We start from the raw sequence: 55,591 nt of genomic DNA, 5'->3' as shown, positions 1-55,591 counted from the left end.
TCGAGGCCGTCGGCCTCCGCGAGATACATCTGCATGCGGGCGTGGCCGTTGCGAACGACGACCGGGCCGCGCGCGCCGCCGTAAACGATGTTGCGGCCCGCCGCGAGCATGGGCGCCATCGACAGCGAACCTGCCTTTTTCGCCACGGCTTCGAGGAAACGCAGGCCTTCATAGCTGGACTGGCCGAGCGATCCGATCGGCGGGGCGTTCGGCCCGAACATCGCGCGATAGCGGATCTGGAAGTCGTCATTGGCCCGCGAGCCGATGCCGGAGAAATAGCCGGATGCGCAGAACATGTTCTCGCTGTTGTCGGCGCCGATGCCGAGCAGCACCGTCTCGTCCATGGCTCCCGCCAGCCGCAGCGTCGTGGCGCCGAGGCCGCATTCGCCGAAAGCACGATTGAAGGTGACGCTGTCGGTGCCGATCAGCGAGATCAGCACGACATCGGGCCGCGCGGCGCGGATGCGCGCCAGGTGCGGCTCGTGATTGTCCTCGCCGAGGGGGACGAACTCCTCGCCAACGACGTGGCCTCCGGTTTCCTTGATGTAGTTCTTCACGGCGCGGTGCGATTGCCAGGGCCAGACGTAATCGCTGCCGATCAGGTACCAGCGCGACGCCTTCTTGACGTCGGCAAGCCAGTGGATCGACGGCCGGCTCTGCCAGCGCGGCGTCTCGCCGATCGCCATCACGCCGGGCGTGCGCTCGCCGCCTTCGTAGACCGGCGTATAGATGTAGGGGATGCGGTGACGCGTGGTGACGTCGCGCAAGCCGACGCGGACCGCGCTGGTGTGCAGCCCGACGATGAGATCGACCTCGTCGAACGCGATCGCCTGTTCGGCGCGGTTCAGCACCTCGTCGAGCGGCCCGCCGGCGTCGTAGATCGACAGCTCGATCTCGCGGCCGAGGATGCCGCCGCGCTTGTTGATCTCGGCAACGGCGAGTTGCGCGCTGTTGGTCGCGCAGGGGCCCCACACACCCGGCGATCCCGTGCAGCAGATGAAACCGCCGATGCGCAGCTTGTTCGCGCCACGCCGCCTGAGGAAAGCATGATCGCCCGGCGACAGCGAGCTATCGGCGCCCGACGACGACAGATTCCTCAGCAGCAAGGACGGCGGCATCGCCGGACTGCCGTGAGCCGGGAAGTTTACCGTCGCGTGCACGCCAACTCCTGTCTGGCACCAGACCTGAAAGCACAATGAGCAGGCGGCCGCGGCATCCGCCCTTTTGTTAGGCAATCATCCTATTTTGAAAATATTGAATATTCAACAATTGAAGTGCATATAGAAGCAGCATTGATTGCAAGACATTCACTCATTTGGGTCAAGACGAAGTCTTAGCCGTGGCAAAACCGAACTCCCCGATCACCGAACACCTCGCCTACCTGCTCGCGCAAGCCAACCGGGAGATCAACCGGCAGCTGGAACTGCGGCTGAGCAAGGAAGGCGTTCCCGTCGAGCAGTGGCGCATCCTTAAGGTGTTGTCGGACGGCGATGGCCACTCGATGGGCGAACTCGCGGACGCGGTGCTGCTCAATCATCCGACGCTGACCAAGATGATCGACCGCATGGTCTCCGACACGCTGGTCTATCGCGTGCAGGACCCGAATGATCGCCGCAAGGTTTTGATGTTCATCTCCGACCGCGGCAAGGTGCTGTGCAAGAAGCTCAACTCGCTCGCGGTCGACCAGGAGGAGCACATCCTGGAGAGCTACGGCGACAAATCGACGAGCGAACTGAAGCGGCTGCTGGAGAGCTTGATCGACAGCTCGAATTGAGCGGCGTCGATTTCAATCTCATCGTCGTCCTGGACAAGCGAAGCGGAGCGCCAGGACGACGATGTGGTGCGAGTTGCGCGCCACACACTCGGCTGTCATCGCCCGATTTAATCGGGCGATCCAGGGCGGATTCAAACGGTCGTCGCAACACTCGGAGGTTGGAGGTTGCGATGAACGTTGTAAGGCGCCGATCGGCGCGGTCAGGACGAGCCCCATTGCCATCGCCAGGACGGCCGTCTGTTGCAGGACGCGATGAACAGAATAGATTTTGGCTGGCGATTGCCGCGGGGCTAAGCAGCGAGGATGCTGCGCTGGAAGCCGGATTGTCACAACCTGTCGGAAGCAGATTATTCCGAAAGGCGGGCGGCATGCCACCAGCGATGTTCAGATCTTCGGCAAAGGTACTCTCCGGGCGGTACCTCTCATTGGTAGAGCGCGAGGAGATCGCACTCCTCAAGGTGCAGGGCCATTCCAGGCAAGAGATTGGACGTCGCCTGGGGCGGGCTGCTTCGACAATATCCCGTGAACTGCGACGCAACGCGGCTACCCGCGGCGGCGGGTTGGAGTATCGGGCAACAACTGCCCAATGGCATGCGAATCGATCCGCCCGCCGACCCAAGCCGACCAAGCTTGCGCTCAATGCAACCTTGCGCACTTATGTGGAGGAGAGACTTGCTGGCGGCGTCGTAGCCCCGAGCGGCGCGCTCGTTCCTGGTCCCGCCGTTCTGTGGAAGGGCCGCCGGCATGGCCCACGCAAGGATCGGCGATGGGCCAAAGCCTGGAGTCCCGAGCAGATTGCCCGACGCTTGCCGATCGACTTCCCGGACGACAAGACGATGCGCATCAGCCACGAAGCTATCTATCAAGCTCTCTTCGTTCAGGGCCGTGGGGCGCTGCGCCGCGAGCTGACGGCCTGCTTGCGAACCGGGCGTGTATTACGGATGCCCAGGGCGCGCGTACGCAGGCGAGGCAAGGGGTTTGTCTCGCCGGAGATCATGATCAGTGAGCGCCCTGCTGAAGCTGCCGATCGAGCAGTGCCGGGACATTGGGAGGGAGACCTCATCCTCGGTCTTGGCAGCTCGGCAATCGGCACGCTGGTCGAGCGCACGACGCGCTTCACGATGCTATTGCACCTTCCCCGGTTGGCGGGGCACGGCGAAGCTCCGCGCGCGAAGAACGGACCTGCGCTCGCGGGACACGGGGCCGAGGCCGTGCGCGACGCGATCACGCGCACCGTCATCACCTTGCCCGAAGAACTGCGTCGCTCGCTGACCTGGGATCAGGGAGCCGAAATGGCTCAGCACGATCGTCTCAAGATCGATGCGGGTATCCAGGTCTACTTCTGCGACCCGCAAAGCCCTTGGCAGCGCGGTACTAACGAGAACACCAACGGGTTGCTGCGACAGTACTTCCCGAAAGGCACAGACCTCAGCATCCATAGCGCCGACGAGATATCCGCTGTGGCAGCGGCCCTCAATGCCCGTCCGAGAAAGACACTAGGCTGGAAAACGCCGGCGGAGGCGCTTGACGAATTGCTGTTATGAGTGAAAACAACTGGTGTTGCGACGACCGTTTGAATCCGCCCAGTATTCCAGAGACAGTTTTGATTGAACCGAGAAGCCGCGGCGTACTGGGTCGCCCGGTCAAGCCGGGCGACGACAGTGGAGAGTGAGGCGCCGACGTCGCGCCTCACAGCGGAGCTTAGCGGCTAGCCGTACCGCCCGTGGCAGTGCTTGTACTTCTTGCCTGAGCCGCACGGGCAATCCTCGTTGCGGCCGACCTTGCCCCAGCTTGCGGGGTTCTTCGGATCGCGAAGAGCTGCGTCGGAAGCCTGCGCACCGAGCGTGACGCTGGCGAGCGCCATTTCGTCCTCGCCGGTGTTCGGGTCGAACTTGTGCGCTTCCATCGGCGGCAGCACGGGGGCTTCCTGCTCCGGCGGGACGATCTCGACCCGCATCAGCTGCGCCGTGACGGCCTCGCGCAGATGCGCGCTCATCTCCTGGAAGAGATTGAAGGCCTCGGTCTTGTACTCCTGCAACGGATCGCGCTGGCCGTAGCCACGCAGGCCGATGACCTGGCGCAGATGGTCGAGCATGATCAGATGCTCGCGCCAGAGATGGTCGAGCGTCTGGAGCAGAATGGTCTTCTCGACGTAACGCATCACGTCGGGACCCCATTGCCCGACCTTGGCCGCCATGTGCTCGTCGGCTTTGGTCTCGATGCGGGTGAGCAGCTCCTCGTCGGCGATGCCCTCTTCCTTGGCCCATTCGTCGACCGGCAGGTCGAGATCGAGCACGCGCTTCAGCTCTTCCTTCAGGCCGGCCACATCCCACTGCTCGGCATAGGCATGCTCGGGCACGTGCTTGGCGACGAGGTCGTCGATGAAGGCGTGGCGCATGTCGGTAACGGTCTCGGCGACGCTGTCGTCCTTCATCAGGTCGACGCGCTGATCGAAGATCACCTTGCGCTGGTCGTTCTGGACGTTGTCGAACTTGAGCAGGTTCTTGCGGATGTCGAAGTTGCGCGCCTCGACCTTCTGCTGCGCCTTCTCGAGCGCCTTGTTGATCCAGGGATGGATGATCGCCTCGCCTTCCTTGAGGCCGAGACGCTGCAGCATGCTGTCGAGGCGATCCGAGCCGAAGATGCGCATCAGATCGTCTTCCAGCGACAGGAAGAACTTCGAGCGGCCGGGGTCGCCCTGACGGCCGGAACGGCCGCGCAGCTGGTTGTCGATGCGGCGGGATTCGTGACGCTCGGATCCCATGATGTAGAGGCCGCCGGGCTTCTTCACGGTCTTGGCGGGCTTCGAACCCTTCGCCGGCTCGATCTCGACCTCTTCCTCGGCCTTCAGCACGATCTCGCGGAAGTGCTCGATGTCGGCCTTGATCTGCTCGATCTTCTTCGCCTTCTCCGCCTCGTCCTCGATGCCGGCAGTCTCCTGCTGGATCCGCATCTCGAGCGAGCCGCCGAGCTTGATGTCGGTACCGCGGCCGGCCATGTTGGTGGCGATCGTGATCGCGCCAGGCACGCCGGCTTCCGCGACGATATAGGCTTCCTGCTCGTGGAAGCGCGCGTTCAGCACCGCAAACAGTTTTGCCGGCTTGCCGGCGCGGGCCGCGGCGTACAGCTTCTGCATCGAATTCTCGTTGCCGAAATCGATCTGCCGGTAGCCGTGCTTCTTGAGGTATTCGGCGATCACTTCCGATTTTTCGATCGAGGCGGTGCCGACCAGCACCGGCTGCAGCCGCGCATTGGCACGCTCGATCTCGGCCAGGATCGCGGCGTATTTCTCGTTCTGGGTACGATAGACCTCGTCGTCCTCGTCGAGGCGGCCGACCGGCACGTTGGTCGGGATCTCCACGACTTCGAGCTTGTAGATGTCGAAGAGTTCGTCGGCTTCGGTCAGCGCCGTGCCGGTCATGCCGGCGAGCTTTTCGTACATCCGGAAATAGTTCTGGAAGGTGATCGAGGCCAGCGTCTGGTTTTCCGGCTGAACCTGGACATGCTCCTTGGCTTCAAGCGCCTGATGCAGGCCTTCCGAATAACGTCGGCCGGCCATCATGCGTCCCGTGAACTCGTCGATGATGACGACCTCGTCGTCGCGGACGATGTAGTCCTTGTCGCGCGTGAAAAGCGTGTGGGCGCGCAGCGCCTGGTTGATGTGGTGCACGACGGAAACGTTCTCGACGTCGTAGAGCGACTCGCCCTTGAGCTGGCCGGCGTCGCGCAGCAACGTCTCGATCTTCTCCATGCCACCTTCGGTCAGCGTCACCGTACGCTGCTTCTCGTCGACCTCGTAATCGGTCTTGTCGAGCTTGGGCAGGAAGCCGTCGATGGTGTTGTAGAAATCGGAACGGTCGTCGAGCGGGCCGGAGATGATCAGCGGCGTGCGCGCTTCGTCGATCAGGATCGAGTCGACTTCGTCGACGATGGCGTAGAAGTGCGGGCGCTGGACCATGTCCTCGAGCCGGTACTTCATGTTGTCGCGCAGATAGTCGAAGCCGTATTCGTTGTTGGTGCCGTAGGTGATGTCGCAGGCATAGGCCGCCTTGCGTTCGGCATCGTCCAGGCCGTGCACGATCACGCCAGTGGTCAGGCCGAGGAAGCCGTAGATCTGGCCCATCCAGCCGGAGTCGCGGCGGGCGAGGTAGTCGTTGACGGTGACGACGTGAATGCCCTTGCCGGCGAGCGCGTTGAGATAGACCGCGAGCGTTGCGACCAGCGTCTTGCCTTCGCCGGTCTTCATCTCGGCGATGTCGCCCTCGTGCAGCACGATGCCGCCGATCAGCTGCACGTCGAAATGACGCTGGCCGAGCGTGCGCTTGGCGGCTTCGCGCACGGTGGCGAAGGCCGGCACCAGCAGATCGTCGAGCGTTTTGCCCTCGGCGAGCTGTTTCTTGAACTCGACGGTGCGGGCCTTCAGTGCCTCGTCGGAGAGTTTCGAAACCTCCGGCTCCAGCGCGTTGATCGCGTTGACGCGGGACTGGTATCCCTTCACCCGCCGGTCGTTGGCGGAGCCGAAAAACTTGCGGGCGAGCGCGCCGATCATGCCTAGTTCCTGTGTTCGCGATTCAACCGCGTTGCAGCCAAGAAGTTGTCACCCCCCTGCCTATCAACTCACCGTGACGCCTGATGGCGACAGAGCCCGGACTGCGGGGGGTCATCCGCCATATGGGTGGGAATTGGGCAAGTCTGGGTTCAACGGCCAAAAACGCAGCAAAATAAACGCCATCGCCATGGTCGCGACCGGGCAGAGATATGGCCCGGTCAGGGCCTTGTCAACGGCGGGCGCATTGCGGCTAATTCATCATTTTGACAGACTTTTCGCGTTGCCAAGCCCCCCTGAATTGGGCGAGTGTCCGCCCCGCTAGAGCAGCCCCCTGCTTCAACAAAAGGATTTTCCATGACCACCTCGTTCCCGGTAACCAAAACCGGCCTGCGCTTCGGCCTCGCCACCGCCCTCGTGGGCTGCCTTGCGTTGGCGCTGATCGCGGGTCCCGGCCGGGCTGCCGACGATCCGGTGCTGGCGAAGGTCAATGGCGCGGAAATCAAGAAGAGCGACGTTGCCATGGCCGAGGAGGAACTCGGGGCGAGCCTCGCCCAGATGGACCCGGCGACCAAGGACGAGAACGTGCTGTCCTTCCTGATCGACATGAAGATCGTCAGCAAGGCTGCCGAGGACAAGAAGGTCGCCGACGGCGACGAGTTCAAGAAGCGCCTGGCGTTCGCCCGGAACCGCCTGCTGATGGACAGCCTGCTCGCCAACGAGGGCAAGGCCGCCACCACCCCCGACGCCATGAAGAAGGTCTATGAGGAGGCCTCCAAGCAGATCACCGGCGAGCAGGAGGTCCGCGCCCGCCACATCCTGGTCGAGACCGAGGACGAGGCCAAGGCGGTGAAGGCCGAGCTCGACAAGGGCGCCGATTTCGCCGAACTCGCCAAGAAGAAGTCCAAGGATCCGGGCTCCGCCGATGGCGGCGACCTCGGCTTCTTCACCAAGGAGCAGATGGTGCCGGAGTTCTCGGCCGTGGCCTTCACGCTGGAGCCGGGCAAGATCTCCGATCCCGTGAAGTCGCAGTTCGGCTGGCACATCATCAAGGTCGAGGAAAAGCGCAACCGCAAGGCGCCGGACTTCGAGCAGGTCAAGGCCCAGATCGAGCAGTACGTCACCCGCAAGGCCCAGGCCGACTACGTCGCCAAACTCCGCGCGGAAGCCAAGGTCGAGCGGACGGACCAGCCGGCAGCGGATGCCAAACCGGATGCCAAGCCGGCCGACCCTGCCAAGCCGTCCGACAGCAAGATGGCGCCCCCCGCGAAGAAGTAAGAATTCGCTGTCACTTCGCGGACGCCAATAGTATCTAACGTCGCAATGGCCGGGCAAATGCCCGGCCATCTGCATATCCAGACCTCACCAAGGCGCCCCGATGTCCTCCTCCGTCTCCCCGCTCGCCCCCAAAACTGTCCCCGACATGCCCGTGATCGCGGGCGTCCGCCTTGCGACGGCCGAAGCCGGCATCCGCTACAAGAACCGCACCGACGTGCTGCTGGCGGTAATGGACAAGGGCACCGCGGTCGCGGGCGTCTTCACCAAGTCGAAATGCCCCTCCGCGCCGGTGGAATGGTGCCGCGCCAAGCTGAAGGGCGGCAAGGCGCGCGCGCTGGTGGTGAATTCCGGCAACGCCAATGCCTTCACCGGCAAGACCGGACGCAGCTCCACCGCGCTGACCGCGAAGATCGCGGCCAAGGCGGTCGGATGCAGCGAGGGTGAGATCTTCCTGGCCTCGACCGGCGTGATCGGCGAGCCGCTGGACGCGACCAAGTTCGACGGTGTGCTCGGCCGGCTGGCCGAGACTGCCGAGCCCGGCGACTATCTCGCCGCGGCCAAGGCGATCATGACCACCGATACCTTCCCCAAGGTCGCGACCGCGACCGTCAAGCTCGGCAAGGCCAAGGTCACCATCAATGGCATGGCCAAGGGCGCCGGCATGATCGCCCCCGACATGGCGACGATGCTGTCCTTCATCTTCACCGACGCGCCGATCGCGCCGGCCGCCCTGCAAGCCCTGCTCAAGAGCGGCGTCGAGGACACCTTCAACGCGGTGACGATCGACGGCGACACCTCGACCTCGGACACGCTGCTGGCCTTCGCCACCGGCGCCGCCGCAGAGCACGGCGCACCAAAAATCAGCCGGGCCAGCGATCCCCGCCTGAAGGCCTTCGTGAAAGCCTTCAACCAGGTGCTCGCCAATCTCTCCGAGCAGGTCGCCCGCGACGGCGAAGGCGCGCGCAAGCTGGTCGAGATCACCGTGGAAGGCGCCAAGACCAAGGCGTCGGCGCGCAAGATCGCGATGTCGATTGCGAACTCGCCGCTGGTCAAGACCGCAATCGCCGGCGAGGACGCCAATTGGGGCCGCGTGGTGATGGCGGTCGGCAAGGCCGGCGAGCCGGCCGATCGCGACAAGCTCTCGATCTCCTTCAACGGCATCCGCGTCGCCAAGAGCGGCGCGCGCGATCCGTCCTATGACGAGGCGCAGGTGTCGGAAGCGATGAAGGCCCCGGAAATCGCGATCAAGGTCTCGCTCGGCCTCGGCAAGGGTCGCGACCGCGTGCTGACCTGCGACCTGACGAAGGAGTATGTCGCGATCAACGGGGATTACAGGTCTTAAGCGAACGCCGATGGCCGATCTCAAACTGACATTGGTGGTGGCCTGCGCGCTCGTCGACGCCGACAAGCGCGTCCTGATCGCGCAGCGCCCGGAGGGCAAGACGCTTGCGGGCCTCTGGGAATTCCCCGGCGGCAAGTGTGAGCCCGGCGAGCGGCCGGAGCAGAGCCTGATCCGCGAGCTGCACGAAGAGCTCGGCATCACCGTCGCCGAACCGTGCCTGGCGCCGCTGACCTTTGCGAGCTACGGCTACGAGACCTTTCACCTGCTGATGCCGCTTTACATCTGCCGGCGCTGGGAGGGGCTGGTCACCCCGCGCGAAGGCCAGACCCTGGCCTGGGTCCGCGCCAACAAGCTGCGCGACTACCCGATGCCGCCCGCCGACATCCCGCTGATCCCGCATCTGATCGACTTGCTGATGTGAGTACGGACCTCATCCCGAGGAGCGCGGCACGCGCGTCTCGAAGGATGGCCACACGGCAAGAGCGGGGCCTGCATGGTTCTCGCGGCGATGCGAAGCATCGTCCGCTAAGCGCGCCTTACGCGCCTCCTCACCATGAGGATCACTCCTTCCCCGCCTTCTTCACCGCCTCCGCCAGGCTCGCCTTGGCCGACCCCGGCTTCAGCGGCTGCTGCTGGCTCGCATGCGGGGCCCAGCCGGAGAGCCAGATGATGTCGAATGTCGCACGGATGCGGCCGTCGGCATCCGCAAAGCGTTCGGCGTAGATTTCGGCCATCCGCAGCAGCGTCGCGCGGGGCGTCGGCGTGCGCCGCCGCTCGATCAGCACATTGGCCGCGCCCATGCGGCGGAGATCCTGCATCAGCGCAAACGCATTGGCGTAGCGCACCACCACGCGGTCAACATCGGTGACCGGAAGTGCAAAGCCCGCCCGCTGCAACAGCGCGCCGATGTCGCGCAAATCCGCGAACGGGGCCACGCGCGGCGACACGCCGCCGTCGCATTCGGCCTCCGCCGCGGCAAATGCCTGCCGCAGCTCCGTTAAACTGTCGCCGCCGATCATCGCTGCGAGCAGCAATCCGTCCGGCTTCAGCGCACGCCGCACCTGCGCAAGCACCCCCGGCAGGTCGTTGACGAATTGCAGCGCCAGCGCCGAGACGACGAGGTCGAGACTTTCCGGGGCAAAGGGCAGTTTTTCCGCGCCCGCTTCGTCGAGCGCGATCCGCCGAAGTGATGGCGGCCCCGTGAGCCCCTCTCCGGGCGTCCAGAGATCGGCCGCAGCGTGAAACTCCCGCATCACGGCGGCCAGCCGGTCGGTCATGTCCTCTGCAACACGATCGAGCAGGAATGTCACCTCGCCCTGCGCATGTGCGCGCCGCTGCCGCGCATGCAGCAATGCGCGATCGAACAGAGCGGGCGGGGTTTGCGGGTTCTGGGCCATGCCGCTGGTTACGCCGATCACGACCGCCATGGCAATCTCCTCTCTCGTGTCCCGGACGCGCAGCAGCGCTCTTAGCGCTGCTGCGCAGAGCCGGGACCCAGAAGGCACCACCGCACGATGCGGTGAGATGGGCCCCGGCTCTGCAGCGCACCGCACCGGACGATGCTTCGCATCGCCGGGAGCGCTGCGCTGCGTCCGGGGCACGAGACCGATTCAGTCGCTTGAGCGGCTCTTCCCATAACGCTAGCCTGCCCCCATGGAAGCCGACGCCGCCCCCACCCGCTCCATCGCCGCGCCGTTGCGTGCCGCGTGGACGGCCGGCCGCCACGTGCTGTCACGCGCCGCACGGCTCGCGCTCGACATTGCGCTGCCTACGCTGTGCGTGTCCTGCCGGGAGCCGGTCGATGGCGAGGGCGTCTGCGCGGCCTGCTGGGCGCGGCTGTCGTTCATCGAACGGCCCTATTGCCCGCGCCTCGGCATTCCCTTCGTCTACGATCCCGGCCCCGAGATGCTGTCGATGGAGGCGATCGCCAGCCCGCCGGCGTACACGCGCGCACGCGCGGCGGTGCGCTATGACGACGTCGCGCGCACCCTGGTGCATGCGCTGAAATACCAGGACCGCACCGATCTGGCACCGGCCATGGGCCGCTGGATGGCGCGCGCGGGCGCCGAACTGCTCACCGGAGCCGACATGCTGGTGCCCGTTCCCCTGCATTGGCGCCGGGCGTGGCGGCGCCGCTACAACCAGTCCGGGGCGCTGGCGCACGTCATCGCGCGGCAGAGCGGTGTCAGGGTGCGCGGCGAAGTGCTGCGCCGGGTGCGCGCCACCGAGCAGCAGATCGGCCTGTCGCGGACCCAGCGCGCCACCAATGTGCAGGGCGCATTCCAGGTATCCCCCGACCGCCAGGCGGAAATCCAGGGCCGCCGCATCGTCCTGATCGACGATGTCCTGACCTCGGGGGCGACGCTGGACGCCTGCGCGCGGGCCTTGTTGCGCGCCAAGGCGGCCCAGGTGGACGTGCTGGTCTTCGCCCGGGTTGTCGAGAGCGGCCCCCGTCCCATATAATTCAATGACTTCATGACATGAGAGCGCCACACGACATGACCGACGCTGTCGAAATCTACACCAGGCCGGGCTGTGGCTATTGTTCCGCCGCCAAATCGCTGCTGACCCGCAAGAAGGCAACCTTCACGGAGTTCGACATCGCCAGGAACCCGTCCTGGCGCGAAGAGATGTACGACCGCGCCGGCGGGGGCTCGACTTTCCCGCAGATCTGGATCGGCGGAACCCATGTCGGCGGTTGCGACGAGCTCTATGCGCTCGACCGCGAGGGCAAGCTCGACGGCCTGCTCGAAAGCGTAAAGGCGGTGTCATGAGCCAGGATCGCACCTTCACCGCCGCGATGATCCAGATGCGCACCGGCCTGATGCCCGAGCCGAGCCTCGCGCAGGCCACCAGGCTGATCCGGCAGGCTGCCGCCAACGGCGCCGACTACGTGCAGACGCCCGAAGTCAGCAACATGATGCAGCTCAACCGAAAGGCGTTGTTCGAGCACCTCCAGAGCGAAGAGGACGACACCTCGCTGAAGGCCTATCGCGCGCTCGCGGCGGAACTCGGAATTCACATTCATGTCGGATCGCTGGCGCTGCGCTACTCGGACGAAAAAGCGGTCAACCGCTCTTTCCTGATCGGGCCCGAGGGCAGTGTGCTCGCGAGCTACGACAAGATCCACATGTTCGACATCGAGTTGCCGGACGGCGAGAGCTATCGCGAATCCGCCAACTACCAGCCGGGCGAGACTGCCGTGATCTCCGACCTGCCCTGGGGCCGGGTCGGGTTGACGATCTGCTACGACGTGCGCTTCCCCGCGCTCTACCGCGCGCTGGCCGAGAGCGGTGCGTATTTCATCACCGTGCCCTCGGCCTTCACCCGCAAGACCGGTGAGGCGCACTGGCACATCCTGCTGCGCTCGCGCGCAATCGAGACCGGCTGCTTCATCTTCGCTGCCGCGCAGGCCGGCCTGCACGAGAACAAGCGCGAGACGTATGGCCACTCGCTGATCATCGACCCCTGGGGCGAGATCCTCGCCGAGGGTGACGTCGAGCCCGGGATCATCATGGCCAAGATCGACCCGGCCAAGGTCGAGACCGCCCGCCGCGCGATCCCCTCGCTCCAGCACGGCCGCCGCTTCGGCGTCGCCGATCCCAAGGCCGGGCCGGACCATCTCCACCTCGTGCGGGGATCGGCATGATCCGCTACGCGCTCCACTGCGACCGAAGCCACGCATTCGAAAGCTGGTTCCAGAGCTCGTCGGCTTATGATTCGCAGGTGAAGCGCAAGCTCGTGACTTGCCCGATCTGCGGCTCGGCCAAGGTCGAGAAGGCGATCATGGCCCCGCGGATCATCGGCAAGAAGGGCCGCGGACGGGCGACGCCGCCGCCGGAGCCGGCTTCAACGCCTGCGCCCGAGGCCGCGCCGTCGGGACCGACCTCGCTGATGATGGCGCAGGAGCGCGAGTTGCGCGCCAAGCTCAAGGAGCTGCGCGATCACATCGTCAAGAACGCCGACAATGTCGGCGAGCGTTTTGCGAACGAAGCCCGCGCGATGCATTACGGCGACAAGGAGCACCGTCCGATCTATGGCGAGGCTTCGCCCGACGAGGCAAAGTCGTTGATCGACGAAGGCATCGAGGTGTCGCCGCTGCCGACGCTGCCGGAAGATAGGAACTAGGCCCCCACCAGCACCGCAACGCCAACGACGATCAACGCGATACCAAAAATCTCGCGCGGCGCGATCGGCTGATTGAACGAGTAATACGCCACGCCTTGCGCGAACAGCACCTCGATCAAAGCGAGCGTGCGGACATTGGCGGCGGCCGTCAGCGCGAAGGCCAGGAACCAGAATTGCGAGGCGAACGCGCCCATGAAGCCGGCGAGCAGCGACGGCTTCCACAATCCCAGGATCGACTGGAGCACCTTTGGCGCGCGCCAGAGCAGATAGATCGTCAGCACCAGCGTCTGCACGAACAGACCGAGCACCAGCGTGAACGACGCCGCCGTCACGAAGGAGACATCAGGCACGTTGATGATCGCGCCGCGAAAACCGACCGCTGACAACGCGAACGCCGCAGCCGCGACGAGACCGGTGATGGTCGGCTTCAGCTCGGCAAAGCTCTTCTCGCCGCCGGGCCGCAGGGCCGTGATGACAACGCCGACAGTCGCGATCACGATCGCCAGCACCTTCAGCCAGGTCAGGTGATCGCCGAGGAAGACGAAGCCGAAAATCGCGGTCTGGATCGCCTCGGTCTTCAGGTACGCCGTCGTCACCACGAAGGAGCGATCGTTCATCGCGAGCAGCATCAGCCCGGTGGCGACGATCTGGCTGAGCGCCCCGAGCAGCAGCCACGGCCAGAACACGGTCGGCGGCATGCCGAGGTGATCGCCGGTAGCGATCAGCACCACTCCCAGAAACAGCAGCGAGAACGGGAAACCGAACAGGAAGCGGATATTGGTCGCGCCCCAGGTCCCCAGCGGCTTCGTCAGCGACCGCTGCATCGCATTGCGCGCGACCTGGCCTAGCGCAGCAATGACGGTGAAGGGAATCCAGAGGCTGGCGATGGTGAACATGCGGGTGGGAGCGGTAGGAGGGGAAGCCGTGGCCAACCTGCCGCTAGCGGCGAAGCAGGTCAATCACGCCCACGTCATGGGTGCGATGCTCGCGCCTCGCGTACCCCTCACACCATCCCTTCCGCCACGACCATGTAGTTCACGTCCATGTCGGAGGAGAGGGTCCATTTGTCGGCGAAGGGTGAGTAGACGACGCCGGTCTGCTCGGTGATGACGAGACGGTTGTCCAAAAGATACTTCGTCAGCTCGTCGGGGGTGACGAACTTGTTCCATTCGTGGGTGCCGCGCGGCAGCCAGCGCAGGACGTATTCGGCGCCGACGATGGCGAGCGCAAAGCTCTTCCAGTTCCGGTTCAGCGTCGAGACCACCATCAGCCCGTTCGGCTTCAGCAGCGCCGCGCAGCGCTTGAGGAAAACGCCGACATCGACGACGTGCTCGACCACTTCCATCGCCAGCACGATGTCGAAGCGCTCGCGCGGGTCGATCTCCTCGACCGTGGTGCAGCGGTAATCAATCGACAGATGGCTCTTGTCGGCATGCAGCTTCGCGGCGGCGATGTTGCTGACCGAGGGATCGACGCCGATGACCTGGGCACCGAGGCGCGACAGCGGCTCGCACAACAGGCCGGCACCGCAGCCGATGTCGAGCACGCGCAGGCCGCCGAGGCAGTTGAGGCTGCGCACGTTGCGCTCGAACTTGCGGCAGGCGGCGTCGCGGATATAGCCGAGCCGCAGCGGGTTGATCCGGTGCAGCGGGGCCATCTTGCCGTTGGGGTCCCACCACTCGGCCGAAAGTTTCGAGAATTTCGCGATCTCGGCGGCGTCGGCGGTCGAGCCCGGCTGCGGGCTTGCGGTTGCGGAAGTATTTTGCTGCATGCTCATGGTTAGGCGCGGTCCTACCGCGTGGTGATCGAACTACGGAAGGCGAGCGGCGAGGCGATTGTATCAATGATCTCGCGACCTTCACCCACACCGCGGATCGTCACGTTTCCATAGTTGAGAATACGTCCAAGAATCGACTGATCAACGTCGACGCTCTCTACCTTGTCGAGGCTCATCTCGAAGGTCTTCCGGGTAATGAACCCGGTCTTGTGCACAACCCGCAGATTGGTCACGTCGATCTCGGTGGTCCAGCGATGGAACCAAGCCTTGACTGTCGAGTAAAGGGCAACCAGCGCCACCAGACCGGAGCCGAACAGGCACAGAATCATCACGCTGTAGACGTCGATCAGGCGGGAGGCCACGTACAGGGCCAGAGCCGCGATCCAGGCCATCATCGCCGGGACATGGAAGATCCAGTGCGCATTGGTCGAATACAGCACCCGCTCGCCCGGTTGCAGGATCTCGTCGATATAACGCGCCATGATCTCGGTTAACCCATACCCCCAAGCCCGACCTTAGGTCGGACCTTACCCTGCCCCCGCAGGAACCCGCTTGCCCCCGGCCCCGCCGCTATGTATACGCGCGGTCGGTGTCCGCCCGCACCCGTCCGGTGCGGGTCACCATACTGATCCTTATGAGGGAATGCACGCGTCGTCATGAGCCGCCTCGTGATGAAATTCGGCGGCACGTCCGTCGCCAATATCGAACGTATCCGCAACGTCGCACGCCATGTGAAGCGTGAGGTCGACGCCGGCCATGAAGTGGCCGTGGTCGTCTCGGCGATGTCCGGTAAAACCAACGAGCTGGTGGCCTGGTGCACCGAGGCCTCGCCGATGCACGACGCGCGCGAATACGACGCCGTCGTCGCCTCCGGCGAACAGGTGACGTCGGGCCTGCTCGCCATCGTGCTTCAGGGCATGGGCATCCAGGCCCGCTCCTGGCAGGGCTGGCAGATCCCGATCAAGACCAGCGACGCCCATGCCTCGGCCCGGATCGAGGACATCGACGGCAGCGAGATCATCAAGCGCTTCCGGGAGCGCAAGGAGGTCGCGGTCATCGCCGGCTTCCAGGGCATCAATCCCGAGACCAATCGCATCACCACGCTCGGCCGCGGCGGCTCCGATACCTCGGCCGTGGCGATCGCCGCCGCCGTCAAGGCCGACCGCTGCGACATCTACACCGACGTCGACGGCGTCTACACCACCGACCCGCGAATCGTGCCGAAGGCCCGCCGCCTCGACAAGATCGCGTTCGAAGACATGCTGGAACTGGCCTCCCAGGGCGCAAAAGTGCTCCAGGTCCGCTCGGTGGAACTCGGCATGGTCCACAACATGCCGATCTTCGTCCGCTCGAGCTTCGACAAGCCCGAGGATATCGACCCGCATGCCAACCAGCCGCCCGGCACGCTGATCTGCAGCGAGGAGGAGATCATGGAAAGCCACGTCGTCACCGGCATTGCCTTTTCGAAGGACGAGGCCCAGATCTCGGTACGCCAGATCGAGGACAAGCCCGGCGTGGCAGCGTCGATCTTCGGCCCGCTGGCGGATGCCAACATCAACGTCGACATGATCGTGCAGAACGTCTCCGAGGACGGCAAGACCACCGATCTCACCTTCACGGTGCCGGCGGCCGACTACACCCGTGCCAAGGACACGATCACGGCCGCCAAAGGCAAGATCGGCTATGCCCGGCTCGATACCGCCACCGACGTCGCCAAGATATCGGTAATCGGCAGCGGCATGCGCAGCCATGCCGGCGTCGCCGCCCAGGCGTTTTCGGCCCTCGCCGGACGGAATATCAACATCCGGGCCATCACAACCTCCGAGATCAAATTCTCGGTTTTGATCGACACCGCCTATACCGAGCTCGCAGTACGCACCCTGCACACGCTCTACGGTCTCGATCAGGCCTAGACGAATTTTCTCTTAGCGGTCGCAGCAAACGCGAAGGTGTACACACCTTCGCGTTTGGCAGGCGTTTTGCTTGGCAAAACAAGCCTCAATTCGCTATACGGCGAACAGGGTGGGCTGCCGCAGACTGTGTCCCAGTTCAGGCGGCGCTGATTCGGTGCAAGCGCTAAATCTTGAGTAGATTTGTGTTTGTGCCTGCGCCGGACGAACAATTTGGTTGTTTTTCTGGAATTTTGGGCCAGCCGCCGGCCGATACCGCCGGGCCAGGCAGACGGAGGAGATTGACGGTTCATGCGGAGCGCGTCGGGAGGTCCCCGCGTCTTGTTGAGACGGCTCCGCGAAACCATGGCGGAGCAGGTCTCGGCCCAGGAGCGGCTGGACAAGATCGTGGTGCTGATCGCCGCCAATATGGTGGCCGAGGTGTGCTCGGTCTATGTGCTGCGCATTGACAACACGCTCGAGCTCTACGCCACCGAAGGCCTCAACCGCGAGGCGGTGCACCACACCGTGCTGAGCGCCCATGAGGGCCTGGTCGGCCTCGTCGCCAGCGAGGCGACCCCGCTCAATCTCAGCGACGCGCAAAGCCACCCGGCCTTCTCGTTCCGCCCGGAGACCGGCGAAGAAATCTATCACTCCTTCCTCGGCGTGCCGATCCTGCGCGCCGGCAACACGCTCGGCGTGCTGGTGGTGCAGAACCGCGCCAAGCGCAATTATGTCGAGGAGGAGCTCGAGGCGCTCCAGACCACCGCGATGGTGCTGGCGGAGCTGATCGCCTCCGGCGAATTGTCTGCGCTGGCCCAGCCGGGCCAGGAGCCGGCCGCGCGCCATTCGGCGCAGAAGGTCGGCGCCATCCTCTCGGAAGGCATCGCGCTCGGCCATGTCGTGCTGCACGAGCCGCGCGTCGTCATCAAGGACTACATCGCCGAGGATCTGCCGAAGGAGATCAAGCGGCTCGACACCGCGCTCGCCAAGCTGCGCGCCGATCTCGACCGCATGCTGGAGCGTGGCGACGTTGCCGAGGGCGGCGAGCACCGCGAGGTGCTGGAAGCCTACCGCATGTTCGCCAACGACCAGGGCTGGTCGCACAAGCTGCATGAGGCGGTCGCCACCGGCCTCACGGCGGAAGCCGCCGTCGAGCGCGTGCAGTCCGACACCCGCGCGCGGATGCTGCGCTCCACCGATCCCTATTTGCGTGACCGGCTGCACGATCTCGAGGATCTCGGCTACCGCCTGATGCGGCAGCTGGTCGGCCAGGACCACGCGCCCTCACGCGAGCAACTGCCCGACAATGCCATTGTCATCGCGCGCGCAATGGGCCCGGCGGCGCTGCTCGACTACGACCGCAAGCGCCTGCGCGGCATCGTGCTGGAGGAAGGCACCGCCAACTCCCACGTCTCGATCGTGGCCCGCGCGCTCGGCATCCCCGCGGTCGGCGAAGTCCCGAACGCGCCGGGCATCGCCGATCCCGGCGACGCCATCATCGTCGACGGCACCTCGGGCTCGATCTATGTGCGCCCGTCGCAGGAGGTCGAAGCCGCCTTCGCCGAACGCGTGCGCTTCCGCGCCCGCCGCCAGGCGCAATACCTCGCGCTGCGCGACCGTCCCTGCGTCACCAAGGACGGGCAGAAGGTCGAGCTGATGATCAACGCAGGTCTTGCGATCGACCTGCCGCATATCGAGGACACCGGCAGCGCCGGCATCGGCCTGTTCCGCACCGAGCTGCAATTCATGGTGGGGCAGAGCCTGCCGCGCACCAGCGACCAGCTCGCGCTCTATCGCACGGTGCTGGATGCCGCGGGCACCAAGCCCGTCACCTTCCGCACCCTCGACATCGGTGGCGACAAGGCACTGCCTTACATGGAAGCGGTGATCGAGGAGAATCCCGCACTCGGCTGGCGCGCGATCCGGCTCGGCCTCGATCGCCCCGGCCTGCTGCGCGGCCAGATCCGCGCGCTGCTGCGCGCCGGCGGCGGCCGCGCGCTGCGCATCATGTTCCCGATGATCTCGGAGGTCGCCGAATTCGATTCGGCGAAGGCGCTGGTCGAGCGCGAGCTGACTTATCTGCGCCAGCACGGCCACACCCTGCCGGAGCGGATCGACATCGGCACCATGGTCGAGGTGCCCGCCCTGCTCTACCAGCTCGACGAGCTCCTGAAGAAGGTCGACTTCATCTCGGTCGGCTCCAACGATCTGTTCCAGTTCCTGTTCGCGGTCGATCGCGGCAATGCGAAAGTCTCCGAGCGCTTCGACACGATGTCGGCGCCGATCCTGCGCGTGCTGCGCGAGATCGCGCGGAAGTCGAACGATGCAAAGAAGTCGTTATCGCTCTGCGGCGAGATGGCCTCCAAGCCGATCGGCGCACTGGCGCTGATCGCGATGGGCTATCGTTCGCTGTCGCTCTCGGCGACCGCGCTCGGTCCGGTCAAGGCGATGGTCATCGATCTCGACGCGAAGAAGGCCGAAGCGATGCTCGGCCCGCTGCTGGACGCGCCCTCCGGCAGCGTCTCGATCCGGCAGAAGCTGACGGAATTTGCCGAGGCCGAAGGCCTGGCGTTGTAGCGGGCCTGTCGCCCCCTCCCGCCGCCTCGCCCTCTTCCGCCATTTGAGACTGAACCGATGTCGTCACTCCCCGAAGCCAAACTGGACGTCCTGCTCGCGCATCACGCCTCGCTCGAGGCCGAATCGCTCGGCCAGCTCGCCTCCGAACGCTACGTGCAGATCACCCGCGAGCTCGCCGAGCTCACCCCGCTGATCGAGGCGGTGAAGGCGTATCGTTCTGCGGTCAAAGAACTCGCCGACACCGAGGCGCTGATCGCCGATCCCGCGACGGATTCCGAGATGCGCGGCATGGCTGAAGCCGAGCGCGACGAGCTGACGCCTAAAATCGAAGAGCTGGTCCAGAAGATTCGCGTCGCGCTGCTGCCCAAGGACGCCATGGACGACCGCAACGTGGTGCTGGAAATCCGCGCCGGCACCGGCGGCGACGAGGCCTCGCTGTTCGCCGGCGATCTGTTCCGGATGTACGAGCGCTTCGCGGCCTTGCAGGGCTGGAAGGTCGAGGTGATCTCGGCCAGCGAAGGCACCGTCGGCGGCTACAAGGAAATCATCGCGGAGGTGCAGGGCCGCGGCGCGTTCTCGAAGCTGAAATTCGAATCCGGTGTGCACCGGGTGCAGCGCGTGCCGGACACCGAAACGCAGGGACGCATCCACACCTCCGCCGCTACCGTCGCCGTGATGCCGGAGGTCGAGGAGGTCGACGTCGACATCAAGAACGACGATCTGCGGATCGAGACCATGCGGGCGCAGGGCGCCGGCGGCCAGCACGTCAACAAGACCGAATCGGCGATCCGCATCACCCACATCCCGACCGGCATCGTGGTGATGATGCAGGACAGCCGCTCACAGCATAAGAACCGCGCCTCCGCCATGAACATTCTGCGCTCGCGCATCTACGATGCCGAACAGCAGCGCCTCGACGCCGCACGCTCGGCCGAACGCAAGGAGAAGGTCGGCTCCGGCGACCGCAGCGAGCGCATCCGCACCTACAATTTCCCGCAAGGACGCGTCACCGATCATCGCATCAACCTGACGCTCTACAAGCTGCCGCAGGTGATCGCCGGCGAAGCGCTCGGCGAATTGACCGACGCGCTGACCACCGAGCATCAGGCCGCACAGCTCGCCGCGCAAGGCGCAGCCGCCTGAACCGCGCCTCAGCGCGCTTTGGCCCGGAACGATCGCAGGATCCTGGCCAGGGCGGGCGCGGCGGCACCCAGCTCGTCCAGGTGAATGCGCGAGAGCGATCGCAGCTTCTGCTCGCCCTTGGCCGTCAGCCTGACCAGGACGCGTCTTGCGTCCTGCGGATCGGCTTCCCGGCCGATCAGCTTCAGCTTCGCCATGCGATCCACCAGCTCCACCGCGGTATGGTGCCGGATCAGGAGGAAGCGCGCGATGTCGCCGACGCTTGCGCCGTCAGGGGCGGCCAGCCCCTTGATCGCCAGCAGCGCCTGATGCTGCTGCGGCGTCAAGCCGGCACTCTGGGCCGCGGCTTCGCTGAACGCCAGGAAGGTCCGGAGCTGATAGCGGAACTGTGCGAGCGCCGCATAGTCGGCCTCGCGCATCGCGCCGCCCTTTGAGGGCGCCGCGGACGCGGGACGCGTCGTCTTCCGCTTCGATTGAGTCATTCCTGCCTGCGACGTCGAGCCCACCGATGAAGCGGGCGGGCGCTGCCGAGACTAGCAAGGAAGGACCGGCGGAACCAACCGAGCGGCGCCGCGGATGCACAAATATCGGGGGCTATTCGAAACTGGAGAGCAGGATCTTCACCAGGATGACCTGAAACGCGATCGGGATGCGAACGCTCTTTCGCCTGATCGAGCGCTGGAGCGCGCTGGCGATCTCGGCGCTGGTCAAGGCCCCGGCCGACGCATTGGCAATCAACTCCGCCCACATCTGCGACAGCGAGCCGCCGGGCGGTATCACCGGCTTGATGGTCACGCCGCAGCCCTGGGCCCAATCCACGATCTCCCGCATCGTGTGAGGACCGCAGTTGCGCGTGGTCGCAAGGCGCTCGGCCGTCAGCGCGAGCAGCAACTCGCGCGACGGCAGCCAATTCCCCTTCGGCGGCTGTTCGCCGGTGAGCTCCACCGCAAGCTCCTTCAGAACATTCTGCGCGCGCACGCTCAGCTTCTGCATCGGGCCGGGCGCGCGCTTGGCCTGGACCTTGGCCTGGACGGAGCCGACGACGGGTCCGCGCCGGCCGGCTGACCGGCTGCACGGCTCGGACACGCGGGAGGCATCGCCCGACTGCGGCGCCGCGCGCTGGTCGCTGCCCTCCCCCGCGGGCCACGCGGCCTCCGGCCGCTCCGCCTCCTGCGGCCAGGATCGTCGCTTCCGGGCACTCGCCACTGTCGTCTGCCGCGCCATTTCTCTCGCCGAACCCGCCAGCCTCGTACTCACAAAGACTAATATATATCGTGATCCGATATGTTTTCACGTGATAATTTTCGTCGTTCGACCAAAGACGAAATTGACAGAAGGACTTCACGAGCAATGCTTAGGGCCAAGAGCTACACGCGGATGTGACGTGCCCGGCGCAGCAGGCCAGCGAGGCCGGCTGGCGCCGGACAGGTCGTGCTTGCGCCTGCAAACAAGAACGATGTTCGGAGGAAACGACCATGACTGACGATCTCATCCGCCGCGGCCTCTCGCGCCGTGGCCTGCTCCAGACCACAGCTAGCCTCATCGGCGGCTCGATGCTGCCCGCGACGCCGGCCTTTGCCGAGGACAAGCCGGCGATCGGCTCGTATCCCGCCGGCGTTTCGGGTTCCACCGCGTTCATCGGAATCTCGGTCCCGCGCACCGGCACCTATGCCGTGCAGGGCGAGGACGAGCTCAAGGGCTACCAGCTCGCGATCGAGCACATCAACAGCGGCCACGACCTGATCAAGAAGATTTCGCCGAAGACCAGCAAGGGCGTGCTCGGCAAGGAGCTGAAGTTCGGCGTCGCGGATTCCGCGGCCAAGCCGAACGAGGCGGTGCAGGCGCAGCAGCGCTTCATCAGCGAGAACAAGGCGATCATGATCACCGGCGGCACGTCGAGCGCCGTCGCGGTCGCGCTCAACAAGCTCGCGCAGCGCGAACACGTGCTGTTCGTGTGCGGCATTTCCGGCTCGAACGACACCACCGGCAAGGACTGCGTTCGCTACGGCTTCCGCCAGAATTTCTTCGGCCAGACCGCCGCCGCGGCGATCGGCCCGGTGATGGTGAGGGAGTTCGGCAAGAACAAGAAGGCCGCCTACCTGACGCCCGATTACACCTACGGCCACACCGTCACCAAGTCGATGCAGGACTTCCTCGCGACCGCGGGCTGGACGACGGTGACCAACCAGGTCGCACCGCTCGGCGCGCCCGACTACTCCTCATATCTGCTGAACGTCGCGAATTCCGGCGCCGACGTGCTCATCAACGTCAACTGGGGCCACGACGCGGTACTGTCGACCCAGCAGGCCAAGCAGTTCGGCGTGCTCGACAAGATGAAGCTGGTCGTCCCCTACCAGGTGCCCTTCATCGCACGCGAGACCGGCGGCCTGATGCAGGGCGTGTACGCCGCCACCGACTATTGGTGGACGATCGAGGACAAGTTCCCGCTCGCCAAGATGTTCAACGAGGCCTTCGAGAAGAAGTACGGCTACAAGCCCGAATGGGGCGCCGAGAACGCCTATGTCAGCTTCGCGCACTGGGCCCACATGTGCGAGCAGGCCGGCAGCTTCAATCCGCCCGACGTGATCAAGGCCTACGAGAAGGGCGAGACGATCCCCTCCCTGGTCGGCGACGTGCATTACCGCCCCGAGGATCACCAATGCGTCCGCCCGGTGATCATCGTGAAGGGCAAGCAGCAGAAGGACATGAAGAGCAAGGAAGACTGGTACGACGTCGTCGAGATCGTCCCCGGTGAAGGCCTGATGCAGAAGCCGGACGCGTTCGGCTGCCATCCCGGCGATTACAGCTGAGCCCGCGCTAACCCCTGTGACGCCGCGGGCTGCACTCTGGTCCTGCGGCGTCACCTTTTTCTGACGCGCACCATCGCGCGTCACAACGGCGATTGTCGCATGATCAGTTGGCCCAACCTCGTTTCGCAGCTTTTCAACGGGCTCGCGCTCGGCGCCCTGCTCGCGCTGATCAGCTCCGGCCTGACCATCATCTACGGCACGCTCGGCGTGCTCAACCTCGCGCATGGCGCGATGTTCATGATCGGCGGCTATGCCGGCTTCGTCGCCTACCAGTACACGGAGTCCTTCATCATCGCCGTCATCGCGGGCTCGCTGTTCGTGATGCTGCTCGGCGTCGCGATGGAACGCGTCATCATCCGCCATTTCTATCATCGCCCGCACGAGGATCAGCTGCTCGTGACCTTCGGGCTCGGCATCTGTTTCGTCGAGCTCGTGCGCCTGATCTTCTCGAGCCAGTCGCAGCTGGTGCCGCCGCCGGCCCTGTTCCAGGGCATCACCAATCTCGGCTTCATGTTCTATCCGACCTACCGCCTCGCCGTCGTCGGCATCGTCGCGGTCGCCCTCGGCGCACTGTTCATCGTCCTGTACCGGACCCGGCTCGGCATGATCGTGCGCGCCGGCATCGAGGATTCGGTGATGGTCGATTCGCTCGGCATCAACGTCTACCGCGTCTTCATGGTCGTGTTCGGCATCGGCGCGATGGCCGCCGGATTTGCCGGCATCGTCAATGCGCCGGTGGTGTCGCTGACACCGGGCATCGGTGACGACATCCTGGTCCAGACCTTCGTGGTGGTGGTGATCGGCGGCGTCGGCTCGTTTCCGGGCGCGATCCTCGGCGGCCTGATCGCCGGCGAGATCATCAGCGTCACCTCCATGTTCAACCCCGGCTACGCCTATGTGATGCTGTTTGCGGCGATGACGCTCGTGCTCGTGGTGCGACCGCATGGCCTGCTCGGCGTCCAGGGCCGCGAGTAAGCGATTTCCTGATGCTCAAGCAACGCCCGTTCCTGATCGAGACCCTGACCGCGATCGGTTTGATCGCAGCCCCTTTCGTGCTGCCTCATCTCGGCTTCGCCCCGAACACCGTGAACCGGATTCTGGTCTGGGGCCTGTTCGGTCTCGGCTTCGACATCCTGTTCGGATTCACCGGCCTGCTGTCGTTCGGCCAGTCCGCCTTCTACGGCACCGGCGGCTTTGTCGCGGCCTACCTCCTGACCCGCGCGGGCTTCGGCAACGTGCTGGGCGCGCTGATCATCGGCATGATCGCGGCGGCGGCGACCGGCTACCTGATCGGCCTGATCGCGCTGCGCCGCACCGGCATCTATTTCGCCATGATCACGGTGGCGATCGCGGAGGTGTTCTTCTTCGTCGAGTTCAATCCGCTCTCGGATTTCACCGGCGGCGAGAACGGCCTGCCGGGCGTGCCGACACCGAGCTTCAATCTCGGTTTCACCACCATCCACTTCACCAATGGCTGGTCGCTCTATCAGTTCATCGCGCTGTGCTACTTCATCGGCGTCATCATCGCGCTCAGGATCGTCCGCTCGCCGGTCGGCGCCATCTTCAGCGCGATCCGGGACAATCCGCTGCGCGCCACCGCCGTCGGCCACAACATCCACGGCTACAAGTTGACCGCCTTCGTGATCGCTGCGGCCTATGCGGGCTTCGCCGGCGGCCTGCTCGGCGTATTGCAGGCCTTCATGCCGCCTGACGCCTTCACTTTCGACACCTCGGGCCAGCTCGTGATGCAGACCGCCATTGGCGGCCGCGGCACGCTGTTCGGACCGCTGGTCGGCGCAACAGTTTGGCTCTTCCTTCAGGATTTCCTCCAGTCCGCGCTGGGCCTCGGGGCGGCCTGGAAGCTCGTGCTGGGCGTCGTGTTCGTGGTGCTGGTCTGCTTCCTGCGCGGCGGCATTGTGGGCGGCCTCGTCGATCTCTACGGCCTCGTGTCCGGCAAGCGAGCGCGGAAGGCTGCGGAGACGGAGGTGGAGGCCGAGATCGAGACGCCACAGCAAGCTCCGCCTGCACCGATGCAGGCCAGGGAGGTCGCGCATCCCGCCTATTCCGGGCCGATCCTGAAAGCCACCGGCCTGACCAAGCGCTATGGCGGTCTCGTCGCCAACAGCGACATCGATTTCAGCGTCAATCAGGGCGAGCTGCGCGGCATCATCGGGCCCAACGGCGCCGGCAAATCGACCTTCTTCAAGATGCTGACCTGCGAGATCGCGCCGACCTCCGGCCGGATCGTGTTCGAGGGCCGCGACATCACGGGATTGAAGGTCACCGAGGTTTGCCAGCTCGGACTCACCAAGAGCTACCAAGTCAACCAGCTCTTCACGGGCCTCACGGTGCGGCAGAACCTGACGATCGCAGCACTCGCCGAGCTGCGCGGCAAATTTCGGCTCGACCTGTTCCGCAAGCTCTCGGGCGTGAAGGGCCTGACGGAGCAGGTCGAGCACACGCTTGCCCTGGTCAATTTGACCCGCCGCGCCGATACGCCGGTATCCGAGCTCGCCTATGGCGAGAAGCGCCGGCTGGAGATCGGGCTTGCGCTCGCCACCTCGCCGCGCCTGCTGCTGCTCGACGAGCCGCTCGCGGGCATGAGCCCGCGCGAACGGGTCGAGACCGTCAAGCTGCTCAAATCGATCGCGCGCGGGCGCACCATGATCATCATCGACCACGACATGGATTCGCTGTTCGAGCTGGTCGAGCGCGTGACGGTGCTCCAGGAGGGCAAGGTGCTGCTGGACGGCACACCGGAGGAAATCAGGACCAACGCCGCGGTGCAGGAAGCCTATCTCGGCGGCGTTCACGGAGAGATCGCCGCATGAGCCTGATCGAGGTCAACGGCCTGAACAGCTACTACGGGGACTCCCACATCCTGTTCGACGTCGCCATGCGCGTCGAGCGGCACGAGGTGGTGGCGCTGCTCGGGAGGAACGGCGCCGGCAAGAGCACGACGCTCAAGAGCCTGATGGGCGTCGTGACGCCCCGCAGCGGCAGCGTGAAGTTCGACGGCATCGATATCGCCGGACGCAAGAGCCACAGAATCGCGCAGGCCGGCATGCAGCTCGTGCACGAGGAGCGCCGGATCTTCGGCAGCTTGTCGGTGGAGGAGAACATCGTCCTCGCCGGGATCACCGCACCGAAGCGCTGGCCGCTCGAGCGCGTCTACGAGATGTTTCCGCGGCTGAAGGAGCGGCGCAACAACCGCGGCACCGAGCTCTCCGGCGGCGAACAGCAGATGCTCGCGATCGCCCGGGCGCTGGTGCGCGATCCCAAGATCGTGCTGCTGGACGAGCCGTTCGAGGGGCTCGCGCCCGTCATCGTCCACGATCTGGTCAAGGCCTGCCGCGAGCTCGCGGCCGCCGGCCAGACCATCGTGCTGGTCGAGCAGAATCTGGCAGCGACGCTGGCGCTGGCGACGCGGATCTACATCATCAACAACGGCCACATCGTGCACGAGGGACCGGCGCAGGAGCTCAAGGTCCAGCCGGAGCTGCTGCAGCGATACCTTGGCGTCTAGGTCGAGTCCCCCTAAACTCCGGGATATCTGCTTTCGAGGGCGCAGCATGCGGCCTCGCCCCCGGAATGTCGCCTTGGGCCCAAAGCGGACACAGGGTCGCCTTTAGCCGAGGTGAGGTCTTGCCAAGCCGAACCGAACCTGAGGGAGGAGACGCTATGAGCGCGATCTGGCCGGAGATTCCCTTCGAGGCATGGCGCGAAACCTGTTCCGCGCTTCATCTGTATTGCCAGATTGTCGGCAAGTATCGGCTCGCGAGAACGCCGTGGGTCAACCATTCCTGGCACGCGACCTTCTACGTGAATGCACGCGGGCTCACGACTTCGCTGATTCCAGACGCATCAGGTATCGAGATCGTCTTCGATCTCTCCCGTCACGTCCTGATCGGAGAAGCAGCTGATGGGCGCAGGGCGGAAATGCCGCTCGGGCGAATGTCCGTCGCCGAATTTCACGCCCGGTTCTGTGATTTGGTAGAACATCTCGGCGGAACACCAGAATTTGACGGTCGGCCCAGTGAGGTCCCGGATCCGATCCCGTTCACGGAGGACCGCCAGATCAGGCCCTATGACGCAGACGCCGTGACGCGGTTCTTCCGCGCCCTCGTCGCGATCAGCGGAGTGTTCTATCGGTTTCGGACGGGATTCATCGGGAAAGTCAGTCCGGTCCATCTCTTCTGGGGCAGCTTCGATCTCGCGGTGACGCGCTTCTCTGGGCGTTCCGCTCCGCTTCACCCGGGTGGCGTCCCGGGTTTGCCGGACGTCGTGACACGCGAGGCCTATAGCGATGAGGTCTCGTCCGCCGGCTTTTGGCCGGGCGGAGGTGGCACAGACTTTGCGGCTTTCTACTCCTATGCCTACCCCACCCCGAATGGCTTTGCTGACGGACAGGTCATGCCGGCGGGCGCATACTTCGATCGGAAGCTCGGCGAATATCTCCTGCCCTACGACCTTGTGCGAAAATCCAGCGAGCCAGAGGCCACGCTCATGGCGTTTCTGCAAACCACCTATCAGGCAGCAGCTGATGTCGGACGCTGGGATCGTGCCGCGCTCGAATGTCCGATTGGCTCTCCCCTTCGACCCCGCCCGCTGAACAGGAACTGATGAAGGTTCGATGAAAGATCGCTGGCTCGCAGTTTCGGTGGAGCGAAGCTGCGCCAGTCGATTTCGAGTTTGTCTCGATGATGGGTTTCGCAACAGCTCTACCCGTCCTACGGTCTTGCTGCAGCGCTATCTCGATCAACTGCCAAGCGCCGCAATCATCCGCTTGGCGTGAGCCGCGAGCACGGCCATGTCTTCCTTGCGCGTCTGCGCCGGCAGCAGCTCGATTCCGGCCCTGACCGGCATGACGTGCATGTGCAGGTGGAAGACCACCTGCCCGCTCGCCGGTTCACTGAACTGCTGCAGGATGATACCCTCGGCGTCGAACGCCTTCATCGCTGCAATCGCGATCCGTTTGCCGGTTCGGGCGACCGCGGCGAGATCGTCATCCGCGATGTCGAGGATGCCACGCGCCGGCGCCCGGGGGATGACCAGCGTGTGTCCGGGCGAGCGCGGCATGATGTCGAGGAAGGCGAGGCTGCGGTCGTCGCTGAAAACCTCGAAGCAGGGAATCTCGCCGCGCAGGATCTTTGCGAAGACGTTCTGATCGTCGTAAGCCGCCATGGATCCCTCGCTGGCTGCGAGATGCGATCAGACGCGCTCCTTTCCGTTGACGCAAGCAATGCCGCCGATCTATCCACGATACCAGGCAGGATGGCTCCATTGGCGACAGGTTTCGATTCCGGACACAGCATCGAGAGTGCGCGGCGCGCGCTTGCGGCGCGGCTGCAATCGGCCGGCATCGAAGAGCCCGCCCTCGACGCGCGCCTGCTCGTCGGAGCCGCGCTGAGGCTTGATTTGACCGGCATCGTCACGCAGGCGGCGCGCCAGCTCACGCCCGAAGAGGCCGCGCGGCTCGAAGCCTATGCGCAGCGCCGGCTCGCGCATGAGCCGGTCGCCCGCATTCTCGGCGCGCGCGAATTCTGGGGCCTGCCGTTCCAACTGTCCGAAGCGACGCTGGTGCCGCGGCCGGACACCGAGACCGTGGTCGAACTGGCACTGGAAATCTTTCGGGAGGCCGCGATATCGGGGCAGCGCCCGCGAATCGCGGATATCGGCACTGGATCCGGCGCGATCCTGCTCGCGCTGCTGCACGAAATTCCCGATGCCTTCGGTGTCGGAACCGATCTCAGCCTCTCCGCGCTCGACACCGCGCGGAGCAATGCCGCAGCACTGGGCCTCGCCGATCGTTCCGGCTTCGTCGCCTGCTCCTATGCGGCGGCGCTGCGCGGCCCGTTCGATCTCATCGTGTCGAATCCGCCCTATATTCCCTCAGGGGAAATTCCGAAACTGAGCCTCGATGTGCGCGAGCACGATCCGCATCTGGCGCTCGACGGCGGCAATGACGGCTATGACGCCTACCGCGCCCTGATCCCGCAGGCGGCCGAGCGGCTCGCCCCCGGCGGGGCGTTGATCGTCGAGGCGGGGCAAGGGCAGGCCCGCGATATTGAAACCTTGATGACGGCCGCCGCGTTGTCTGTGGACAGGCCGCCCAAGGCCGATTTGGCGGGCATCCCGCGGGCGGTTTCGGCCCGAAAAATGCCCCCATAAAAGCCGGATTGGGTTGCAAAAAACCTCTTGGAATATCCCTTGGGAACGACTACGTTCCGGTCAACACATCGGTGCCGGCCCCGTAGACCTACGGGCAAAAGCCGGGCTCTCGGGCGAGAGCTTTACTGATTTAAAGGTTCCAAGCCGCAGGTCCTGTTGAGCGCGATGGCCATTGGAGCTGCGCTGCTCTCCGACCGCAAAGTGAACGAAAGCCTGATATTGCGCTTGAAGACTTACGCAACAAAGCTGGGCTTGTTTCGGCAGGCGATATGAATGGGTTCGCTGGCAATGGATGCTGGCGGGTGGGGAACGCGTCTTTGTTGAACGCGACGGTCGACGGACATCGGCAGGGTTCAAGCCGCTCTTGCGCGCGGTGCGCATGAGAGATGTGAACCGCTGTCATCAGGTCACTCCGAGCAATCAGTAATGCGTGCAACCTTTAGGGCTGGAATTAAAGGCAGGACATGAGAAACGGTCAGAACAAGCAGCGGATGCGCAACCGCAATAACAATAATAATAACAACAACAACAACCGGCGCGGCCAGAACCCGATGACCCGGGTTTACGAATCGAACGGACCCGACATCAAGATCCGCGGCACGGCTTCGCACATCGCCGAAAAATATCTTCAGCTCGCGCGCGATGCGCGCTCTTCCGGCGACCCGGTCGCCGCCGAGAACTACTACCAGCACGCCGAGCATTATTTCCGCCTGATCGCGGCAGCCCAGGAACAGTTCCGCCAGAACCAGCAGCCGCGCGGCGACGAGCCCGTCAGCAACAGCGGCGACGACAGCGAGGACGACGGCGAGAATTTCTCGAATTTCGGCCAGGAGCCGGGCTTCGTCCCGCAGCCGCCGCAGCAGCAACAGCCCTTCATGCGCGACCGCGACGGCCAGCGCGATCACCAGCGTGATCATCAGCCGCGTGACGGCCAGCAGCCCTATCAGCGCGACAACCAGCAGCCCCGCGAACATCGCGAACGCGACCATCGTGCGCAGCCGCAATATCAGCCGCAGCCGCTGCCGCTGAACCAGCCGCAGCCCGTCGTTGCCGACGCCGGCAGCGTCGATCGCCTGCCCTCCTTCATCACCGGCGCACAGCCGCAAGTGAATAGTGCCGCGAATGGCGGTCAGGGCGGCCTGGAAGGCGGCGGTGGCGGCGAACGCTTTCCGCGGCGGCGCCGCCGGCCGCACGGCCCGCGCCCCGAGCGCGAGGCGGCTCCGGCCGGCTCCAGCGACGAAGTCGCCTCCGGCGAGTAAGCTTCTTCTGATCTGCAATCGTCCCGGCCTCGCGCCGGGACGATTTGTTTTCAAGTGCGCGTCACCGTCGAGGACGGCACCAGCACCGGCTTCAACGAGGGAATCAGCCGCGCGCGCTCGCGCTTGGCGGGGATCGCGCGATAGACCTGCTTGGTCGCCTCGACAATGTGCACGCCGGCAAAGGGCAGCGACAGCGCCGCGCCCGCACGCTCCCACACCTGCGCCGATTTCAGCACCCAGCCGCCGGCATAGGGCGGCATGAACAGCGCCTCGCCCCAGGCGGTCGGCGTGAACCAGGTCTGGCGCAACAGGTCGGTGATCTGCGAGCGCGAATAGGGCCGGCCGTGACCGAACGGCGTGCTGTCGGTGCGGGTCCATACCCCGCGCCGGTTCGGGATCACCGCGATCACGCGGCCGGAGGGCGACAGCACCCGCCACACCTCGCGCAAGAGCGCGGCCGGATCGTCCGACATCTCCAGCGCATGAATTAGCAGGATCCGGTCGACCGCGGCGTCAGGAAGCGGCAGCGAGAATTCATCGACCAGCGAGGCCAGCGCCGGCCGGCCCGTCGGCCATTTCAAGACGCCCTGCGCCGACGGCATGAAGGCGATGCAGCGCTCCGCGTCCTCGCGGAACAGGCCGAGATAAGGGGTGGGATAGCCGATGCCGAGCACACGCTGGCCCGCGGCGGTCGGCCAGCGCTCCCTGATGCCGCGATTGATCATTTGCCGCGCCACAATCCCGAGGCGACGGGAGTAGAACTCGCGGAGGTCGACGACATCAATGGTCATGACGGCAATGTAACATGCACGAGGCGGCTCCCGCGCCCGGAATATTGCATTGCCTGCGCAACGTTAACGCCATATTTGTCTGCGGGGCTGAGCGCGATGGAGATGACATGGCCGCCGAAATTCGTACTTTCACCTGTTTAAACGACAATTTCGGTTATCTGATCCACGATGTGGAAACCAAGGCGACGGCGTCGATCGACGCGCCGGAGGCCGGCCCCATCCTGAAGGCGCTTGAGCGCGAGGGCTGGCAGCTCACCGACATCCTGATCACCCATCATCATGGCGATCATGTCGGCGGGGTCGCCGAACTCAAGCAGAAATACAATTGCCGCGTCGTCGCGCCGCATGACAAGACGACTGAGATCGCCAACGTCGACCTGCGCGTCGCCAATGCCGACATCGTCAAGGTCGGCAGCTTGCTGGGGCGCGTTCTGGAGACGCCCGGCCACACGCTCGACCACATCTCCTACGTGTTCGACAATGAGAAGACGCTGTTCGCGGCCGACACGTTGTTCTCGATCGGCTGCGGCCGCGTGTTCGAAGGCGACTACCCGATGATGTGGGACTCGCTTCTGAAGCTGCGGGCGCTGCCTGACGACTTCAAGCTCTATTGCGGGCACGAATACACCGCGTCCAACGTCAAGTTCGCGCTCACCATCGACCCCGACAATGTGGCGCTCCAGGCACGCGCGGCGGAAGTGGCGAAGCTGCGGGCCGAGAATAGGCCAACCATTCCATCACTGCTTGGTGACGAGAAGCGAGCAAACGTGTTCCTGCGTGCTGATGAACCATCGGTCGCAACCAGGCTACACATGAAGGGCGCGGACGCTGCCGCGGTGTTTGGCGAACTGCGCGAGCGCAAGAACAAATCCTGAAGAAGAAATCCTGACGGGGATCGATGCCGACCGCAGCCGAGATCATCGCACGCCTCGAACTCCGCCCGCATCCCGAAGGCGGCCACTACCGCGAGACGTTTCGCGACCAGACCACGGACCCTAACGGCCGGTCGCGCTCGACCCTCATTTATTTCCTGCTCGCGCGCGGCGAACGCTCGCATTGGCATCGCATCGACGCCGTGGAGACCTGGCACTACTACGCCGGCAGCCCGCTGACGCTGCGCATCGCGCATGAAGGCTGCTCGCAACACGAGGTGCGGCTCGGCACGGACCTTGTGAGCGGCGAACGGCCGCAGGGAATCGTGCCGGCGAATGCCTGGCAGACGGCGGAGAGCATGGGAGAGTGGACGCTGGTCGGTTGCACCGTGGCGCCCGCATTCGAGTTCGCAAAATTCGAGCTCGCGCCGAAGGACTGGGAGCCGTAAGGCGCACTGTCATTCCCTGGCGCCGCATGGCAGCGAGCCCGACAACAACTGTCACCGCTTCCGCAGCACCATATCCTTCGCCGCGATCAGGCCGCCGCCGGCGATCAGGATCGCGGCGATGGCGATGTTCGCGCTGGCTTTTGCAAAACCGGCGGCGATGAGGAATCCGGTCGAGAGCAGCGGCGTCGCATAGGATGCGGCGCCGAGCACGCGGATGTCGCCGCGCTTCATACCGATGTCCCAGGCGTAGAACGCGGCGCCGACGGGGCCGATGCCGAGAGCGGCCACGGAGAGCCATTGCAGCGTCGTCTCCGGCCACACCGTGGTTTCAAGCAGACCATGCATCAGCGCGGCAAGCGCGGCGGTGGCAAGGCAGAAGCCCGCGACCGCATCGGTCGGCACCGCCTTCAATCGCCGCGACAACACCGAATAGGCCGCCCAGACGAACGCCGCGATGAACGCCGCAATCAATCCCGGCAGCTGGCCCGGCGCGAAGCCGGAGGTGCTCCCGGCGAACAGCAGCACGGTGCCGACGAGGCCGAGCACGGCACCAATGATGTGATGCACCGCAAGCCGCTCGCCCGGCAGGAACGACGAGAACAGCACGATCAGGAGCGGCCACATGTAATTCAAAAGACCGGCTTCGGCCGGCGGCGCAAAGCGCAGCGCCAGGAAATACAGTGCGTGATAGCCGAACAGGCCACCGACGCCGACGACCCACACGACCAGCGGCTGACGCAAGCTCCTCGCCGCATCGCCACGGCCGACCCAGGTGAGGAGGCCGACGAGACCGCCGATCGCGAACGTCATGGCGGCGAGCTGGAACGCCGGAATCTTTCCGGTCGCCACCGTCATCACGGATAGCAGCGACCACATCAGGATCGCGGTCAATCCGATCAGTGTGGCTGTGCGCGGGGTCATCAATCGAAAGGCCCTGAGGACGATGATGCCCGGCACGAGGCCGGGCATTTCGTCTTCACTATCGCCTTGTCGCGCCTGAATCTACAGGCTTGACGCCATATCAGGCGTGATACTGGCCGCCATTGATGGTCAGCGTCGAGCCGGTGATGAAGCCGGCCTCGTCGGCGGCGAGGAACACCACCGCGCGGGCGATCTCCTCCGGTTCGCCAAGACGATTGACCGGGATCTGCGGAATGACATTCTTCTCCAGCACGTCCTTCGGCACCGCCTGCACCATCTCGGTGTTGATGTAGCCCGGTGCGATCGCGTTGACGGTAATGCCGCCCTTGGCGTTCTCGATCGCGAGCGCCTTGGTGAAGCCGATGTCGCCGGCCTTTGCTGCAGAATAGTTGACCTGGCCGAACTGCCCCTTCTGGCCGTTGATCGACGAGATCGAGATGACGCGGCCGAACTTGCGCGCGCGCATGCCCTCGATGACCTGGCGCGTCATGTTGAACAGCGAGCCGAGATTGGTGTTGATGACGGCGTTCCACTGCTCGAGCGTCATCTTGTGGAAGGCGGTGTCGCGGGTGATGCCGGCGTTGTTGACGAGCACGTCGACGGGGCCGAGCTCGGCCTCGACCTTCTTCACGCCTTCGGCGCAGGCATCGAAATTGCTGACGTCCCATTTGTAGACGGCGATGCCGGTCTCGGCCTTGAACTTCTCCGCCGCCGCATCATTGCCGGCATAGCTCGCCGCGACCTTGTAGCCGGCCGCTTTCAGCGCCTTGCTGATCGCAGCTCCGATGCCCCGCGTACCACCCGTCACCAGTGCAACACGTGCCATATCGTATTCCTTCCCTTGGACTCTGCGGACGTTTCTGAGTGATCGTTTTAGATGCGGATTATGCGGTTGGTTTGACGGACATCAAGAACAAAACGCCCGGCGTCGAGCCGGGCGTTTGTATTTAGTCGAGGCTGGCGCTGTTGCGAAGAATATTTGATTTGCAACCGCCGCCTTTTTAGTCGCGTGCGATGCACTCATCTATGTGTGCAGCGCACGCGCAAGTGACACGTAAGTTAGATGTCAGCTTCAGTCGCGCGCCAGGCACATCGCGATACCCATGCCGCCGCCGATGCACAGCGTGGCGAGGCCCTTCTTCGAATCGCGCTTCTGCATCTCGTGCAGCAGCGTCACCAGCACGCGTGCGCCGGAAGCGCCGACCGGATGGCCGATCGCGATCGCACCGCCGTTGACGTTGACCTTCGAGGTGTCCCAGCCGAGATCCTTGTTGACGGCGCAGGCCTGCGCCGCGAAGGCCTCGTTGGCCTCGATCAGGTCGAGATCGCCGACGCTCCAGCCAGCCTTCTTCAGCGCGGCGCGCGAGGCCGGGATCGGGCCCGAGCCCATGATCTTCGGATCGACGCCGGCCTGCGCCCAGGACACGATGCGCGCGATCGGCTTCTTGCCTTCCTTGGCGGCCTGCTTCGCCGTCATCAGCACAACAGCAGCGGCGCCGTCGTTGATGCCGGAGGCCGAACCCGCGGTGACCGTGCCTTCCTTCTCGAAGGCGGGCTTGAGCTTCGCCATCCCGTCGAGCGTTGCGCCATGACGCGGATATTCGTCGGCGCTGACGACGATGTCGCCCTTGCGGGTCTTGATGGTGACGGGAACGATCTCGTCGTTGAACTTGCCGGCCTTCTGCGCCGCCTCGGCCTTCTGCTGCGAGTGGACCGCGAATTCGTCCTGCTGGGCGCGGGTAATCTGCCACTGGCGCGCGACGTTCTCGGCCGTATTCCCCATGTGATAGCCGTTGAAGGCATCCCACAGGCCGTCCTTGATCATGGTGTCGACGAACTCGACCGGGCCCATCTTGACGCCGCCGCGCAGATACTGGGCGTGCGGAGCCATGCTCATGGATTCCTGGCCGCCGGCGACCACGATCTCGGAATCGCCGTTGAGCAGCGCCTGGTAGCCGAGCGCGACGGTGCGCAGGCCCGAGCCGCAAAGCTGGTTGACGCCCCAAGCCGGGCTCTCCACCGGAATGCCGGCGGCAATCGAGGCCTGGCGGGCCGGGTTCTGACCCTGAGCCGCGGTCAGGATCTGACCCATGATGACTTCGGAGACCCGGCCAGGCTCGATGCCACCACGCTCCAGCGCGGCCTTGATGGCGATGGCGCCGAGGTCATGGGCGGGAAGGGTCGCGAACGCTCCGTTGAAGCTTCCGACCGGGGTGCGGGCGGCGCTGACGATGACGACATCGTCTGACATGGGCATCTCCTGGTGTTGAAAGGGGGCAGGCGGGGCTGGGGAAACGGCTCGCCAGTCTCGAATGGCATCCTGTTAACGTCGTTGAGGCATGTCAATCGGCCGGCGACCGAATTCATGCCGCAACGCATTCAAAATAGCGTTCTTGGCGCTTTCGCAAGCACGTTTTTGCTGCCCGATTAACCGTGGCGCACAAAACGGTAGCGTGACCCCTTTGAAAATGCTTATTTTGTTGCGTTGCGTACTCTTCCCGCCCTGCGGCATTATCCGCCGGGTTCCCGTTCTCCGCGCTTGCAAGTGAGAGCCCATGGCGAAATCAGACCAACCCACCACCATCAAGAAATACGCGAACCGCCGGCTCTATAACACCGGAACGAGCACCTACGTGACGCTCGAAGACCTCGCCGCCATGGTCAAGGACGGAGAGGATTTCCTGGTCTACGACGCCAAGACCGGCGACGACATCACCCGCTCCGTGCTCGCCCAGATCATCTTCGAGCAGGAGAACAAGGCCGGCCAGAACCTGCTGCCGACCACCTTCCTGCGCCAGCTCATCCGCTTCTACGGCGACAGCATGCAGATGGTGGTGCCGAAATATCTGGAGCAGTCGATCGCGACGCTGACCCAGGAGCAGGAGAAGTTCCGCAAGCAGATCGCCAACTCGCTCTCCGGCACTCCTTTTGCTCCGTTGGAAGAACAGGTCCGCCGCAACATGGAGCTGTTCCAGCAGACCTTCTCGATGTTCAAGCCGTTTGCCCCCAACGCGGGCCGTCCGGCGACCAGCCCCGAACCGGAGGCCGACGCAAGCGCTGCGGCGCCGACGGACAGCAGCAACATCGACGACCTGCGTCAGCAGATGAAGGACATGCAGGAACGCCTCGAGCGGATGTCGAAGAAGGACGAGTAGGGATTTCGTTCGTGCCGGCGCGTCCACCTGCGGCGGGCGCGCGGGCCGCCGGTTCGTAACGGCGCGACGTGCGCGCTGTCGTCCCGGCCAGGCCGGAGCCGCCATGTCCGACCGCAGCACCCACTGGGACAACGTCTACGCCACCAAGGGCGAGGCCGAGGTAAGCTGGTTTCAGGACAGCCCAGCGATCTCCCTCGAGATGATCCGTTCGGCCCGTCCTGACCATGGCGCCGCCATCATCGACATCGGCGGCGGTGCTTCGCGGCTGGTGGACGCTCTCCTGCGGGACGGATACCGCGACCTCGCCGTGCTCGATCTCTCCGCCAACGCGCTTGAAGCGGCGAAGAAACGAATCGGCCGGGCGGCCTCAGCAGTCGACTGGATCGTTGCCGACGCCACGACATGGCGGCCGGGGCGCAGCTACAACGTCTGGCACGATCGCGCGGCATTTCACTTCCTGACCGATCCGCGCGACAGGGCCGCTTACGTCGAGCGCCTGCGGTCGGCGATTACGCCCGGCGGCCACGCCATCATCGCGACATTTGCGCTTGATGGCCCGGAGAAATGCAGCGGCCTTCCGGTGCAGCGGCACGATAGCGCGAGCCTTGCTGCGGAGCTTGGGCCGGAGTTCGAGCTGATCGAGACGCGGAGCGAGACGCACCACACGCCGTGGAAGTCGACCCAGGCGTTTCAGTTCAGCCGGTTTAAGCGACGCGGCTAGGACGAAGGAAAGTGCGGCGCCCTACGCCGCCAGCTTCACCGCATGCGCAAAGTCCCAATAGAGCTTGCGCGCTTTGGTGTAGAGCGGGCCCGGCTTCAGTTCGCGATCGTCGATGCGGATGACGGGGGCGACCTTGGCGAAATTGCCGGTCGAGAAGATCTCGTCGGCAGCGAGGAAGTCGGCATAGCGCAGCGTCTTCTCGACCACGGTAACGCCGTCGCCGCGCAGCAGGCTGATGACGCGCTGGCGCGTGATGCCGTTCAGGAACGTGCCGTTCGGGACCGGCGTGTAGACCACGCCGTCCTTGGCCATGAACACGTTGGAATTGCCGAACTCCGCGACATTGCCGAGCATGTCGAGCATCAGCGCGTTCTGGAAGCCGCGTCCGGCGGCTTCCGCGAGCGCGCGCGAATTGTTCGGATAGAGACAGGCGGCCTTGGCCTCGACCGGCGCGCATTCGGCGGTGGGCCTGCGGAACGGCGATAGCGTGATGGCGTTGCCGACGGGTTTCGGCATCGGCGCCTCGTAGATGCACAGGCACCAATTGGTCGTCTCGGGGTCGAACAGCACGCCGCCGCCCGAACCGTTCTGCGCCCAGTACATCGGACGGACGTACAGCTCGGCATTCGCGGTGAAGCGCGCGATGCCTTCGTGTGCGAGCAACAGCCAGGTGCCGGTGTCGACCACCGGCTTCAGACCAAAATTGATCGCGGATTGATTGGCGCGGGCGACGTGACGGTCGAGGTCGGGCGCGACGCCCTCGAACGCGCGCGCACCGTCGAACACGACCGAGCCGAGCCAGGCCGCATGCGTGCGCGGGCCCATGATCGGCACGTTGCCGTCGTGCCATTTGCCCTCGAAGAAGGTCCAGCTCGGCGAATATTCGATCGGTTTCTTGATCTCGGCCATGACCGGCCTCCCTTGGACATACCCGGGCACTATTGTCCCAATGTCTAAATGATTCCCTGCTGGGATATGGTGCGTTACCCTCTCCGACGAGGGAGAAGGATCCATGCCGCTCGATCCGCTTGCAAGGCGTTTGTTGACCATGATGGCTGCGGCCGCCCCGCAGGGGCGGAGCCGGCCGAGCGTCGAGGCACGGCGGCAGTCGCTGGCCAAGCTGATGCAGTTTGCACGCACTGATGCGCCGGATGTGACCACCGCCGACGGCACGCTTCCGGGTCCCGGTGGAGAGCTGCCCTATCGCCTTTATTCGCCCGCATCAGCCGGCGACCGCGCGCCGGGCTTCGTGTTCTTTCATGGCGGCGGGCTCGTGGCCGGCAGCATTGCGACGCATGACCGCATCGCGGCGGCGCTGGCGCATGTAACCGGCTGTCGCCTCGTCTCGGTCGATTACCGGCTCGCGCCTGAGCACAAATTTCCTGCCGCCGTCATTGATGCGATCGCGGCCACGGAGTGGGTCGCGCGGCAAGCTTCGTCGCTGGGCATCGACGCCGAACGGCTGGTGGTCGGCGGTGATTCCGCCGGCGCCACGCTCGCTGCGATCGTGTGCCAGGAAGCGATGCAGACCGCCGGCCTCTCGATCGTCGCGCAATGCCTGATCTGCCCGGTGCTGGATTTCGAGGAGACCTCGCCTTCACGCGAGGCATTCGCCGAAGGCCATCTGATCGATCGCGCCACCATCGAAGCCGATCTCGCCGATTACCTGCCTGATGGCATCGACACCGCCGACCCCCGCATCTCGCCCTTGCGCGCGACGCGGCTTGCAGGCCTGCCGACCGCGATCATCCACACCGCCGAATTCGATCCGATGCGCGACGAGGGCAATGCCTATGCGCGCAAGCTGCTCGCCGCGGGTGTCGCGGTCGAGCATGTCTGCCATGACGGCATGGTCCACAATTTCCACGCCATGGGCGCGATCCTGCCGCAGGCGCGGCTCGTGCTGTCGCAGATCGGCGAACAGGTTCGGCGGGCGGTGGAGAAATGAGGCACTTTCTTACCCTCTCCCCCTGTGGGAGAGGGTGGATCGCCGCGTAGCGGCGCTTCGCGCCACCTTCTCCCGCAAGGGGAGAAGAGAAGAAAGCATCACGCGCGCGCGCCGAGCACGGCCCGCGCCGCCACGACATATTCCAGCCAATGCGCATCCGCATAGCGCTCGGCCTGCCGTGCGCAGCTGACGTCAGGGGCATGGGCGGCGGCAATCGTGCGCGCGAATCGCTCTTCGGCGACCGTCACGTCGCCAGGCTCGGCCGACGGTACGCTAGCCGCCGCCGCGGTCGGAGCGACAGCGAGGCCCGCCAGACCAGTGAGCAGGATGCGGCGTGACGTGTTCATGGCTGTGTCCTTCCAATGTCCGGCCCGCACTCCGGCCGGCGCGTGTGTCAGTGCGATCACGGCAGGGTAGCCGCGCACATCCGTGCCGTCCATCGCTTACGGATACCGCTTGACCACCCGAGCGATCACGTTCCATCCAACAACGGTTCCGTCATCAAATCGCCACGCGTCGGATTGTCACGTGTCCCATCACAACCCATCGCATCGCCAGGCTTCACGCGCTGTCGCGATGGGACTGCTTTGTCTGACGATCTCGGCAGGCACTGCCTTCGCTGCCGACGATGAGGAAGACGCGCCGGCAAAGCCCGCTGTCCCCAACATCTACCTCGATCTTCGCACGATCCATGCGACCATCCCCGCCGGCACGCTCGGGCTCGGCTTCGGCAACACAACATTGTCGGCCGCATTCGAAGCGCTGGCGGTACGCAGAGGCACGACGCTGCCGAGCGGCTTGCCGGCGGCATCCGCAAGCGCGTAATGAGCGCGCAGGTCTTTGCCGACAAGGTTCAGTTCGGCCTCACCGTGAGCATCGGCATGGCGGAAGCCACCGTCAGCATGTCCGGCATCGACACGCTGATGGGAGCGGCCGATCATGCGCTCTACCAGACCAAGGCCGAAGGCCGCAATCGTTGCATCGCATGGGCGCCCCCGCCGCCTGCAAGCAAGGCGGCGGAGTGATCGAAGGACGCGGCGTCTACTCCGGCACCGGCACGTCGAACGTGTTGAGGGTGACCGAGACCATGCAGTAGACGCCGACGAGATAGGACAGCTCGGCCGCGCCGTGCTCGCCGAACTCCTTCACCGCGGCGCGCCAGGTCAATTCCGGCAGCACGCCGCCGCCGACCAATGCGGCCGCCACGTCGTAGGCGACGGCTTCCTGCTTGGTGAGATCCACCGGCCGCTGCCCCGCGACGATGGTCGCGAGCTTCTCGTCGGAGAGGCCGCGCTGCTCGGCAACGAGCACATGAGCATAGAGCTCGTAGCCGGAGCGGAAATGCGAACCGGTGACGAGGATCGCGACCTCGCGCACCGGCGCAGGCAGCAGCGGGTTCGACGCGATTGCCTTGACCAGCTCCCACACCGGCTTGCCGAAACGTGGCTCGCAGACCCAGGGATTCCACGGCCCCAGCAGCGCGCCGTCGTCGCGCATGTTCACGAAGCCCTTGAAGTGGTCCTTGATGCCGGCTCGCATGTCGTCATAGAGCGGCTTCTGTTCGTCGCTCAGGTCTTTCGGATCGAGAATGGGAAGGCGCACGGCGGGGATCTCCTCGTTGAGAAGAGGCGAAGCTCACCCGCGTGTGCGTGCAAGGCAAGTGAAGTTGCCGTGACGATCGTGCCATTTTGGAAGTGGCAAGGAAACGTCGGCTAGGATGCCTCGGGGCTTGGTACGATCTGCGGATTTGCGACGTCGTCGACATCGAGCGTCAGCGGCTCGCCCGTCGTGAGGAACGACGACAGGGCCGCCTCGAACGGCGCAGGATCGAGGCGGCGCCCCTTCAGCCATTCGGGCTCGTAATAGGTCTGCCGGTAGCGCTCGCCGGAATCGCAGATCAGCGTCACCAGCGACCCTGATACGTTCGCCTGTCGCATCTCCGAGGCGAGGCGGCACAGTGCCAGGAAGTTGGTGCCGGTGGAGCCGCCGACCGCGCGGCGCAGTCGGCGCGACAGCACGTTCATCGCCGCGATCGTTGCCGCATCCGGGATCTTCATCATGCGGTCGACCACGCCGGGGACGAAGGAGGGTTCGCAGCGCGGCCGGCCGACGCCCTCGATCAACGATGGGCGTTCGCAAACGTGAGAGCGGTCCTGCGTGCGGAAGCAATCGAAGAAGGCGGAATGCTCGACATCGGCGACGCACAGCCGTGTCGGATACTGGCGAAAGCGCAAGTACCGTCCGATGGTGGCCGAGGTGCCGCCGGTGCCCGCACCCATGACAATCCAGTCGGGAATCGGACGCGGCTCACCCTGCAATTGCGTGAAGATCGATTCTGCGATGTTGTTGTTGCCGCGCCAATCGGTGGCGCGCTCGGCAAAGGTGAACTGGTCCATGTAGTGGCCGTTCAGCCGGGTAGCGAGCGCGGCGGCTTCCGCGTAGAGCGCGCGGCCGTCGTCGATCAGATGGCAGTTGCCGCTATAATGCTCGATCGCGGCGATCTTCTCCGCCGAGGTCGTGCGCGGCATCACGGCGTAGAAGGGCACGCCGATCATCTGCGCGAAATAGGCTTCCGACACCGCCGTCGATCCCGACGAGGCCTCGACCACGGGCGTGCCTTCGCGGATGTGGCCGTTGCAGAGCGCGTAGAGGAACAGCGAGCGCGCAAGGCGGTGCTTGAGGCTGCCGGTCGGATGCGTGGACTCATCCTTGAGATAGATGTCGATGCCTGATAGCGCCGGCACGATCAGCCGGATCAGATGCGTGTCGGCCGTGCGGCACTCGTCGGCCTCGATCGCGGCGACGGCCTCGTCCACCCAACCGCGCCGATAGGCCGGCCCGGCCGGATTGAGTTGGCGGAAGGGAAATGTCTGCATCGCCTGAATCTCCCATGATGCGGATCGCGCATCAATAGCAGCTGCTCAAAACTCCAGCGGCGCGTTGTCGACAACCTCCTTCATCACGAAGAAGGTGCGGGTCTGGCGCACGCCGGGCAGCGCGATCAGCTGTTCGCCGTGGATGCGGTTGAAATCCTCCATGTCGCCGACGCGGATCTTGAGGAAATAGTCGAAGTCGCCGGCGACGAGGTGGCAGTCGAGCACGCATTTCAGCCTGGTGATCGCCTGCTCGAAGGTGGCAAAACTCTCCGGGGTCGAGCGGTCGAGCACGACGCCGACCATCACCAGCGTGCCCTTCGCCACCTTCTTCGGCGCGACCATGGCGCGGACCGCGGCGATGAAGCCGTCCTCGAACAGGCGCTGGGTGCGGCGATGGCAGGTGGCGGGGCTGATGGCGACGGTTTCGGCCAGCTCGGCATTGCTGAGCCGGCCGTTATTTTGCAGCAATCTCAACATCTTAAGGTCGGTACGGTCGAGCCTGGCGGCCATGGAAGAAGCTTTCGCTATTGGGCTCAAGTTCGGAAGAAAATAGATCCTTTTGACGATCGACTGCAAGCTTTACGACAGTTGCTGCGCAATATTTGAAAGCACATTTGTCCACGGCAGTGCTAGGCGCTTGAGCCAATTCAACGCCAATCGGGATGACCCAATGATGCTGGACAAATTCACGCGCTATCCGCTGACCTTCGGCCCGACGCCCATCGAGAAGCTGGAGCGGTTGTCGAAGCATCTCGGCGGCAATGTCGAGATCTATGCCAAGCGCGAGGACTGCAATTCCGGCCTCGCCTATGGCGGCAACAAGCTGCGCAAGCTCGAATACATCATCCCGGACGCGATCGCCTCGAACGCGGACACGCTGGTCTCGATCGGTGGCGTGCAGTCCAACCACACCCGCATGATCGCGGCGGTCGCCGCCAAGATCGGCATGAAGTGCCGCCTGGTGCAGGAAGCCTGGGTGCCGCACGAGGACGCCGTCTATGACCGCGTCGGCAACATCATGCTGTCGCGCATCATGGGCGCCGACGTGCGCCTGGTCGACGACGGCTTCGACATCGGCATCCGCAAGAGCTGGGAGCAGGCGATCGAGGAGGTGAAGGCGGCGGGCGGCAAGCCTTACGCGATCCCCGCCGGTGCCTCCGTGCACAAATTCGGCGGCCTCGGCTATGTCGGCTTCGCCGAGGAAGTGCGCAAGCAGGAAGCCGAGCTCGGCTTCAAGTTCGACTACATCGTGGTCTGCACCGTCACCGGCTCGACCCATGCCGGCATGCTGGTCGGCTTCGCCGCCGACGGCCGCGCGCGAAAGGTGATCGGCATCGATGCGTCCTTCACGCCGGCGCAAACGAAGGCGCAGGTGCTCTCGATCGCGCAGAACACCGCCAAGCTCGTCGAGCTCGGCAAGGATATCGTCGAAGACGACGTCGTGCTGATCGAGGACTACGCCTATCCTGCCTACGGCGTGCCGTCGGAAGAGACCAAGGAAGCGATCCGCCTCACCGCACGGTTAGAGGCGATGATCACCGACCCTGTCTATGAGGGCAAATCGATGCAAGGCCTGATCGACCTGACCCAAAAGGGCCATTTCGAGAAGGGCGCAAAGATCCTCTACGCCCATCTCGGCGGCGCGCCGGCGCTCAACGGCTACGGTTACGCATTCCGGAACGGCTAGCCAAAGACCGTCGTCCCGGGCGCGACGAAGTCGCGAGCCCGGGACCCATACCACAGGATCGCATTTGGCGGAGACTCGTGGTTACCGGCTTGCCCCAACCACATCGTCCTGCGGTTATGGATCCCGGATCTGCGCTCCGCTTCGCTGCGCTTGCCCGGGATGACAGCAGAGAGATTGACCGCTACCGCGTCTTGACGATCTGGAGCAGCTCGTCGCCGTAATGCTCGAGCTTCTTGTCGCCGATGCCGGGCACGTTGCGGAGCTCGTCGAGCGTCGTCGGCCACGCCCGGACGATGCCGTCGATGGTCGCATCGTGCAGCACGACATAGGCCGGCACGCCGCGTTCGCGCGCGATGTCCGAACGCCAGGACCTTAGCCGCGCCCGCAATTCGGGATCGACATCGCCCTGCGGCGCGTTGGCCGCAGGCGCGAGGTCACCACGGCGGGATTTTGTCCGGCTCGCGCGAACGCGCGTGCCCGGCGCCTCCTCGCGCAGCCACACCTCGGTCTCGCCACGTAGCACGCCGCGCGCGCTCTCCGTCAGTTTCAGCGCGCCGAACGCCTCGCTGTCGCTGTACAAATGCCCCATCGCCACCAGCTGCCGCAGCACGGTGCGCCACTGCTTCTCGTTCAGCTCGCGCCCGATGCCGAACACGGACAATTTGTCGTGGCCGAACTGCGTCACCTTTTCGGTGAGGCGGCCAATCAGCACGTCGATCAGCTGCATCGCACCGAAACGCTGCCCGGTGCGATAGGCGCAGGACAGCAGCTTCTGCGCCAGCACCTTGCCGTCGCGCATCTTGGGCGGCGTCAGGCAGTTGTCGCAGTTGCCGCAATTGTTCGCCGTCTCCGCCTCGCCGAAATAGGCGAGCAGCCGCTTGCGCCGGCACTGCGCGGTCTCGGCGAGGCCGACCAGTGCGTCGAGCTTGCCGATCGACACCCGCTTGAAATCGTCAGAACCGCTGGACTCGTCGATCATGCGGCGCTGCTGCACGATGTCGGAGAGACCATAGGCCATCCAGGCCGCCGACGGCTTGCCGTCGCGCCCCGCCCGCCCCGTCTCCTGATAATAGGCCTCGATGCTCTTCGGCAGATCGAGATGGGCGACGAAGCGGACGTCGGGCTTGTCGATGCCCATGCCGAAGGCGATGGTCGCGACGATGACGATGCCGTCCTCGTTGAGGAACCGGTCCTGGTTGCGCGAGCGTATGCCGCTGTCGAGCCCGGCGTGATAGGGCAGCGCCGCAATGCCGGCGTCGTCGAGCGCGGCGGCAACCTCCTCGACGCGATTGCGCGACAGGCAATAGACCACGCCGGCGTCGCCCGCGTGCCGCTCCCGGATGAATTCTTTCAATTGCGACACGGCGTTGCGCTTGTCGACGATCTCGTAGCGGATATTCGGGCGGTCGAAGCTGGAGACGAATTGCGGGCTGTCGGCGAGCCGGAGGCGCTCGACGATCTCCTTGCGCGTCAGTTCGTCGGCGGTCGCAGTCAGCGCGATGCGCGGAACGTTCGGAAAACGTTCGGCGATGATGGAGAGGCCGACATACTCGGGACGGAAGTCATGACCCCATTGCGAGACGCAATGCGCCTCGTCGATCGCGAACAGCGCGACCTTCGCCTGCGCCAGCAGCGCCAGGCAGCGCGGCGTCACCAGGCGTTCCGGCGCGACATAGAGCAGGTCGAGATCGCCCGCGATCAGGCGGCGCTCGATGTCGGAAGCTTCCTGCAGCGTCAGCGACGAGTTCAGCGCCGCGGCGTTGACCCCGGCCTCGAGCAGGCCGGCGACCTGGTCGCGCATCAGCGCGATCAGCGGCGACACCACGATACCGCAACCTTCGCGCAGCAGTGACGGCAGTTGATAGCACAGCGACTTGCCGCCGCCGGTCGGCATCAAGACCAGGCAATTGCCGCCATCCGTGACGTGCCGGATGATCTCGCCCTGTGCACCACGGAACTCCGGCAGGCCGAACACCGAATGCAGCACCGACAGCGCGTCGCGGCCGTTGGCCGGCGCAGGCAGCGGGGCGGTGGAGGGAGCGGACATGGGTGCGTCGGTGCAAGGCCGTAGGATTCGTCACAAGGCCAGTCGCATGACCGCGCGGGCATGGCAAGACTGTTTGGATGGCAGGCAGGACTCTTCCCCTCTCCCCTTGCAGGAGAGGGTGGATCGCCGCGTAGCGGCGAGACGGGTGAGGGGTATCTATCCACGGATTCGGTAAAGCTTGCTCTGTGGAGACATAACCCTCATCCGGCGCCATAGCCGAAGCTTTGCTTCGGCGTTCCTAGGAACGGCGGCCGAAGGCCGCCTATGCCACCTTCTCCCGCAAGGGGAGAAGGAAGAAGAAGCTACGCCCCGATCCGTCGTAGCGCTTCCGCGACCGTCACGATCGGCATGTCGCGCTTCCCGGCCGCCTCCAGCGCATGGCGCATCAGGTGCGGCGTGCAGCCGTAGGGGCTTGGCGCGTCGGCGACGTCGTGGCCGTAGAAGATCAGCCATCCGCCGCTCGCCACCGCCTCGTCGAAATAGCGATCGACGCCAGCAATATCGATCTCGCGATCGACCAGAGGCGAGGCGCGTAGGAACTGGAGGTCGATGACGTCGCGATTGACGCCGGGAAGGATGCCGCGCGCCGAGCGAAAGGCCTTTGCAAGCTGCGGCTTGCGCCAGACCGAGGCGATTCCATAGGGGTAGGCGAAGTTCTCCAGCACGATCGAGGAATCGATGGCGTGGAAATGGCTGCGGTTACGCTCGATCTCGCGCGCCATGGCGGCCTCGTCGAGATCGGCCGAGCTCTGGTGCGAAAAGGTATGGCAGGCAATCTCGTGACCGGCCCGGTGAAGCCGCACGATCGCGTCGTTCGACAGGCCGTGCCAGTGATCCGACGGACGATCGATCAGGCTGCCGGCGAGGTAATAGGTGCCGCGGCCACCATGCGTCTCCAGAAGCGCGGCGCCCTCGCCTGCGGCGCTATCGGGCGCGTCGTCAAACGTGAAGCTCACCATCGGCGCATGCGCAGGCAGCCGGTGCGGCGCGGCACGGAAATGCCGGGCCAGCCGATTGCTCACGCGTCCCTGGAGTGCCGACCACACGACTGCGTTTCCTGCGGTTCCCTATTTCTCTACTGAAACATTCGTGCGCTGGTAGAGGCAAGCCTAACGCCCGGGTAATCCTAATGCGGAACCAACGCCCTTCGTCTAGCGTGCCAGGACCGAAATATCGGCTTCCGCACCGAGATATTGCAGCCAGTTGCGGAAAAGCGCCGCCGCGGCGCTGCCGGCAGCGATATCGGCGCGCAGATTCAGCGCAGGCAGTTCGTTGGTGAGCGCCGGGTGGCGCTGTTGGGTCGCCTTCTTCTCGAAGCGGGCGAGCTTCTCTTCAGTCGCTGCGTCAAAATAACTCACGGGCAGGTGCGGATACGCCTCGCGCTCGCGCGCGAGATAGCGGCCGATGTCGCGCAGATATTCGCGCTGGAGCGACAGCGCATCGTATTCCGGGTGGCCCTGGAAGAAGACGAAGCGGCTGGCATATTGCCTGACGAAGATATCGATGCCGGCCTTTGCCGAACGCGTCAGCACCTGATAGCCGGCCTGCGTGAGATCGCTCTCGGCGATCTCGTTCAGGCGCGAATGCGAGACCTTGAGGGGCGCAGGCGCAGCGCGCGTCAGCGCATCGTTCGTCGCAGTTTCGCAGTCGAAAATGCCGTGACATTTGGCCGGGAGCCGCCGCCGCGCGATGCCGTCGAGATGCAGCACCGCCGCATGCGCGGCGAGGCACGACCAGATCGTCGAGCGCGTGTTGACCTTGGCCCAGTCGATCAGGTCGGTGAGGTCGCGCCAATACGGCTCCTGGTCGAGCTCGGGCGCGACCGGCTCGGCGCCGGTCACGATCAGCCCGTCGAACTTGTGGTGCCTGAGCTCGCTGAGTTCCGAATATTCGCTTTCGACATGCCACTTCGCCTCGGGCGACCGCTTCACCGAGGGCAGCGAGAAACAATGGAAACGGATACGGCGCGGACCTGCGGCCGCCTGGAGCAGCTTCATGAACTGCCGCTCGGTCGCCTTCAGCGCTGGATCCGGCATGTTGTTGATCAGGCCGATCGTGAGATCGGCGAAACCGTGGTCGCGCGCGAAATCGCCCTCGGCCGGCACCAGCGCCGGGCTCGATATACCTTGATCCCTGTCGATCAAGATCGTCATCGGCGCCGGCGCCTACTCCGCGGCCTGGAGGCGGGCCGACGGGCAGGCCTTCTCGAGCGCCTGATCGATGTCCGCGATGATATCTGCCGAATGCTCGATGCCGATTGACAGGCGGATCGTCTCCGGCAGCACGCCGGCAACGCGCTGCTGCTCCGCCGACATCTGCCGGTGCGTGGTCGAGGCCGGATGGCACGCCAGCGACTTGGCATCGCCGATATTGACCAGGCGTGTGATCAGCTTCAGCGCATCGTAGAAGGTCTTGCCGGCCTCCATGCCGCCCTTGATACCGAAGGTGAACAGCGAGGAGGCGTTACCGTCGAGGTATTTCTGAACGAGCGGGTAATAGGGGCTGTCCGGAAAGCCGGTGTAGTTGACCCAGGCAACGCGCGAGTCCTTGCGCAGGAATTCGGCGACCTTGCGCGCGTTCTCGACATGGCGCTCCATGCGCAGCGCGACGGTCTCGATGCCCTGGAGCAGCAGGAAGGCGTTGAACGGCGACAGCACCGATCCCATGGTGCGCTGATAGACGCTGCGGGCGCGTTCGATATAGGCGGTTCGGCCGAAGCGCTCGGCATAGACGAGGCCGTGATAGGAGGCGTCCGGCTTGTTGTAGCCGGGGAAGCGGTCGGCGTGCTTCGCCCAGGGGAAATTTCCGGAATCGACGATCGCACCACCGAGCGTGGTGCCGTGGCCGCCCAGAAACTTGGTGAGCGAATGCACGGCGATGTCGGCGCCGTAATCGAACGGCTTGAGCAGGATCGGGGTCGCGACGGTGTTGTCCACGATCAGCGGCACGCCGTGCGCATGCGCGATCTTGGCGAGAGCCTCGATGTCGCAGACATTGCCGGCCGGATTGCCGATGGTCTCGGCGAACACGGCGCGCGTATTCTCGTCGATCAGTTTTGCGATCGCATCCGGCTTGTCGCTCTCGGCGAAACGGCCGTTGATGCCCTGCCGCGGCAGGATGTGCGAGAGCAGCGTGTGCGTGGTGCCGTAGAGCTGCGGCACGGAAACGATGTTGCCGCCGTGATCGGCGACGTTGACGAAGGCGAAATGCAGCGCAGCCTGGCCGGTCGCGACCGCGAGCGCGCCGACGCCGCCTTCGAGCTGGGCGATACGCTTCTCCAGCACCGCGCTGGTCGGATTGGCGATGCGGCTGTAGCGAAAACCCTCGGCCTCGAGATTGAAGAGCGCGGCGCCGTGATCGGCGCTGTCGAAGGCATAGGCCGCGGTCTGGTAGATCGGCACCGCAACCGCGTGCGTGGTGGCTTCTGGCTCGTAGCCGGCGTGAATAGCGATCGTCTCGTTGCGCATCGTGCCACCTCCGCGTGGAGCGGGCCGCACTTATTGGCCTGTATGAGGCATGTGCGTTCTCCGCCGTTCCTCTGTTAGAGGCGGGTGGTAAAGCGGACAATAATTCGCCTAGAGATCGAGGAAGTAACCCTAACGATTGTTGGTGAATTGGCTAAAATTTGAATCGAATTGGATTAATGAATTGCTGCGAGCAAACGCGGCAGTGACGGTGCTTTCCCTTCTCCCCTTGCGGGAGAAGGTGGCGCGAAGCGCCGGATGAGGGGTATCTGTCCATACGGCTAAATGCTCGCCTGTGGGGAGAGACCCCTCATCCGTCTCGCCGCTTTGCCATAGCCGATGCAAAGCATCGGCGTTCTAAGGACGGCGGCCGAAGGTCGCCTATGCCACCCTCTCCCACAAGAAGGGGGGAGGGTGAGAGTACTCCCTACTCCATCGTCTCCCAGAGCCGGTGAGCGAGCACACCGGCACGCTTCTCGATCGCGGCCGCCGCATCGAGCGCGAGGTCCTCGCGATAGCGGCCGGCGATGAGCTGCACGCCGATCGGCTTGCCGTCATGCAGGGTCACCGGCACCACCGCGCCGGGCAGGCCCAGCACGTTGATGGCGGAGATGAAGCGGATCTCGCCCCAGAAGATTTCCTTCACGCGATCGGCACTGACGGTGTCGTCGCGCGGACCCGGCGTCGGCTTCACCGTGGTCGGCGCCAGCACGACCGGATACTCCTCGAAGAACAATTGCCAGGCGCGGATATGGCCGTTGCGTGCGGCCGTCGCCTGCATCCAGGCCTTGAGATCAAGCACATTGGCCTTGGTCTTCATGCCGCCCCAGGCCTTGTGGAAGTCCTCGGACGTCACCTTCAGCATGCCGGCCTCCTGCATCACCACGGTCTCGTTGGTGATGATGTCGCACCAGGTCTGCCAGACGCCGTCGATGTCGGGGACATCGACCTCGGTCACGCGATAGCCGGAACGCTCCAGGTGATCGGCGGCCTGCCGCAGCGCCGCGCGGACGGATGGATCGACGTCCATATCCTCCGGAATCCTGGCCAGTGCGACCTTGATCGGTCCCTTCGGCTTCGGCCCGGCCAGCGGCGCCGGCACCCACCAGGGATCGCGCGGATCGCGCTGGCTCATCACATCGAGCGCGAGGCGGACGTCGCCGACGTGGCGGGCGAGCGGGCCCTGCGCCGACATCAGATGCGCCAGCATCGGACGCTCGGCCGTGGCGCTTCCGTTGAAGGCGGGGATGCGGCCCTGCGTCGGCTTGATGGTGGCAACGCCGTTGCAGTGCGCCGGCCAGCGCAGCGAGCCGCCGATGTCGTTGCCATGGGCGATGGTGCCGATGCCGGCGGCCACCGCCGAGCCCGCTCCGCCCGAAGAGCCGCCGCAGGTGATGTTCGGGTCCCAGGGGTTCAGCGTCAGCCCGTGCAGCGGATTGTCGGTGAAGCCGCGGAAGGAGAATTCCGGCGTGTTGGTGAGGCCGATGACGATCGCGCCGGCTTTCTTGAGATTGCGCACCACGGGCGAGTCCGACGGCGCGACTAAATCCTTGTTGGCGGGCACGCCGTTGAAATTCGGCCGGCCTTCGTAGTCGACATTCTCCTTGATCGTGATGGGCACGCCGTGCAGCAGGCCGAGCGCGCCGCCCTTGGCGCGCTGCTTGTCGGCCGCATGCGCAGCCTTCAGCGCTTCCTCGCTGAGATCGACGACAACCGCGTTCAGCCGCGGATTGACGGCGCGCATCCGTTCGAGATGCGCTTCGACGGTCTCGACCGCGGAGATCGCGCCGTTGCGGATCGCGGCTGCGGTGTCGACCGCGGACCATTGCCAGACCGGACCTTTCGGACGGCGTGCCGTGGCCGCCTTACGCGGTGCCGGCTTCTTGACCGTCTTCTTGGCCGCCTTCGCAACGGCCACCTTGCGGGCGGTGCTCGCCTTGACCGAGGTCTTCGTTACTTTCCTTGCAACACTTTTCTTCTTCGTCGCCGTCTTCTTCGCCACGCCGCATCTCCAAAAAATTGCGCGGCGGAGGTTATGGAGATCACGCGAGCGTGTACAGGCGCGTTTCTGCATGGCGCGTCGCCGCGACGCTCTGCCACGGGCCGGCGCGAGTGACGCGCATGAACCTTTGGCCCCGCTGTCCTGACCCATATACTGGTTGAATAGTGGAACAAACCACCGCCAAGATTGTGTCATCAAGATTGTGCCATGGCGATTAGGTTTTTGACGTAGCTATTCTGACAGCGACGCATCGGAGCATTTGCCATGCTCGTGGAATTCGACAGCGGATACGACCAGCAACCCTTCCGCGATCTGTGCGCCGACTATCCGGGCGCTGAAACCTACGATCCCGACGATTTCCGGATTGAATGGGGGCCGATCTTTCACCGCGGCCGGCTCGACGGATCGGCGCGTGTGCTCGTCGTCGGTCAGGATCCCGCCCAGCACGAGACGATCGTGCGCAGAATTCTGGTCGGCACCGCGGGGCGCCGCACTCAGGGCTTTCTCGCCAAGCTCGGCATCACGCGGAGCTACGTGATGGTGAACACCTTCCTGTACAGCGTCTACGGGCAGAGCGGCGGCAACAAGCACAAGAACGAGCCGGGCATCGTCGAGTATCGCAACAAATGGTTCAAGGCCGTGCTCGCGCCGGGCAATATCGAAGCCGTTGTCTCACTCGGCGGCCTCGCCGACGAGGCGTGGAAGTCTTGGCTCAAGACGCCCGACGGCGAGGCCTACAAGACCCTCGCCTATCAGCATATCACGCACCCGACCTGGCCGGAAAGCTCGGCCCACGATAACGCGACGCGGGCCGCGAACACGAAGATCATGCTGACCAAGTGGAATGCCGCGCTCGCGGCTCTCGCGCCTGGGCTCCAGCATCCCGACGTGCCGACGACGCTCGTGCCGTACGGCGACGCCTTCAAGCCGACCGAGCTCTTCGACATCATCGCAAAGGATCTTCCCGCCGGACTGCCGGCCTGGATGCGCGGAGACACGCCATGGGCCGTGCGCCAGGGCGCCGACACGGCCACCAAGCGGCGCACGATCACGATCACCATCCCCGACGGAGTGATCCCATGAGCCCGGCTGCCAACCCGAAACGATGGGCCCTGAGCGGGCGGATCGTAACGATGACCACCGAGGGCGACGTCATCAAGAGCGGGACGATCTTCATCGAGGACAATCGCATCGCGGCGATCGTACCCAAGGGACAGCCGGCCCCGGCAGGCTTCGAGGCCGTCGTTGCAGTGGCGACCGGCGGCACCATCTATCCTGGCCTGATCGAGCTGCATAATCACCTGAGCTACAACATCCTGCCGCTCTGGCGCGTGCCGCAGCCCTACGGCAATCGCGACCAATGGCAGAATGCCAAATCGTACAAGACGTCGGTCACCGGCCCCATGAGCGCGATCGCGCTCGCCGACGACGGCTCGCTGCTGCCGGCCCTGGTCCGCTATGTCGAAGCCAAGTGCATGGTCGCAGGGACCACGACGAGCCAGGGGATCACGCTGTCGAACTGGAGCGGCACGATCCACAAATATTACAAGGGCGCGTTGCGCGCCGCCGAGATCGGCAGCCCGCCCGATCTGCCGCGGGCACACTCGAAGATTCCCGACATCGATGCCGAGGATTGGGCGAAGTTCGACAACGAGTTGAAATCGTCATCGTGCTTCCTGCTGCATCTCAGCGAAGGCATCGACACCAAGGCGCATAGCCACTTCCTCGCCTTGCGCAATTCCGAGGGAGATTGGGCGATCGAGCCGTCACTCGCCGGCATTCATTGCACGGCACTCGATGCGACCGACTTCGGAACGATGGCCGAAAACCATGCCAAGGTCGTCTGGTCGCCCCTGAGCAATCTCCTGCTCTACGGAAAGACGACCAATGTCGTTGCTGCGCGCACGGCCGGCCTCACCATTGCGCTCGGTTCTGACTGGTCGCCGTCCGGCAGCAAGAACCTGCTCGGCGAGCTGAAGGCGGCCAAGGTCGTGTCCGCGCATTTCAATCTCGGCTTCAGCGACTACGACATCGTCTCGATGGCGACGCGCAATCCGGCCGCGATCCTCAAGTGGGATACGAAGCTGGGAACGATTGCCAATGGCAAGTTCGCCGACCTTCTGGTCGTGAAGGGAGTCACCGGCGATCCCTACGCTCATCTGATCAAATCGCGCGAGCAGGACATCGTCCTGGTCACCATCGGCGGACGAGCCCGTTATGGGACGAAGACGGTCATGCAAAAGGCAGGCGGAATCGGCGAGGCGCTCAAGATCGGCAGCAGCGCGCGAGTGATCGACTTCACCTCGCCCGACCAGGATCCCGGGATCGAGAGGATCACGCTGGCGGAGGCGACGAGCCGCCTCCGTGCCGCGCTCGGCAATCTCGGCACCTTGCAACCGCACAGCCTCGCCATGAGTGATGCGATCGCCCGCGGAGCGGTGTCACGCACCGGATGGCGTCTCGCGCTCGACGAGCAGTTCGGCAACAACGTCCAGCTCCGCCCGCGGCTGGAATATAACGGCGTCAGGACCGGTCCGGATTTGGCGGCGGTCGCGGCAGCGGCCGAGCCGCTGCACCCGATCAAGCTGGATGGCCTCACGGTATCAGGCGATCCCGCGTTTCTGGACACGCTGAAGAACGAGCCGAATCTTCCAGCGGGAATCGCGACCGCGATCGCGGCCTTTTACTAGTTCTCCGTCACACCAGCGGTGGGTTAAGGCGCGCAAAGCCTTCCTGGATGCGATAGGGGTAGTAGGGATAAGGCGGCATCACGGCGCTGACCTCGTCGAGACGCGCGATCTGCGCAGCGCTGAGCGACCAGCCAACCGCGCCGAGATTGTCGCGCAACTGCGCTTCGTCGCGGGCGCCGATGATCACCGAGGATACGGTCGGACGCGACAGCAGCCAGGCGATAGCGATTTGCGGCACGGTGCGGCCGGTCTCCGCGGCGATCGTCTCAAGCACGTCGACGATGGCATAGAGACGCTCATCATCCACGGGCGGGCCGAACTGCGCAGTGGCGTGCAGACGGCTGCTCGCAGGGAGCGGCTTTCCGCACCGGATCTTGCCGGTGAGCCGGCCCCAGCCGAGCGGGCTCCAGACCAGCGCGCCGACGCCCTGGTCGCGTGCGAGCGGCATCAGCTCCCATTCGTAGTCGCGGCCGAGCAGCGAGTAATAGACCTGATGTGCGACATGGCGCGGCCAGCCGTGCCGGTCAGCGATGGAGAGCGACTTCATCAGCTGCCAGCCGGCGAAATTGGAGACACCGACATAGCGGAGCTTGCCGGCGCGTACGAGCGTATCGAGCGTGGACAGCACCTCCTCGATCGGCGTGAACGCATCGAAGGCATGGAGCTGGAGCAGATCGAGGTAATCGGTGCCGAGCCGCCGCAGCGCTGCTTCGACCGAGGCGACCAGACGATATCGCGAAGAGCCGGCATCGAGCGGACCATCGCCCATCGGCAGGCTCATCTTGGTGGAGATCAGCACCTTGTCGCGGCGTCCCCTGATCGCGGCGCCGAGGATTTCCTCGGATGCGCCGTTCGAATAGACATCGGCGCTGTCGAACAGGTTGACGCCGGCCTCGAGGCAGATGTCGACCAGCCTGCGCGCTTCGTCGGCGCCGCTGCGGCCCCAGGCCGAGAATAGCGGGCCTTGGCCGCCAAACGTGCCGGTGCCGAAGCTGAGGACGGGTACCCTGAGGCCGGAGGCACCGAGATTGCGATATTCCATGATCATTCTCCTATTCCGCCGGGCACGCCGCGACTGCGGACTGCGTTCGATCAAGCTGAAGGCTCCATAGCGCGAGCACGAGACCGACAGCCGTGATGCCGGCCGCGACCAGCGGCAGCGCGGAGAGACTGAGCCCGCGGTCGATGGTGACGCCGCCTGCCCAGGCGCCGAGCGCGTTGCCGAGATTGAAGGCGGCGATGTTGAGGCTGGAGGCGAGCGTGCGGCCGCTTGG

At 64.9% G+C, this 55,591-nt stretch carries 54 protein-coding genes (2 of these 54 cut by a window edge); 29 read left to right on the top strand and 25 right to left on the bottom strand.

The window, feature by feature from the left end; genetic code table 11:
* Positions 1–1,160 carry the 5' portion of a substrate-binding domain-containing protein gene (locus AB7G19_RS03420; protein WP_063980616.1) on the bottom strand. The gene continues 25 nt to the left of window position 1, outside the view, so 1,160 of the gene's 1,185 nt are visible here — the first part of the coding sequence; its start codon is at positions 1,158–1,160; its stop codon lies off the left edge, out of view.
* Positions 1,161–1,339: 179 nt separating this feature from the next.
* On the opposite strand from AB7G19_RS03420, the gene AB7G19_RS03415 reads away from it, so the two are divergent.
* Together AB7G19_RS03415 and AB7G19_RS03410 are read left to right on the top strand one after the other, a co-directional pair.
* Entirely contained in the window at positions 1,340–1,774 is a 435-nt protein-coding gene (locus tag AB7G19_RS03415) for a MarR family winged helix-turn-helix transcriptional regulator (protein WP_014490415.1), read from the top strand.
* A gap of 170 nt (positions 1,775–1,944) precedes the next feature.
* The gene (locus AB7G19_RS03410) at positions 1,945–3,318 is read left to right on the top strand and encodes an IS30 family transposase (RefSeq protein WP_210168703.1); all 1,374 of its coding nucleotides are present in this window, start codon (positions 1,945–1,947) and stop codon (positions 3,316–3,318) included.
* A gap of 164 nt (positions 3,319–3,482) precedes the next feature.
* Here the strand turns inward: AB7G19_RS03410 and secA are convergent, their stop codons facing one another.
* Complete coding sequence (secA, locus tag AB7G19_RS03405; RefSeq protein ID WP_231143790.1) at positions 3,483–6,323, bottom strand: preprotein translocase subunit SecA; 2,841 nt, start codon at positions 6,321–6,323, stop codon at positions 3,483–3,485.
* A gap of 354 nt (positions 6,324–6,677) precedes the next feature.
* Between secA and AB7G19_RS03400 the strand changes: the two genes are divergently transcribed.
* The 3 genes from AB7G19_RS03400 (at position 6,678) to AB7G19_RS03390 (ending at position 9,361) form a co-directional block, all read left to right on the top strand.
* Positions 6,678–7,598 carry a peptidylprolyl isomerase gene (locus AB7G19_RS03400; protein ID WP_063980581.1) on the top strand — a complete coding sequence of 307 codons (921 nt, stop codon included), beginning with the start codon at positions 6,678–6,680 and terminating at the stop codon, positions 7,596–7,598.
* A 100-nt stretch (positions 7,599–7,698) separates the two neighbouring features.
* Positions 7,699–8,940, top strand: coding sequence for a bifunctional glutamate N-acetyltransferase/amino-acid acetyltransferase ArgJ (gene argJ, locus AB7G19_RS03395; RefSeq protein ID WP_063980580.1), 1,242 nt, complete (start codon positions 7,699–7,701; stop codon positions 8,938–8,940).
* A 10-nt stretch (positions 8,941–8,950) separates the two neighbouring features.
* The gene (locus AB7G19_RS03390; protein WP_028159577.1) at positions 8,951–9,361 is read left to right on the top strand and encodes a (deoxy)nucleoside triphosphate pyrophosphohydrolase; all 411 of its coding nucleotides are present in this window, start codon (positions 8,951–8,953) and stop codon (positions 9,359–9,361) included.
* 139 nt (positions 9,362–9,500) lie between these two features.
* On the opposite strand, the gene AB7G19_RS03385 is transcribed toward AB7G19_RS03390, so the two are convergent.
* Positions 9,501–10,367: a methyltransferase domain-containing protein gene (locus tag AB7G19_RS03385; RefSeq protein ID WP_063980579.1), complete on the bottom strand. Its 867-nt coding sequence runs from the start codon at positions 10,365–10,367 to the stop codon at positions 9,501–9,503.
* A 226-nt stretch (positions 10,368–10,593) separates the two neighbouring features.
* On the opposite strand from AB7G19_RS03385, the gene AB7G19_RS03380 reads away from it, so the two are divergent.
* From AB7G19_RS03380 to AB7G19_RS03365, 4 genes are read left to right on the top strand one after another with little or no spacing between them, the layout of a single operon-like run.
* The gene (locus tag AB7G19_RS03380) at positions 10,594–11,403 is read left to right on the top strand and encodes a ComF family protein (RefSeq protein WP_063980578.1); all 810 of its coding nucleotides are present in this window, start codon (positions 10,594–10,596) and stop codon (positions 11,401–11,403) included.
* Between the two features lie 35 nt (positions 11,404–11,438).
* The gene (gene grxC / locus AB7G19_RS03375; RefSeq protein WP_063980577.1) at positions 11,439–11,714 is read left to right on the top strand and encodes a glutaredoxin 3; all 276 of its coding nucleotides are present in this window, start codon (positions 11,439–11,441) and stop codon (positions 11,712–11,714) included.
* Entirely contained in the window at positions 11,711–12,589 is an 879-nt protein-coding gene (locus AB7G19_RS03370; RefSeq protein WP_063980576.1) for a carbon-nitrogen hydrolase family protein, read from the top strand. Before grxC ends, AB7G19_RS03370 begins: the two co-directional genes overlap by 4 nt.
* On the top strand, positions 12,586–13,068 hold the full coding sequence (locus AB7G19_RS03365) for a DUF1178 family protein (protein WP_063980575.1): 483 nt from the start codon (positions 12,586–12,588) through the stop codon (positions 13,066–13,068). Before AB7G19_RS03370 ends, AB7G19_RS03365 begins: the two co-directional genes overlap by 4 nt.
* Here the strand turns inward: AB7G19_RS03365 and AB7G19_RS03360 are convergent.
* The 3 genes from AB7G19_RS03360 to AB7G19_RS03350 all read right to left on the bottom strand — a co-directional run bounded on the left by AB7G19_RS03360 (position 13,065) and on the right by AB7G19_RS03350 (position 15,327).
* Positions 13,065–13,964 (bottom strand): EamA family transporter, encoded by a 900-nt coding sequence (locus AB7G19_RS03360; RefSeq protein WP_063980574.1) that lies wholly within the window; start codon positions 13,962–13,964, stop codon positions 13,065–13,067. The genes AB7G19_RS03365 and AB7G19_RS03360 overlap by 4 nt on opposite strands.
* 107 nt (positions 13,965–14,071) lie before the next feature.
* Entirely contained in the window at positions 14,072–14,845 is a 774-nt protein-coding gene (gene ubiG, locus AB7G19_RS03355) for a bifunctional 2-polyprenyl-6-hydroxyphenol methylase/3-demethylubiquinol 3-O-methyltransferase UbiG (protein WP_063980573.1), read from the bottom strand.
* 14 nt (positions 14,846–14,859) lie between these two features.
* Entirely contained in the window at positions 14,860–15,327 is a 468-nt protein-coding gene (locus AB7G19_RS03350; protein ID WP_063980572.1) for a PH domain-containing protein, read from the bottom strand.
* A 174-nt stretch (positions 15,328–15,501) separates the two neighbouring features.
* Here AB7G19_RS03350 and AB7G19_RS03345 point away from each other — a divergent pair, with 174 nt between their 5' ends.
* The 3 genes from AB7G19_RS03345 (at position 15,502) to prfA (ending at position 20,457) form a co-directional block, all read left to right on the top strand.
* Complete coding sequence (locus AB7G19_RS03345; protein ID WP_063980571.1) at positions 15,502–16,758, top strand: aspartate kinase; 1,257 nt, start codon at positions 15,502–15,504, stop codon at positions 16,756–16,758.
* Between the two features lie 288 nt (positions 16,759–17,046).
* Positions 17,047–19,314: a phosphoenolpyruvate--protein phosphotransferase gene (ptsP, locus tag AB7G19_RS03340; RefSeq protein WP_063980570.1), complete on the top strand. Its 2,268-nt coding sequence runs from the start codon at positions 17,047–17,049 to the stop codon at positions 19,312–19,314.
* Between the two features lie 57 nt (positions 19,315–19,371).
* Positions 19,372–20,457: a peptide chain release factor 1 gene (gene prfA, locus AB7G19_RS03335; RefSeq protein ID WP_063980569.1), complete on the top strand. Its 1,086-nt coding sequence runs from the start codon at positions 19,372–19,374 to the stop codon at positions 20,455–20,457.
* Positions 20,458–20,465: 8 nt separating this feature from the next.
* On the opposite strand, the gene AB7G19_RS03330 is transcribed toward prfA, so the two are convergent.
* On the bottom strand, positions 20,466–20,936 hold the full coding sequence (locus tag AB7G19_RS03330; RefSeq protein WP_063980568.1) for a MarR family winged helix-turn-helix transcriptional regulator: 471 nt from the start codon (positions 20,934–20,936) through the stop codon (positions 20,466–20,468).
* Between the two features lie 112 nt (positions 20,937–21,048).
* Positions 21,049–21,678 carry a hypothetical protein gene (locus AB7G19_RS03325; RefSeq protein WP_187387884.1) on the bottom strand — a complete coding sequence of 210 codons (630 nt, stop codon included), beginning with the start codon at positions 21,676–21,678 and terminating at the stop codon, positions 21,049–21,051.
* A 251-nt stretch (positions 21,679–21,929) separates the two neighbouring features.
* Here AB7G19_RS03325 and AB7G19_RS03320 point away from each other — a divergent pair, with 251 nt between their 5' ends.
* The 5 genes from AB7G19_RS03320 to AB7G19_RS03300 all read left to right on the top strand — a co-directional run bounded on the left by AB7G19_RS03320 (position 21,930) and on the right by AB7G19_RS03300 (position 27,887).
* Entirely contained in the window at positions 21,930–23,264 is a 1,335-nt protein-coding gene (locus tag AB7G19_RS03320) for a substrate-binding protein (RefSeq protein ID WP_063980567.1), read from the top strand.
* Between the two features lie 99 nt (positions 23,265–23,363).
* A complete protein-coding gene (locus AB7G19_RS03315; RefSeq protein WP_014490434.1) occupies positions 23,364–24,239 on the top strand; it encodes a branched-chain amino acid ABC transporter permease in 876 nt (291 codons plus the stop codon).
* A gap of 11 nt (positions 24,240–24,250) precedes the next feature.
* Positions 24,251–26,095, top strand: coding sequence for a branched-chain amino acid ABC transporter ATP-binding protein/permease (locus AB7G19_RS03310; protein ID WP_063980566.1), 1,845 nt, complete (start codon positions 24,251–24,253; stop codon positions 26,093–26,095).
* Complete coding sequence (locus AB7G19_RS03305) at positions 26,092–26,790, top strand: ABC transporter ATP-binding protein (protein WP_063980565.1); 699 nt, start codon at positions 26,092–26,094, stop codon at positions 26,788–26,790. The genes AB7G19_RS03310 and AB7G19_RS03305 overlap by 4 nt, the downstream gene beginning before the upstream one ends.
* A gap of 155 nt (positions 26,791–26,945) precedes the next feature.
* Positions 26,946–27,887, top strand: coding sequence for a DUF5996 family protein (locus AB7G19_RS03300; protein WP_063980564.1), 942 nt, complete (start codon positions 26,946–26,948; stop codon positions 27,885–27,887).
* A 135-nt stretch (positions 27,888–28,022) separates the two neighbouring features.
* Here AB7G19_RS03300 and AB7G19_RS03295 read toward each other — a convergent pair whose 3' ends face one another.
* A complete protein-coding gene (locus tag AB7G19_RS03295) occupies positions 28,023–28,448 on the bottom strand; it encodes an HIT family protein (RefSeq protein WP_063980563.1) in 426 nt (141 codons plus the stop codon).
* 90 nt (positions 28,449–28,538) lie between these two features.
* Here AB7G19_RS03295 and prmC point away from each other — a divergent pair, with 90 nt between their 5' ends.
* Both prmC and AB7G19_RS03285 read left to right on the top strand, forming a co-directional pair.
* Positions 28,539–29,435: a peptide chain release factor N(5)-glutamine methyltransferase gene (gene prmC / locus AB7G19_RS03290; RefSeq protein ID WP_187387883.1), complete on the top strand. Its 897-nt coding sequence runs from the start codon at positions 28,539–28,541 to the stop codon at positions 29,433–29,435.
* Between the two features lie 464 nt (positions 29,436–29,899).
* Complete coding sequence (locus tag AB7G19_RS03285; protein ID WP_063980561.1) at positions 29,900–30,694, top strand: DUF4167 domain-containing protein; 795 nt, start codon at positions 29,900–29,902, stop codon at positions 30,692–30,694.
* Between the two features lie 50 nt (positions 30,695–30,744).
* Here AB7G19_RS03285 and AB7G19_RS03280 read toward each other — a convergent pair whose 3' ends face one another.
* On the bottom strand, positions 30,745–31,485 hold the full coding sequence (locus AB7G19_RS03280) for a class I SAM-dependent methyltransferase (protein WP_014490441.1): 741 nt from the start codon (positions 31,483–31,485) through the stop codon (positions 30,745–30,747).
* Between the two features lie 107 nt (positions 31,486–31,592).
* On the opposite strand from AB7G19_RS03280, the gene gloB reads away from it, so the two are divergent.
* Together gloB and AB7G19_RS03270 are read left to right on the top strand one after the other, a co-directional pair.
* Positions 31,593–32,360: a hydroxyacylglutathione hydrolase gene (gene gloB, locus AB7G19_RS03275; protein ID WP_063980560.1), complete on the top strand. Its 768-nt coding sequence runs from the start codon at positions 31,593–31,595 to the stop codon at positions 32,358–32,360.
* 23 nt (positions 32,361–32,383) lie between these two features.
* A complete protein-coding gene (locus tag AB7G19_RS03270) occupies positions 32,384–32,806 on the top strand; it encodes a cupin domain-containing protein (RefSeq protein WP_063980559.1) in 423 nt (140 codons plus the stop codon).
* Between the two features lie 51 nt (positions 32,807–32,857).
* Here the strand turns inward: AB7G19_RS03270 and yddG are convergent, their stop codons facing one another.
* The 3 genes from yddG to AB7G19_RS03255 all read right to left on the bottom strand — a co-directional run bounded on the left by yddG (position 32,858) and on the right by AB7G19_RS03255 (position 35,978).
* Positions 32,858–33,727 (bottom strand): aromatic amino acid exporter YddG, encoded by an 870-nt coding sequence (gene yddG, locus AB7G19_RS03265; protein WP_063986018.1) that lies wholly within the window; start codon positions 33,725–33,727, stop codon positions 32,858–32,860.
* 100 nt (positions 33,728–33,827) lie between these two features.
* On the bottom strand, positions 33,828–34,553 hold the full coding sequence (gene phbB / locus AB7G19_RS03260) for an acetoacetyl-CoA reductase (protein ID WP_028149509.1): 726 nt from the start codon (positions 34,551–34,553) through the stop codon (positions 33,828–33,830).
* Positions 34,554–34,799: 246 nt separating this feature from the next.
* Positions 34,800–35,978, bottom strand: a complete 1,179-nt coding sequence (locus tag AB7G19_RS03255) for an acetyl-CoA C-acetyltransferase (RefSeq protein WP_063986017.1) — start codon at positions 35,976–35,978, stop codon at positions 34,800–34,802.
* A gap of 304 nt (positions 35,979–36,282) precedes the next feature.
* On the opposite strand from AB7G19_RS03255, the gene phaR reads away from it, so the two are divergent.
* Positions 36,283–36,882 carry a polyhydroxyalkanoate synthesis repressor PhaR gene (phaR, locus tag AB7G19_RS03250; protein WP_063980558.1) on the top strand — a complete coding sequence of 200 codons (600 nt, stop codon included), beginning with the start codon at positions 36,283–36,285 and terminating at the stop codon, positions 36,880–36,882.
* Positions 36,883–36,985: 103 nt separating this feature from the next.
* Positions 36,986–37,603, top strand: a complete 618-nt coding sequence (locus tag AB7G19_RS03245) for a class I SAM-dependent methyltransferase (protein ID WP_063980557.1) — start codon at positions 36,986–36,988, stop codon at positions 37,601–37,603.
* A gap of 21 nt (positions 37,604–37,624) precedes the next feature.
* Here the strand turns inward: AB7G19_RS03245 and AB7G19_RS03240 are convergent, their stop codons facing one another.
* The gene (locus tag AB7G19_RS03240; RefSeq protein ID WP_063980556.1) at positions 37,625–38,512 is read right to left on the bottom strand and encodes a branched-chain amino acid aminotransferase; all 888 of its coding nucleotides are present in this window, start codon (positions 38,510–38,512) and stop codon (positions 37,625–37,627) included.
* Between the two features lie 103 nt (positions 38,513–38,615).
* Here AB7G19_RS03240 and AB7G19_RS03235 point away from each other — a divergent pair, with 103 nt between their 5' ends.
* Positions 38,616–39,551, top strand: a complete 936-nt coding sequence (locus tag AB7G19_RS03235) for an alpha/beta hydrolase (protein ID WP_283017954.1) — start codon at positions 38,616–38,618, stop codon at positions 39,549–39,551.
* Positions 39,552–39,649: 98 nt separating this feature from the next.
* Here AB7G19_RS03235 and AB7G19_RS03230 read toward each other — a convergent pair whose 3' ends face one another.
* Complete coding sequence (locus AB7G19_RS03230) at positions 39,650–39,898, bottom strand: hypothetical protein (protein WP_063986016.1); 249 nt, start codon at positions 39,896–39,898, stop codon at positions 39,650–39,652.
* Between the two features lie 181 nt (positions 39,899–40,079).
* Here AB7G19_RS03230 and AB7G19_RS03225 point away from each other — a divergent pair, with 181 nt between their 5' ends.
* Both AB7G19_RS03225 and AB7G19_RS03220 read left to right on the top strand, forming a co-directional pair.
* Positions 40,080–40,376 (top strand): hypothetical protein, encoded by a 297-nt coding sequence (locus AB7G19_RS03225; RefSeq protein ID WP_187387882.1) that lies wholly within the window; start codon positions 40,080–40,082, stop codon positions 40,374–40,376.
* Positions 40,376–40,576: a diguanylate cyclase domain-containing protein gene (locus AB7G19_RS03220; RefSeq protein WP_063980553.1), complete on the top strand. Its 201-nt coding sequence runs from the start codon at positions 40,376–40,378 to the stop codon at positions 40,574–40,576. Before AB7G19_RS03225 ends, AB7G19_RS03220 begins: the two co-directional genes overlap by 1 nt.
* Positions 40,577–40,592: 16 nt before the next feature.
* Here AB7G19_RS03220 and AB7G19_RS03215 read toward each other — a convergent pair whose 3' ends face one another.
* The 3 genes from AB7G19_RS03215 to AB7G19_RS03205 all read right to left on the bottom strand — a co-directional run bounded on the left by AB7G19_RS03215 (position 40,593) and on the right by AB7G19_RS03205 (position 42,937).
* The gene (locus AB7G19_RS03215; protein ID WP_063980552.1) at positions 40,593–41,153 is read right to left on the bottom strand and encodes a carboxymuconolactone decarboxylase family protein; all 561 of its coding nucleotides are present in this window, start codon (positions 41,151–41,153) and stop codon (positions 40,593–40,595) included.
* 110 nt (positions 41,154–41,263) lie between these two features.
* A complete protein-coding gene (locus tag AB7G19_RS03210) occupies positions 41,264–42,427 on the bottom strand; it encodes a PLP-dependent cysteine synthase family protein (RefSeq protein WP_231143787.1) in 1,164 nt (387 codons plus the stop codon).
* Positions 42,428–42,472: 45 nt separating this feature from the next.
* Complete coding sequence (locus AB7G19_RS03205) at positions 42,473–42,937, bottom strand: Lrp/AsnC family transcriptional regulator (protein ID WP_038943290.1); 465 nt, start codon at positions 42,935–42,937, stop codon at positions 42,473–42,475.
* 163 nt (positions 42,938–43,100) lie between these two features.
* On the opposite strand from AB7G19_RS03205, the gene AB7G19_RS03200 reads away from it, so the two are divergent.
* Positions 43,101–44,114 carry a 1-aminocyclopropane-1-carboxylate deaminase gene (locus AB7G19_RS03200; protein ID WP_063986015.1) on the top strand — a complete coding sequence of 338 codons (1,014 nt, stop codon included), beginning with the start codon at positions 43,101–43,103 and terminating at the stop codon, positions 44,112–44,114.
* A gap of 181 nt (positions 44,115–44,295) precedes the next feature.
* On the opposite strand, the gene recQ is transcribed toward AB7G19_RS03200, so the two are convergent.
* From recQ to AB7G19_RS03175, 5 genes are all read right to left on the bottom strand, one after another.
* The gene (recQ, locus tag AB7G19_RS03195; protein WP_063980551.1) at positions 44,296–46,161 is read right to left on the bottom strand and encodes a DNA helicase RecQ; all 1,866 of its coding nucleotides are present in this window, start codon (positions 46,159–46,161) and stop codon (positions 44,296–44,298) included.
* Positions 46,162–46,463: 302 nt separating this feature from the next.
* Positions 46,464–47,207, bottom strand: coding sequence for a polysaccharide deacetylase family protein (locus AB7G19_RS03190; protein WP_063980550.1), 744 nt, complete (start codon positions 47,205–47,207; stop codon positions 46,464–46,466).
* Positions 47,208–47,312: 105 nt separating this feature from the next.
* Entirely contained in the window at positions 47,313–48,314 is a 1,002-nt protein-coding gene (gene metA / locus AB7G19_RS03185) for a homoserine O-succinyltransferase MetA (protein WP_063980549.1), read from the bottom strand.
* A gap of 12 nt (positions 48,315–48,326) precedes the next feature.
* Entirely contained in the window at positions 48,327–49,628 is a 1,302-nt protein-coding gene (locus AB7G19_RS03180) for an O-acetylhomoserine aminocarboxypropyltransferase/cysteine synthase family protein (RefSeq protein ID WP_063980548.1), read from the bottom strand.
* Between the two features lie 424 nt (positions 49,629–50,052).
* Entirely contained in the window at positions 50,053–51,627 is a 1,575-nt protein-coding gene (locus tag AB7G19_RS03175; protein WP_231143785.1) for an amidase family protein, read from the bottom strand.
* 264 nt (positions 51,628–51,891) lie between these two features.
* Between AB7G19_RS03175 and AB7G19_RS03170 the strand changes: the two genes are divergently transcribed.
* A complete protein-coding gene (locus AB7G19_RS03170; protein WP_441267719.1) occupies positions 51,892–52,710 on the top strand; it encodes a uracil-DNA glycosylase in 819 nt (272 codons plus the stop codon).
* Positions 52,707–54,317, top strand: coding sequence for an amidohydrolase family protein (locus AB7G19_RS03165; RefSeq protein ID WP_063980545.1), 1,611 nt, complete (start codon positions 52,707–52,709; stop codon positions 54,315–54,317). Before AB7G19_RS03170 ends, AB7G19_RS03165 begins: the two co-directional genes overlap by 4 nt.
* 7 nt (positions 54,318–54,324) lie before the next feature.
* Here AB7G19_RS03165 and AB7G19_RS03160 read toward each other — a convergent pair whose 3' ends face one another.
* Together AB7G19_RS03160 and AB7G19_RS03155 are read right to left on the bottom strand one after the other, a co-directional pair.
* On the bottom strand, positions 54,325–55,359 hold the full coding sequence (locus AB7G19_RS03160; RefSeq protein ID WP_231143784.1) for an aldo/keto reductase: 1,035 nt from the start codon (positions 55,357–55,359) through the stop codon (positions 54,325–54,327).
* A gap of 10 nt (positions 55,360–55,369) precedes the next feature.
* A protein-coding gene (locus AB7G19_RS03155; protein WP_063986014.1) for an MFS transporter crosses the window boundary here: on the bottom strand, positions 55,370–55,591 show its final stretch. Its footprint extends 960 nt past the window's final position; 222 of the gene's 1,182 nt are visible here — the last part of the coding sequence; its start codon lies off the right edge, out of view; its stop codon occupies positions 55,370–55,372.

It is taken from the genome of Bradyrhizobium sp. 215_C5_N1_1 (genome assembly GCF_052075935.1).
GTDB classification, from domain to species: domain Bacteria; phylum Pseudomonadota; class Alphaproteobacteria; order Rhizobiales; family Xanthobacteraceae; genus Bradyrhizobium; species Bradyrhizobium barranii.
Note: the sequence above shows the minus strand (reverse complement) of the source record. Positions and strands in the feature narration are given on the sequence as shown.

Excerpts from the sequence above, each read along its gene's own strand:
- AB7G19_RS03350 (WP_063980572.1), bottom strand. The coding sequence starts at position 15,327 with ATGGCGCGTTATATCGACGAGATCCTGCAACCGGGCGAGCGGGTGCTG.
- AB7G19_RS03305 (WP_063980565.1), top strand. The coding sequence starts at position 26,092 with ATGAGCCTGATCGAGGTCAACGGCCTGAACAGCTACTACGGGGACTCC.
- AB7G19_RS03170 (WP_441267719.1), top strand. The coding sequence starts at position 51,892 with ATGCTCGTGGAATTCGACAGCGGATACGACCAGCAACCCTTCCGCGAT.
- AB7G19_RS03300 (WP_063980564.1), top strand. The coding sequence starts at position 26,946 with ATGAGCGCGATCTGGCCGGAGATTCCCTTCGAGGCATGGCGCGAAACC.
- AB7G19_RS03385 (WP_063980579.1), bottom strand. The coding sequence starts at position 10,367 with ATGGCGGTCGTGATCGGCGTAACCAGCGGCATGGCCCAGAACCCGCAA.
- AB7G19_RS03285 (WP_063980561.1), top strand. The coding sequence starts at position 29,900 with ATGAGAAACGGTCAGAACAAGCAGCGGATGCGCAACCGCAATAACAAT.
- AB7G19_RS03205 (WP_038943290.1), bottom strand. The coding sequence starts at position 42,937 with ATGGCCGCCAGGCTCGACCGTACCGACCTTAAGATGTTGAGATTGCTG.
- AB7G19_RS03245 (WP_063980557.1), top strand. The coding sequence starts at position 36,986 with ATGTCCGACCGCAGCACCCACTGGGACAACGTCTACGCCACCAAGGGC.
- AB7G19_RS03365 (WP_063980575.1), top strand. The coding sequence starts at position 12,586 with ATGATCCGCTACGCGCTCCACTGCGACCGAAGCCACGCATTCGAAAGC.
- grxC (WP_063980577.1), top strand. The coding sequence starts at position 11,439 with ATGACCGACGCTGTCGAAATCTACACCAGGCCGGGCTGTGGCTATTGT.
- phaR (WP_063980558.1), top strand. The coding sequence starts at position 36,283 with ATGGCGAAATCAGACCAACCCACCACCATCAAGAAATACGCGAACCGC.
- AB7G19_RS03200 (WP_063986015.1), top strand. The coding sequence starts at position 43,101 with ATGCTGGACAAATTCACGCGCTATCCGCTGACCTTCGGCCCGACGCCC.
- AB7G19_RS03165 (WP_063980545.1), top strand. The coding sequence starts at position 52,707 with ATGAGCCCGGCTGCCAACCCGAAACGATGGGCCCTGAGCGGGCGGATC.
- ubiG (WP_063980573.1), bottom strand. The coding sequence starts at position 14,845 with ATGAGCATGCAGCAAAATACTTCCGCAACCGCAAGCCCGCAGCCGGGC.
- AB7G19_RS03235 (WP_283017954.1), top strand. The coding sequence starts at position 38,616 with ATGCCGCTCGATCCGCTTGCAAGGCGTTTGTTGACCATGATGGCTGCG.
- AB7G19_RS03320 (WP_063980567.1), top strand. The coding sequence starts at position 21,930 with ATGACTGACGATCTCATCCGCCGCGGCCTCTCGCGCCGTGGCCTGCTC.
- recQ (WP_063980551.1), bottom strand. The coding sequence starts at position 46,161 with ATGTCCGCTCCCTCCACCGCCCCGCTGCCTGCGCCGGCCAACGGCCGC.
- yddG (WP_063986018.1), bottom strand. The coding sequence starts at position 33,727 with ATGACCCCGCGCACAGCCACACTGATCGGATTGACCGCGATCCTGATG.
- AB7G19_RS03330 (WP_063980568.1), bottom strand. The coding sequence starts at position 20,936 with ATGACTCAATCGAAGCGGAAGACGACGCGTCCCGCGTCCGCGGCGCCC.
- AB7G19_RS03160 (WP_231143784.1), bottom strand. The coding sequence starts at position 55,359 with ATGGAATATCGCAATCTCGGTGCCTCCGGCCTCAGGGTACCCGTCCTC.
- AB7G19_RS03310 (WP_063980566.1), top strand. The coding sequence starts at position 24,251 with ATGCTCAAGCAACGCCCGTTCCTGATCGAGACCCTGACCGCGATCGGT.
- secA (WP_231143790.1), bottom strand. The coding sequence starts at position 6,323 with ATGATCGGCGCGCTCGCCCGCAAGTTTTTCGGCTCCGCCAACGACCGG.
- AB7G19_RS03295 (WP_063980563.1), bottom strand. The coding sequence starts at position 28,448 with ATGGCGGCTTACGACGATCAGAACGTCTTCGCAAAGATCCTGCGCGGC.
- AB7G19_RS03270 (WP_063980559.1), top strand. The coding sequence starts at position 32,384 with ATGCCGACCGCAGCCGAGATCATCGCACGCCTCGAACTCCGCCCGCAT.
- AB7G19_RS03360 (WP_063980574.1), bottom strand. The coding sequence starts at position 13,964 with ATGTTCACCATCGCCAGCCTCTGGATTCCCTTCACCGTCATTGCTGCG.
- AB7G19_RS03240 (WP_063980556.1), bottom strand. The coding sequence starts at position 38,512 with ATGGCCGAGATCAAGAAACCGATCGAATATTCGCCGAGCTGGACCTTC.
- AB7G19_RS03370 (WP_063980576.1), top strand. The coding sequence starts at position 11,711 with ATGAGCCAGGATCGCACCTTCACCGCCGCGATGATCCAGATGCGCACC.
- phbB (WP_028149509.1), bottom strand. The coding sequence starts at position 34,553 with ATGGCACGTGTTGCACTGGTGACGGGTGGTACGCGGGGCATCGGAGCT.
- ptsP (WP_063980570.1), top strand. The coding sequence starts at position 17,047 with ATGCGGAGCGCGTCGGGAGGTCCCCGCGTCTTGTTGAGACGGCTCCGC.
- AB7G19_RS03255 (WP_063986017.1), bottom strand. The coding sequence starts at position 35,978 with ATGTCAGACGATGTCGTCATCGTCAGCGCCGCCCGCACCCCGGTCGGA.
- AB7G19_RS03280 (WP_014490441.1), bottom strand. The coding sequence starts at position 31,485 with ATGACCATTGATGTCGTCGACCTCCGCGAGTTCTACTCCCGTCGCCTC.
- prfA (WP_063980569.1), top strand. The coding sequence starts at position 19,372 with ATGTCGTCACTCCCCGAAGCCAAACTGGACGTCCTGCTCGCGCATCAC.
- gloB (WP_063980560.1), top strand. The coding sequence starts at position 31,593 with ATGGCCGCCGAAATTCGTACTTTCACCTGTTTAAACGACAATTTCGGT.
- AB7G19_RS03410 (WP_210168703.1), top strand. The coding sequence starts at position 1,945 with ATGAACGTTGTAAGGCGCCGATCGGCGCGGTCAGGACGAGCCCCATTG.
- AB7G19_RS03400 (WP_063980581.1), top strand. The coding sequence starts at position 6,678 with ATGACCACCTCGTTCCCGGTAACCAAAACCGGCCTGCGCTTCGGCCTC.
- prmC (WP_187387883.1), top strand. The coding sequence starts at position 28,539 with ATGGCTCCATTGGCGACAGGTTTCGATTCCGGACACAGCATCGAGAGT.
- AB7G19_RS03180 (WP_063980548.1), bottom strand. The coding sequence starts at position 49,628 with ATGCGCAACGAGACGATCGCTATTCACGCCGGCTACGAGCCAGAAGCC.
- AB7G19_RS03210 (WP_231143787.1), bottom strand. The coding sequence starts at position 42,427 with ATGCAGACATTTCCCTTCCGCCAACTCAATCCGGCCGGGCCGGCCTAT.
- AB7G19_RS03220 (WP_063980553.1), top strand. The coding sequence starts at position 40,376 with ATGAGCGCGCAGGTCTTTGCCGACAAGGTTCAGTTCGGCCTCACCGTG.
- AB7G19_RS03345 (WP_063980571.1), top strand. The coding sequence starts at position 15,502 with ATGAGCCGCCTCGTGATGAAATTCGGCGGCACGTCCGTCGCCAATATC.
- AB7G19_RS03315 (WP_014490434.1), top strand. The coding sequence starts at position 23,364 with ATGATCAGTTGGCCCAACCTCGTTTCGCAGCTTTTCAACGGGCTCGCG.
- AB7G19_RS03230 (WP_063986016.1), bottom strand. The coding sequence starts at position 39,898 with ATGAACACGTCACGCCGCATCCTGCTCACTGGTCTGGCGGGCCTCGCT.
- AB7G19_RS03380 (WP_063980578.1), top strand. The coding sequence starts at position 10,594 with ATGGAAGCCGACGCCGCCCCCACCCGCTCCATCGCCGCGCCGTTGCGT.
- AB7G19_RS03325 (WP_187387884.1), bottom strand. The coding sequence starts at position 21,678 with ATGGCGCGGCAGACGACAGTGGCGAGTGCCCGGAAGCGACGATCCTGG.
- AB7G19_RS03390 (WP_028159577.1), top strand. The coding sequence starts at position 8,951 with ATGGCCGATCTCAAACTGACATTGGTGGTGGCCTGCGCGCTCGTCGAC.
- argJ (WP_063980580.1), top strand. The coding sequence starts at position 7,699 with ATGTCCTCCTCCGTCTCCCCGCTCGCCCCCAAAACTGTCCCCGACATG.
- metA (WP_063980549.1), bottom strand. The coding sequence starts at position 48,314 with ATGACGATCTTGATCGACAGGGATCAAGGTATATCGAGCCCGGCGCTG.